This window comes from Mycobacterium sp. ENV421, assembly GCF_002887815.1.
Lineage (GTDB): Bacteria > Actinomycetota > Actinomycetes > Mycobacteriales > Mycobacteriaceae > Mycobacterium.
Window position 1 is genome coordinate 57,672 of the sequence record NZ_PDHO01000016.1, and the last position, 56,097, is coordinate 113,768.

Genomic DNA, 56,097 nt, shown 5'->3' on the forward strand with positions numbered 1-56,097 from the left:
CAATCCGCCGGGGCGGCCGTCGGGGCCGAACACCTCCGGGTCCGCGGCGGTGACCGCACCCAGCCGGTGCAGAATCGCCACCCGGCCGTCAAGCCCGACGAGCGGATTCGTGTCGTCGACCTGGAACGCGTCGGCCAGCTGCTGCTCGGTGAGCTCCGCCAGCCCGGCGGCGTCGACCCGTAGCGGGTCGTCCGGCTCGGAGGAGAACAGCCCGGCGGTGAAGGCGTGAAAGCTCGCCACCCCCAGGCCTTCTGAGCGGCTCAGCTGCAGCCCCGTCGCCGGCTCGGCATAGGACCACGACGGGCCGGCGCCGGCGTCGAGCAGCACGCTGACCACAGTGAGGTCGACCAGCGCCGTGGCGTCGGCGCCGCCGAGTAGCTCGGCCCTGCGATCGACACCTCCGGCCTCGAAATGGCGCCACCGGCTGTGGAACGGGACCTGCAGATCCGGATAGTTGCGTCGGGTGACGTCGGCGACCAGCTCTGCGGCCGAGTCCAGTGCATCGTCGTGCACGGTGAACCAGCGCGAGCCGCCGGCGCGGGCCCGTTCGGTCAACAGTCCGGACCGCTCACGCACGGCGCGGGTATTGCGCAGCGCCGCGGCCGCCCCCGCCGGGCTGTCGAGGTCGACCTCGATGGCGGCGGCCATCAGTGCTCCAGCCCGCGACCCTTGGCCTTCTTCAATTCGGCGGCATCGGGGACCGGGCCTGGCGTGAAATAGCCTGCGGCCATCTTGGCGTCGATCTCCACCCGGGCGTCGGCCGGGATCAGGTCGTCGGGGATGTTGACCCGCTCGCCGACCTCGATCCCGGAGCCCACGATCGCGTCGTACTTCATGTTGCTCATCGACACCAGGCGGTGGATCTTCTGGATGCCCAGCCAGTGCAGTACGTCCGGCATCAGCTCCTGGAACCGCATATCCTGCACTCCCGCAACGCATTCCGTGCGTGCAAAGTATGCCTCGGCGGTGTCGCCGCCCTGCTGTCGTTTGCGGGCGTTGTAGACCAGGAACTTGGTCACCTCGCCGAGCGCGCGACCTTCCTTGCGGGAGTAGGCGACCAACCCCACGCCGCCGCGCTGGGCACCGAGGATGCATTCCTCGATCGCGTGGGTCAGATACGGCCGGCAGGTGCAGATGTCGGATCCGAACACATCGGAGCCGTTGCACTCGTCGTGAACCCGGGCCGTCAATTCCACCGAGGGGTCGGCGAGATCGTGTGGGTCGCCGAAAATGTAGAGGGTCTGCCCGCCGATGGGGGGAAGGAAGACCTCGAGATCGCTGCGTGTGACCAGCTCGGGATACATGCCGCCGGTCTCTTCGAACAGGACCCGGCGAAGATGCGCCTCGCTGCATCCGAAACGCTCGGCGACGCCCGGCAGATACCAGACCGGCTCGATCGCGGCCTTGGTCACCAGCGCCGCTCCGCCGGGCAGCAGGAATCGGCCGTCCGGAACCAGCCGCCCCTTGTCGATGGCGTCGGCGATCTCCGGGAGGATCACGTGAGCTTTGGTGACCGCGATGGTCGGTCGGATGTCGTGGCCGGCGGCCAGTTCGGCGGCGAACGCATCGGCCACCATCGCCCCCCACGGGTCCAGGCTGACGATCGCCTCGGGCCGGCTCCACTGCGGATATGGGCCGATGCTGTCGGTGGGCGCGGTGTTGGTCAGGTCCGCCCGATGCTCCCGGGACAGCGCACCGGCCGCCACCGCCAGCGCGCGATACACGCTGTAGGAACCGCTATGGGTACCAACGACGTTGCGGTGACTGCGGGTACTGGTGGTGCCGATCAGCGGGCCGCGCTCGCCGGGGGTGGCCGCGCCCCACGTGATCGGCAGGGCGCCGTCGGCACCACGATGGGATGTCAGCCGGATGTGACCGGGCTGGCCCTTGGGCGCGGCCGGTGACGGCGCTTCGGCGGACATGTGCGCTCCTTCCGCAAGCCGCCAGCCTAGTCACGATCCCCACTTTCTGCCGAGCGTCACGTTCGCGCGCAGCGGTCGGCGCCGCTCACATCCCGAAACGGGTGCGCCGCACTGCCGCCACGGCCTCCGGCGGCCCGAGGACATCGACGCGTGCCGCGTCCTGACGGCCGAACAGGTAGAGCAGGAGCTCACCGGGCGCGCCGCTGAGTTCGACGTCGGGGGTGCCGGTACGGGCGCGACAGCGGTGCGCACCCCACACCAGGTCCACCCCGGTGCCGCGTACCCGACGGCTCAGATAACGGCTGCCGCGCTCGACATTTCGCCAGAGCGCTGCTTGCAGGTCGGCGGTCAGGTTCTCCCGGGGGCCCAGCCCATTGGCGCGCCGGACGTCCTCGTGGTGGACGAAGAACTCGTTGAGGCTGGGGAAGTCGCGCACCCAGCCCAGCCGGAAGAAGCCGAAGGGCGGACCCGACCGCAGCCGGTCGACCAGCCAGCCGAACTCCCGGTGCTCGACGATTGCCGCGGTGCGCCGCTCGGCGAATCGCGCGGGGGCCCCGCGGAGAACGAGGCAGGGCGCGGCAATCGGGTCGCGCTCGCGCAGCAGCAGGTGGGCGGCGAGGACTTTGGTGGTGAACCCGTCGAGCAAGGTGGGCGCGTCCGGGCCGAGGCGGTCGAAGAGATCGCACAGCGCCGCCCGCTCCCGGGCGTCGAACGGCGGATCAGCGCTCGGCATACACAGCCCGTTCGATCTCGGACACCGCGTCGGTGCGTCCAGCCGGCCGCAGGTAGCGGGCCGTGTACTCAGCCGGCCCGGCCTGATCGATCTCACGCCAGCCGTAGTCGGCCAGCAGCGGCGCGACGTCGGCGGGGTCGAGCCCGAACCGCCACAGCGCGTCCTTGACCACGAACTGTGTGCGGGCCCGCTCCGCGCCGTACAACTGCCGCCCGGTCAAAAAGTCCGCACGGATGAACGTGAACGCCAGTCCGCTGCCGGGCCCTGCGTGCGAGAGGTGGTCCAACGTCCTGCGCACTGCCGGTTCGGTCAGGTATTGGGTGACCGCCTCCCATACGTAGAATGTGCGCCGCTGGTTGCCGAAGCCGTTGCCCTGCAGGACGTCTGCCAGATCATCGGTCTCAAAGTCCACCGGTAGCAGCGTCACGTTGTCCGGGACGCGGCCGAATGTACGACGCACCGCGGCGGCCTTGCGCGCGGTATTGGCCGGCAGGTCGACCTCGCACACAGGAACCCCGGAGAGGGCCGGCAGCCGATACGCCCGGGTGTCATAACCGGCGCCGAGAATTACCACAGCATCAACACCTTTGGCGACCGCCGCATCGAGGCGATCGTCGATGTATCGCTTGCGGCACAGGAAGTTTGCCCAGCCGCCGTCGATCCGCTTGTCGGTGGCGGCGTGCAGGACACGGCGCACCGGCGACCAGCGAGTGGCTGCTGCGATGAAGCGGGTCGGAGCGGGCAGCAGACCTGCGGCCCACGGGTCGTGCACCAGAGGTGCCGGCTCATGCTGGTCTGCGGCCACGATTACCATCGGGCCGAGAGCAGTCTGAGCGGCGGCGTCGCTCACGGTTGTACGAGCACCCTGATCGGATTTCCTTCGGCCTGGTCGAGAATGCGGATGCCGTCGGCGATGTCCTCGAGCGGGATGATCTGGCTGATCGAGCGCGACAGATCCAATCGGCCGGTGGACACCAGCTGAGCGAGCGTCTCGATGTCCTTGTTGTGGTAGCCGAGATGCCCGAGTACCTGGCGTCGGGTCAGACCGAACATCGACGTCGGTCCCACGGTGGGGGATTCGGCGCTCATGCCGACCCCCACCAGCCGGCCGCCGCCGGTCAGCGAGTTCAGCGCCTGCTCGAAAGTCACCTTCAGCCCGACGGCGTCGAACGCGACATCGAGTCCGCGCCCGCCGGTCACCTGCGCCAGCTTGTCGGCGAAATCCGGGTCACGCGAATCGAATGCGTAATCGGCGCCGAGTTCCAGCGCACGGTCGCGGACCGCAGGGTTGAGGTCGACCGCGACGATCGGAACCGCTCCGACCAGCCGCGCCAGTTGGACGATGTGCGTGCCGACACCGCCGACGCCCCACACGCCGACCGATTCACCGATCACCACCTTGCCGGTGTTCACCACCGCGCCGAACGGGGTGGACACCGCGTCGGCGAGGATCGCGGCCTGCTCCAGCGGCACGTTGTCCGGAACGCGAGTCAGCCCGGCGGCCTGCGCGACGGTGTACTCCGCCCAGGCGCCGTCATAGGCGAACGCCATGAGTTGCATCCGCAGACAGGTGGCCATGTCCCCGCGACGGCAGTTGGCGCACTGTCCGCAGGGCCGGCCCGCGGCGACGACCACCCGGTCACCCTCGGACCACCCGGTCACGCCGGGCCCGATCTTGGCGATCGTCCCGGATGCCTCGTGTCCCTGGATCACGACCGGACGCTGGGCAGGGAAGGTGCCGTTGATCAGGCTGAGGTCGGAATGGCAGATGCCGCAGAACGCCACTTTGACCAGAACTTCACCCTCACCTGGTTCGGGGATCGGGACATCTTCCAGCGCAACGGTTTTCGTGTCGGCGTAGAAGCGTTCCGCCCGCATGGTGCCCATGGTGTCCTCCTGAGGTCGAAAAACAAACGTACGCCCGGTGTCGCCCGGATCAGGCCTAGAGTGGGGAATATGTCGCCCAAGATCGCCACCGCCGACTCCGTGGACCTCGACACGCTGCTCGAGTTCGTCCGGCCCCGCCATCGCATGGTGCTGACCACCTTCCGCGCCGACGGCTCGCTGCAGAGTTCCCCGGTGACCGGCGGCGTGGACGAGCAGGGCCGCCTGGTGATCGCCAGCTATCCACGTCGCGCCAAGTCGGTGAACATCCGCCGCACCGGGCGCGCGAGTGTGGTGGTGCTCTCCGACGAGTTCAATGACGCCTACGTGCAGATCGACGGGCCCGCCGAGGTGATCGACCTGCCCGACGCTGTGGAACCGCTGGTCGACTACTTCCGCGCGGTCGCTGGTGAGCACTCGGATTGGGACGAGTATCGGGCGGCGATGGTCAAACAGGGCAAGTGCCTGATCCGGGTCACTCCGCAGCGCTGGGGTCCGGTGGCGACGGGCGGCTTCCCGCCGTCGTGAGCGAGGCCAGTGTGTAGACCCGAACCCGGCCGGGCACGGTGGCGTGGCATTGCGACAGCAGCGGCTCCGAGAGCTCCTCGTTGAGCACCACCTCGACCGGGGCGGGGTCGGCGTCGAGCACCACCCGGATGGTGCCGTCACCCGGCTCGGCACTCAGCGGCAGGAAGGCGGCGATGCGGTCGTCGCCGAACTCCTCGCGGGCGAAATGTTGTGCGGCCTGCACAGCGTGGGGAAGCGACGTCCGACCCCGCAGGAACCGGTTGTCCAGCCGACCATCGAGGTAGCGGCTCACCAGCCCGGCCGCGTCGGCCTGGTCCACCCGCCCATAACACAATCCGGCGGGCAGCACGAGCATGGTCGCCGCGAACCGATCACCGCCCAGATGGGAGCATTCCCAGGCGAATTCGGGATACGCGGCCGAGATCGCCGCGGCAGCTGACCGGCCGCGCACGGCGCAGCACATGTCGTGGCGGCCGTGGGCACAGACCGCGACGAGCGGGTCGGTCGAGGCGGTGCCGTCGGATCCATCCAGGGCGATGTCGAGGTACTCGCGCGGGTCGGTGACCTCGCCGCCGTGCAGCGCTTCGCCTCCGACGGCGCACTGCGCGACGAACCAGCGCCACCGGGGTGTGGCCGCCCGGCGGCCGTGCTTGCGGATCGCCGCGATCCGCATGCCCGCGGCTTCCGCGCGCCGCACGACGGCCAACCCCAGCTTCGGGTCGATGCAGGCCGGTGAGTCCAGGAAGGCCGATCGTCCCCAGCCGCCTGACAATTCGAGCAACAGCCACGAGGAACCGGCCGACGCCGTCCCGTACATCGGATCGTTGCGAGCCAGCGACTGGTCGCTGCAGCCCTGTCCGGCTCTACTCATCGCGCAGCAGCGGGGACGACGACCGCTTCCTTGAGCAGGCGCCGAATCAGAACCGCACCGTCCGCGGGGTCCAGCCCCGGCAGGGCGGCGGCCCGCGCCACCTCACCGCGGTGCAGCGCGTACAGCGCCTCGGCGCAGGATGCGGGGAACGTGATGGTCCGGTCGGGAAGCCGGAGCACAACCCGCCCGTCCGATCTGTCCAGGCCGGCCACCAGCCCACGGCGCCAGCACACGTCGACCTCGGCGTCGGCGGCGGCGCTCAACGTGGCCAGCGGCCGAACCGCAACGGGACGGGTCAGCCCGGCGTGCCGGTCGGACAGCCGTACGGCCGCGCCGGTACCCAGTGTTGCCGCGTTGTCCCGCAGCGCCGTCACCACCTCGGCCATCACCTTGGTGACCGTGGCGAGAGCCTCGTCCTGATCAGCGGCAGCAAAACCCATTGGCAGGGATCGGCGAAAGGCCTCGACAGTGGACAGCTCGTCGAGCACAGTGCGCGCTACGTCGAGAGCTGTGGTGGCCGAGATACCGATGGTTAGGTGAATCGACGTGGTGTCGAGCGCCTGCGCCGCGTGCAGCCAGCCTCTGGGCAGGTACAGCGCGTCGCCGGCGTTCAAGACAGTGTCGATCACCGGCTCGGTCTGGACCCGTTCGTCGATTGCCGCTCGGTGCTGGGTCCACGGCTGGGACGGCAGCGGATGGGTGTGCACCGGTTCGTGCACCACCCAGCGTTTCTGTCCGGATACCTGCAGCACGAAGACGTCGTGCACGTCGTAGTGCGGGTCGAAACCACGGCTGCCCGGCGGTGTGATGTAGGCATTCGCCTGTGCGGGATGTCCGAAATCGTCGACGGCGTCGCGGACGAAGTCGATCAGCGGCGGCCACAACCGGTGCAGACCTTGCAGAACAACCGTTGCGCCAGCGGCCAATTCGGCAAGGACCTTGGCCGAGTCGACCTGATCGCCGATCTCCGCGCCGAACCCGGCCGGGCCGAGGTAGCAGTCTTTGGCCAGGATCTCGCCGTCGCGAGCCAACCTGATGAACGGCGCGCGGATGCCGCGCTCGGCAATCAACTCGTCGACCGCCCCGGGAGACAGCAGATCGCTGAAATCCCGGGGCAGGTCGACGGCTGAGCTCAGGAGCGGCCTGCGGCCCCAGTACTGGTCGGCGAACGTCTGCGCGTCGACCACACTGCAGCGGCTCAGCATGAAACGGGGGTCAGGCTGAGCCGTCGGCGCCGCCGTCGTGGCCTTCGGGGTTCGAGCCGCCGTCGGCGGGACCCTCACCGCCACCGCCGGCTGTGCCGTCAGCGCCGCCGTCGTGGCCTTCGGGATTGGAGCCGCCGTCGGCGGTGCCCTCGCCGCCCGGGGTGGAGGTCGTGATGTCGTCGTCGTCGAGCGCCATGAAAGATCCTTTCTCGAACCGCAAAAGCGCGGCACAGTGTGCAGGGATAGGTGCGAACGGAGTTGCCGCGCCGAAACCGAATGAAACCGTCGGAAGCGAGTGGATGTGTCCGGGTGGCCCCGCCAGCGTGACGGCGTCAGCTGCGGGCCGAGCGTGGCCGTGATGGCGGGTGCACTGCTCGACGCCGAGTACGGCGCCCCGTTGCACACCGGACAGCCGCAGCGGTGGTTCGACGCCGAGCAGGCGCGGGTGCACCGTGCGATCAACGCGGTGTGGCCGCACGCCCTGGGCGCCACCCCGGCCGGTGTGGCGCGGGCCATGACCGAGCACAGCATCTCCCGCGGCGTGCGCTACCGCTGGCGACCGGCCCGGTGCGACGACCGGCTGGCCGATGTCTGCGATGCGGTGGCCGCGGGCTGGCCGGTGGCGATGCTGATCGGTGCGGTGCTGCCGCGGCATTGGGTGCTCCTGGTCGAGATCGAGGGCGCCACCCTGCGTTGTTACGAGCCGTCCTCCGGCGCACTGCTGGACATCGCCGTCGACGACATCCGTCGCAGTCGGTTGGCGCGGCTGGGTTTTGCACGGCCGTTCGCGTTCGTCACTCCGCGCTGTGTTTGAGGACGTACCGAACGGGCATGCGGGCACCTGAACCCAAGTGGAGGAGGATCCCATGCGAGCAGTGACCTGGCACGGCCGCCGCAACGTCTCGGTCGACACCGTCCCCGATCCGCAGATCAAGGAGCCCACCGACGCGATCATCCGCGTCACCAGCACCAACATCTGCGGCTCCGACCTGCACCTCTACGAGGTGCTCGGGGCCTTCATGTCGCCGGGGGACATCCTCGGCCACGAGGCCATGGGTGTGGTCGAAGAGGTTGGCGATCAAGTCTCCGAACTCAAAGTCGGTGACCGCGTGGTGATTCCGTTCAACATCTCCTGCGGCCACTGCTTCATGTGCGGGCAGGGCCTGCAAAGCCAATGTGAGACAACGCAAAACCGGGACCAGGGCACCGGTGCGGCGTTGTTCGGCTACTCCAAGCTGTACGGGGAAGTGGCCGGCGGCCAGGCCGAGTATCTGCGGGTGCCCCAGGCCAATTACACCCACATCAAGGTCCCGGTCGGCGGCTCCGACGACCGCTACGTGTATCTGTCCGACGTATTGCCCACCGCCTGGCAAGGTTTGGAGTACGCGGACGTGCCGGACGGCGGCACCCTGGTCGTACTCGGACTGGGACCGATCGGATCGATGGCGTGCCGGATGGCCGCCCACCGCAACCGACACCGGGTTATCGGCATCGACCTGGTGCCCGATCGGCTGGAGCGGGCCCGTCCCTACTGCGAGGAGGTCATCGACCTTCGCGAGGGCGATGTGGTGGAACGCGTGCTGGATCTGACCGACGGCCGCGGCGCCGACTCCGTCATCGACGCCGTCGGGATGGAGGCACACGGGTCGCCTGTCGCCGAATTCGCCCAGACCGCAGCGGGATACCTGCCGTCACCGGTGGGGCGGGCGGTCATGCGTAACGCCGGAGTGGACCGGTTGGCGGCGCTGCACACCGCGATCGCGGTGGTTCGCCGAGGCGGGACGGTGTCGCTGTCGGGCGTCTACGGCGGCGCCGCGGATCCGATCAACCTGATGGTGATGTTCGACAAGCAGATACAGCTCCGAATGGGGCAGGCCAACGTGAAGCGCTGGATCCCCGACATCATGCCGCTGCTCACCGATGATGATCCGCTGGGTGTGGACACCTTCGCCACCCATCGGCTTCCGCTATCGGACGCGCCGAAAGCCTACGAGACCTTCCAGAAGAAGGCCGACGGCATGTTCAAAGTGGTTCTCAAACCTTAGGTTTGGGCCGGTTTGGGCCCTAGCAGCGCCAGCGAGACGGACAGCGCGGGCTCGATGATGTCGCTGGCCGGATCGCCGTCCTCCATGGTTTGCGCGGTGAGTTCGCGCAGGCCGCCCACCAGGATGACGGCCACCGCATGGGAGATCGGCGGCAGGCCGGCGGCCCGGAATCCGTCGTTGCCGGATAGGTCGACGATCATCGTCGCGAGCCGGGCGAACCCGCGGCGCAGGGTCGGCCGGGCGTACTCACCCAGGGCGGGAAGCTCCCGGATCCAACTCAGCGTGATGGCCCGCCGCTCGTCGATGTGCTCGACGTAGGTGACGACGGCTTGGCGGATCTGCTCGTGCCAGGGGGCGTTCGGGTCGACGGCAGCGCTGATGGTTTCGACGAGTTCGTCGTTGTTGGCTGTGAGCAGCTCGGCGAAACAGTCTTCCTTGGTGGCGAACTCGCTGTAGAAGGTGCGCTTGGAGGTGCGGGCGTACCGGACGATGTCGGCGACGGTGGAGTCGCGGTAGCCGCGTTCTTCGATAGACGCGGCGAGGCCGTCGAGCAGTCGCCGCCGGAAGTCGTCGTTGCGGCCGACGGCAGGAGCGTCGGGAACGGCTGCCGTGGTCACCCGACCTCCTTTCGCGCTCTGGTCTTGTCAGGGCTGGTACCGAAGGGTACCGTACCTCACAAGCCAGTGGTACAACGCAGTACCACGCTATGTCTGGGAGGGCCTCACCGATGAGCCAAGCGTCAACCGTGGCCGCGCCGGTCCGCGCCGAACCGAAGTTGCCGCCATCGCCGGGAGTGCCGAACGCGCTGGTCAGCCTCGCGTTCATGGTGGCCCGCCGGCCCACCACCGAGTGGCTGACCCGACGCTACGGCCGTTGTGTCACGGTGCGGATCCCGGTCTTCGGGAACACCGTCGCCGTCTCGGATCCCGCGCTCACCAAGCAGATCTTCACCACCAGTCCGGACATCCTCTACAACATCCAGCCAAACCTGAGCAGGCTGCTGGGCCCTGGCTCGGTATTCGCTCTGGACGGGGCCGAGCATCGCGCGCGGCGCAAGTTGCTCACCCCGCCGTTTCACGGCAAGAGCATCCGGGCCTACGAGCAGATCGTGGTGGAGGAGACCCTGCGCGAGATCGAATCATGGCCGCAGGGAACCGAATTCGCGACGCTCGAGCCGATGATGCACATCACACTCAACATCATCTTGCGCGCGATCTTCGGCGCCGACGGTGTCGAACTACAGCGCCTGCGTGAGCTCATCCCGAAGTGGGTGACCCTGGGATCACGCCTGGCCGTGCTGCCTTCGCCGAAACGCGAAAGGCCGTGGACGCCATGGGGAAAGCTGGTCCGATACCGCCGGGAGTACGAGGGCCTGGTGGACACCCTGATCAGCCGGGCGCAGAGTGACCCCAATCTCGAGGACCGCACCGACGTGCTGTCGCTGTTCCTGCGGAGCAGCTATGACGACGGCTCGCCGATGACGCGCGGCGAAATCGGCGACGAACTGCTGACACTGCTGGCCGCGGGGCACGAGACCACCGCGTCCACGCTGGCATGGGCATTCGAGCGGATCTCGCGCCACCCCGAGGTGCTGAGCCGCCTGGTTGCCGAGGCTGACACCGAGGAGAGTTCCTACCGGCAGGCCACGATCCTGGAGGTTCAGCGCAATCGGACGGTGATCGACTTCTCCGGTCGTCATGTCCAGGTGCCGAGCTACGAACTCGGGGAATGGGTTGTGCCGCAAGGATATTCAGTGATGGTCAGCCTGTGTCAGCTGCATGAGAACCCGGAGATGTTCCCCGATCCGGAGCGCTTCGACCCGCTGCGGTTTCTCGACACCAGGCCCAACACCTTCGCCTGGGTGCCGTTCGGCGGCGGAACCCGGCGTTGCATCGGCGCGGCCTTCGCCAACATGGAGATGGACGTCGTCCTGCGTACGGTGTTGCGGCACTTCACCATTGCCACCACCAGCGCGCCGGGGGAGAAGTGGCACTCCCGGGGCGTGGCATTCACCCCGAAAAAGGGTGGACGCGTCGTCGTGCACCGACGGGCCCAACAGCGCGCCGAGCGTGCGTCCTGATACGCGGACAACGGTGTGTCACGTACGAATCCGCACACTCGGCGCGAGGGCTCGAAAGCGAAGGCTAGACCTGAGCCCGCTTCGGTAGCTTCCACCCCGCCCGCGGGAAGTGGCAGGTGTAGCCGTTCGGGTAGTGCAGCAGGTAGTCCTGATGCTCGGGCTCGGCATCCCAGAAGTCACTGGCCGGCGTCACCTCGGTGACCACCTTGCCCGGCCACAGCCCGGATGCGTCGACGTCGGCGATGGTGTCCAGCGCGACCTGCTTCTGCTCGTCGTCGAGGTAGAAGATCGCCGACCGGTAGCTGGTCCCGACGTCATTGCCCTGCCGGTTCTTCGTGCTCGGATCGTGGATCTGGAAGAAGAACTCCAGCAGCGCGCGGAAGTCGGTCTGCGCCGGGTCGTACTCGATCTCGATCGCCTCGGCATGGCCGGGATGGTTGCGGTAGGTGGGGTGGTCGTTCTGGCCGCCGGTGTAGCCCACCCGGGTGGACACCACGCCGGGCTGCTTGCGGATCAGATCCTGCATGCCCCAGAAGCAACCGCCTGCCAGGATCGCCCTCTTGGTGTTGCTCACGCGTCCTCCTTGGAAGTCTCGAACAGATGCCTGTACTCGCCGTAGCCCTGCGCCTCGAGGTCGTCGAGCCCGATGAATCTCAGCGAAGCGGAGTTGATGCAGTAGCGCAACCCTCCCTGCGCGCGAGGGCCGTCTTTGAATACGTGCCCCAGATGGCTGTCGCCGGCCGCCGAGCGAACCTCGGTACGGACCATCAGGTGGCTGAAGTCCCGTTTCGTGACGACGTTGACTTTTCCGGGGGACGTCTCGATCGGCTTGGTGAAACTGGGCCAGCCGGATCCACTCTCGAACTTGTCGGTCGAGGCGAACAACGGTTCGCCCGAGACGACGTCGACGTAGATGCCCGGCTCGTGATTGTCCCAATACTCGCCGGTGAAGGGCCGCTCGGTCCCGTTCTCCTGGGTTACCCGATATTGCTCCGGGGACAGCGCGGAAACGGCGGCGGGATTGCGGTGATAGTCATGCGCCATGTCGGTTTAACCTCAATGGTTGTTCAGATAGTTCCCATGTCAGAGATCCGTCAGGACTGGCGCGCGCTGCGGCGCGTGCGTCGCGGTGTCACAATTGTCGGTCGGCACTGGCGCCGGTTCTGAGCAGGAAAGTTTGACTCGATGCGGCTTCGCCTGATTTGCACCCCCATGCACAGGGGTGGGACCTCGTGTATCGGGTGAAGATGCTCGCGCTCTCCGGCAGCGACTTCCACGGTGCCCAGCAGATCCGGTTGCTGCGCATCTATTTGAGCCTCACGACGTTCCTCTACGTCTACGGCGTGGTGTTCACGATCTGGCCGCTGCATCCGGAATTGATCTACGCGAATCCGCTCGGAGGCGTGCTGGCCATCGTGCTCGGCGTCGCGGCGCTGGCCTGGCTGGCCGTCAAGCCTGACAAGCCGGCGCCGGCCACCCTGGCCGCCATCATCGCCACCCCGGTGGTGATGGCGTTCCACATCGCGATCGCAGCGGAGATCATCTGCCTGGTCGCGCCGATGTTTCTGGCGATGTATCTGCGGGCGTTCTATCCACCCCGGCGGGCGGCGGTGCTCATCGGCTTGCTCACGGTGGCAGCAGTGCTGGCGCTGGCCATCTCGCCGGCGCCCAAGCTGGGGATCGACTACCTGATCTGGGTCATCGCGATCGTCGGCGCGGGGGAGTCGTTCGGGCTGGTGATGCGCGCGTTGGTCACGAGTGCGTGCACGGATCCGCTGACCGGTCTGCTGAACCGCGCCGGCTGGGAGATCGCCACCCGAGAGCTCCTGGCGCGCGGGCGCTCAGCGAAGCCCATCATCACTGTCGTCGTCATGGACCTCGACGGTTTCAAGCAGCTCAACGACACTCGCGGGCATCTGGCGGGTGATGAGCACCTGGCCGAACACGCGCGCCGGTGGCGCGACCTGTTGCCGCGCGATGCCGTGCTGGCGCGGCTGGGCGGTGACGAGTTCGCCGCATGCATAGCCGACCGTGATGCGTCGTCGGCGCAACGGTTCGTCGCCGACGTCGGGCTGCACACTCCCGACACCAGCGTCGGGGTGGCGTCGCAGCCCGGCGACACCGCCGACATCGCGGCGCTCTACGCCGCCGCAGACGCCGAGTTGTACGCCGCCAAGGGCCGCAACCGCCGCAAGACCGACCGCTGACCCGCGACCGCGTGGGCGGTGGCGGCGGCGAAGTGCCGTCGAGGGGCGTGAAACCGGCGAGAGCGGGTAGGGCACAAACATGATTACTCGGTGGATCGTTCTGTTTGTCGGCGTGACTGCATTGATCGTAGGCATCGCCGGACTCGCCACTCCCGTCCATGCGGGGCCCGGGAATCGAGGTCCCGCCGTAGCGGAACCTCTGAACGTCGACTGTGGCAGCGCGATCGCTCCAGACCTGTCTGCCGCGCGGGCGGCGACGGCGCAGGGCGGAAAGAACATGCCCAGCCCGGCTGGTGTCCCGGAGACGCCGGGCATGGCCGAACCGCATGACGACGTCATCGTCAACACCGACTACGTGGAGTTGTGCCACAAGGAGCTGACCGATCGGCGGATCTGGACGATCGTCCTGTCTGCGGTGGGGGCCGCTGCGATCCTCGGCATCGGCCTGGCAGCCGTTTTGTCCCGGAGATCACGCAGTCGCGCCGCCGGGTCGTGATACGGCAAGCCCTCGACAAAGGTCGATAGAACGTGTTCTAGTTTGAAGCTGTGGCGCGATTTTCCCGTGAAGAACTGACCGACGCTTTCGCGACTTTCGAGAACACCGTCGCCGAGGCCGCCAGAACCCAGGACTGGGACGCCTGGGTGAGTCACTACACCCCCGACGTCGACTACATCGAGCACGCGATGGGCACGATGAAGGGCCGCGACGAAGTACGCGCCTGGATCACCAAGACCATGGGCAGCTTCCCCGGCAGCTACATGACCGAGTTCCCGTCGCTGTGGGCCGTGTTCGACGAGGAGACCGGGCGGGTCATCTGCGAGCTGGACAACCCTATGCGCGACCCCGGTGACGGCACGATCATCAGCGCCACCAACATCTCGATCGTCACCTACGCCGGCGACGGCCTCTGGTCGCGCCAGGAGGACATCTACAACCCGCTGAAATTCCTGCAGGCCAGCATGAGGTGGTGCAAGAAGGCCGAGAAGCTCGGCACCCTCGACGAGGAGGCGGCCGCCTGGATGAAAGCCAACGGGGGCATGAAGTGACCCAGCCGAAACTCGTCATCGGAGCCAACGGGTTCCTCGGCTCGCACGTCACCCGGCAGCTGGTCGCCGACGGGCATCAGGTGCGAGTCATGGTGCGGCCGAACGCTTCCACGATCTCGATCGACGACCTCGACGTGCAGCGCTTCGTCGGCGACATCTGGGACAACGACGTGCTGCGTGAGGCGATGGCCGGCGTCGACGACGTCTACTACTGCGTGGTCGACGCTCGCGGCTGGCTCAGCGATCCGGCACCGCTGTTCCACACCAACGTCGAGGGCACCCGCAATGTCCTGGATGTGGCCAGAACCGCCGGCCTGCACCGCTTCATCTTCACCAGCAGCTACGTCACCGTCGGGCGCCGTCGCGGCCAGACGGTCACCGAAACCGACATCATCACCGACCGCGGACTCACCCCGTACGTCCGGTCCCGGGTGCAGGCCGAAGAACTGGTGCTGCGCTACGCCCGCGACCACGGCCTGCCCGCGATCGCCATGTGCGTGTCCACGACCTACGGCGGCGGCGACTGGGGGCGAACCCCGCACGGCGCCATCATCGCCGGGGCCGCTTTCGGCAAGCTGCCGTTCGTGATGGGCGGTATCGAACTCGAAGCCGTCGGCGTCGACGACGCAGCCCGCGCGATGATCCTGGCCGCCGAGCGCGGCCGGGTCGGGGAGCGCTACCTGATCTCGGAGAAGATGATCAGCAACGCCGAAGTGGCCCGCATCGCGGCCCTGGAGGCGAACATGCCGCCGCCGACGAAGACGATCCCGCTGCCGCTCGCCTACGCGCTGGCCGCGCTGGGCACCGCCAAAGCCCGGCTGAAGAAGACCGACGAGAAGTTGTCGCTGGGCTCGCTGCGGCTGATGCGCGCCGAGGGACCGCTGGACTGCAGCAAGGCCGTCCAGGAACTGGGCTGGCAGCCGCGCCCCGTCGAGGAATCCATCCGCGAGGCCGCACGCTTCTGGGTCGGGTTGCGGGAGGCGAAACGGCAGGCGAAGGCAAGCCGGTCGGAGTGATCGGGCTCGGAACGATCGGGCTCGGAATGATCGGGCACTGAACCCGCCCGCAGGCGAATACGTGTCCCGCGTATGACGCCACGCATCTTTGCCCTGTCCGTCGCCATCGCCATCGCCGCGGTACTTCTGGTGGCGGCGTGCTCGGCGGGAACCACAGCCTCACCGTCCTCCGCCCCGCCCGCGGCCGGCCCGACGATCAGCATCGCCGACATGACGTTCGGCTCGCCCGGCCCGGTTCCGCCCGGAGCCACCGTCAGCGTCACCAATTCCGACGGCGTCGAGCACACCGTCACCGCCGACTCCGGCTCCGCGTTCAACGTCGAGGTCGGCGAGAAGGGTACGGCCACCTTCACCGCGCCGAGCAAGCCGGGAACCTACCCGTACCACTGCACCTATCACCCGGCGATGCACGGACAACTCGTCGTCCAGTGAGGGCGATCAACGTTCATGGCGTGCCGCTAGATTCTTGCCATGGCCACAATCAACGGCGCCGTGTCGCACTGGTTCACCGAGCTTCCCCAACCGCGTCCCGCGCTGCCCGGTGACCGCGACGCCGACGTCTGCATCGTCGGCGCGGGCTACACCGGACTGTGGACCGCCTACTACCTGAAGAAGGCTGACCCGTCGTTGCGGATCGTCATTGTGGAGGCCCGGTTCGCCGGGTTCGGCGCATCTGGCCGCAACGGCGGCTGGCTGTCCGGCCTGGCACCCGGCCACCGCGGGCTGCTGGCCAAGAAGTACGGCCGCGCCAACGTCGTCGCCTGGCAGCAGACCCTCAACGCCGCCGTCGACGAGGTGATCGACGTGGCCGCGCAGGAAGGCATCGACGCCGACATCGTCAAGGGCGGCAACCTCGAGGTGGCCCGCAACCCCTCGCAGGCCCGCCGGCTGCGCGCCGAGGCCGACGAGGACCGCGAGTGGGGCACCGACGGCATCGAACTGCTGACCGCCGCCGAAGCGGCCGAGCGGATCCGGGTGGACAGCCTGGTGCTCGGGATGTTCAACCCGCACTGCGCCCGTATCCAGCCGGCCAAGCTGGCCCGCGGCCTCGCCGACGTCGTGGAGCGCCTCGGCGTCACGATCTACGAACAGACCCCGGTGACCACGATCAGCCCTGGCCGTGCGGAGACCCCGCGGGGCGTGGTGCGCGCGCCGATCGTGCTGCGAGCCACCGAGGGCTTCACCGCCCGGATGCGCGGACTGCGGCGGCGCTGGCTGCCGATGAACAGCGCGATGATCGCGACCGAGCCGATGTCCGACGACGTCTGGGCGACCATCGGGTGGGCGGGCCGGGAAACGCTGGGCGATCTGGCGCACGGGTTCTTCTACGCCCAGCGCACCGCCGACAACCGGATCGCGATCGGCGGCCGGGCGGTGCCCTACCGCTACGCCTCCCGCATCGACAACGACGGCGCGGTCGGCGCGGACACCATCGCCTACCTCACCGGGGTGCTCAACACCGCGCTGCCGCAGACCCGCGGGGTGCCGATCGCCCACGGCTGGTGCGGCGTGCTGGGCGTCCCCCGGGACTGGTCGGCCGGTGTCAGCCTCGATCCGACCACCGGACTCGGGGAGGCGGGCGGCTACGTCGGCCACGGTGTGACGGCGACCAACCTGGCCGGCCGGACCCTGACCGACCTGGTGCTCAAACGGTCCACCCCGCTCACCGCGCTGCCCTGGGTCGGTCACCACTCGGCCACCTGGGAGCCCGAGCCGCTGCGCTGGCTCGGGGTACGTGGCATGTACACCGCATACAAGCTGGCCGACCGGCACGAAGACGGCGGGCGGGCGTCGACCTCGCCGATCGCCGTGATCGCGGACGCGATCGCCCGGCGCCCCTGACGCCGCGCGATCTACCGTGGGAATCGTGAGGGCAGGGCGGTGTTGCACCACCTACGCCGACTCCGGAGGAGACACCGATGAGCACACGTGAAATCAAGCAGCCGACCGCCGATCACCCGATCACGATCACCCCGACCACCGGCCGGGTGCAGGTCCGGGTCAACGGGCAACTCGTCGCCGACACCCGCGCCGCGCTCGGCCTGGCCGAATCCACCTATCCCGTGGTGCAGTACATCCCACTCGGCGACGTCGACCCGGCGGTGCTGGCCTGCACCGACACCCGCACGTACTGCCCGTACAAGGGTGAGGCCAGCTACTACAGCGTCACCGCGGGGGACGCGACGGTCGAGGACGCGATCTGGACCTACGAGGAGCCCTACCCGGCGGTCGCCGCGATCGCCGGACACGTCGCGTTCTATCCGAACAAGGCCGATATCAGCGTCGCACCGGACTGACCAGGTGCCTGTCGAGCGTGTCCTGACTTTTCCCGGGCCCGCCAGCCCGGGGCTGACGTTGGCGCCGCAACGCCGCGGACCCGGCGACCCGTGCTACCAACTCGACGACGAGCGCGCGATCTGGCGCACGAGCCTGCAAGCCAGCGGGCCGGTGACAGCCCGGATCTACCGCACCGCTCCCGACGCCGTCGGGTGCCAGGCGTGGGGTGACGGCGCCGACGAGTTCATCGAGGCGCTGCCCGCGCTGCTGGGCGTCGACGACGACCCCGGCGGCTACCGCCCGCAGCACCCGGTCATCCAAGCCGCATCCAAGCGGGTGCCCCATCTGCGCCTCGGCCGCACCGCACGGGTGCTCGAGGCGTTGATCCCCGCGGTGATCGAGCAACGCGTGCCGGGCGCCGACGCGTTTCGCGCCTGGCGGCTGCTGGTCACCAGGTTCGGCAGCCCGGCGCCCGGCCCCGCGCCCGCACGGATGCGGGTGCCACCGGCCGCTGACGTCTGGCGGCGCATCCCGTCGTGGGAGTTCCACCGCGCCAACGTCGATCCCGGCCGCGCCCGCACGATCATCGGATGCGCACAGCGCGCGGACGCGCTGGAACGGTTGTCCGGCCGGTCCACGACCGCGGCGCGCGACGCCCTCACCACGCTGCCGGGCGTGGGGGTCTGGACGGCGGCCGAGACCGCGCAGCGGGCCTTCGGTGACACCGATGCGCTGTCGATCGGGGACTACCACATTTCGAAGATGGTCGGCTGGACGCTGATCGGCACTCCCGTCGACGACGCAGGCATGGTGGAGTTGCTGGAGCCGGAACGTCCGCATCGGTACCGAGCGATCCGATTGCTCGAAGCCAGCCGGCTTGCGTACAAGCCGCGTTTCGGCGCGCGGCTGCCGGTGCAGCACATCAGCAATTTGTGACGCAGCTCTTACATCCGGTTACCAGCACGGCAACCCGGGTATGTGGCGGACGAGAAGCCAGCGCGCGAAAGGAGCTATTGATGCGTGCCAAGTTCACCGTCCCCGGAATGACCGAAGCTAAGGCTCGTAAGGTGACCGATCTCCTGCAGAAGCAGTTGAGCACCTACAACGACCTGCACCTCACGTTGAAGCATGTGCACTGGAATGTGGTCGGCCCCAACTTCATCGGCGTCCACGAGATGATCGATCCGCAGGTCGACCTGGTCCGCGGCTACGCCGACGAAGTCGCCGAACGGATCGCGACTCTGGGCGCGTCGCCGCAGGGCACCCCGGGTGCGATCCTCAAGGACCGCACGTGGGACGACTACAGCGTCGGGCGCGACACCGTGCAGGCCCACCTCGCCGCAGTCGATTTGGTGTACGACGGTGTCATCGAGGACCTGCGCAACAACATCGAAGCGACCGAGGAACTCGACCCGGTGACCCAGGACATCCTCATCGGTCACGCCGCCGAGCTGGAAAAGTTCCAGTGGTTCGTGCGTGCCCACCTCGAAAACGCCGGTGGGACTTTGTCACACGAGGGCAAGTCGACGGAGAAGGGCGCAGCCAAGGCTGCGAAGGCGAAGAGCTAGTCCTTCGACTCCAGCGCGTCGTCGCGGACCGGACGGTCCGCGAGCTCCTCGGCGCGGCCGAACAGCAGCGGGTAGAGAGCACCCGCCACGGCCGCGCCGGCGAGCGGGGCAAGCCAGAACACCCAGAGTTGGGCGGGTGCACCGTCGCCGTTGAAGAACGCGACACCCATCGAGCGGGCCGGGTTCACCGACGTGTTCGAGATCGGGATCGAGATCAGGTGTATGAGCGTCAGCGTCAAGCCGATTGCCAAGCCCGCGAAGCCTTTTGGCGCGCGGTCGTCGGTGGCGCCCAAGATCACCAGCAAGAACAGGAAGGTCAGGAGCGCCTCGGCGATCACCACCGCGGCCAGCGAGTAGTGGAACGGTGAGTGCTCACCGAATCCGTTGGCGGCCATGTGACCCGTCGGCGTGAAACCGGCTCTGCCGTTGGCGATCCAATAGATCACCGCCCCGGCGGCCAGGCCGCCGATGACCTGCACCACCCAATACGCCGGAAGCGCCTTCCATTCGACGCGCCGTGCCAGGGCCGCACCGAAAGTGACCGCCGGGTTCAAGTGGCCACCTGAGATCGTTCCGAACGCGTAGACGCCGGCCAGCACGGTGAGACCGAAAGCCAGCGCAACGCCGAGGAATCCGATACCGACGGAATTGTCCTCAGCTGGGTTGGCGGCGAATACCGCTGCGCCGCAACCACCCAAAACCAACAGGAATGTGCCGATGAATTCTGCGGCCAGCCGATGCGCCATCGTTGGAGCTCTCACTGGTTAAACCCTTCTCGTCGGTCGGGTCCATCTCCCTGATGATCGCAGGACGGTCCCCTCAAAGAACCGAACTTTGCTGAATCGTGTTGAGACGGTGACCTGTTAGCCGGCGAAGTCGTCGCGCGGCCGGGGCACCTCGTGCGCCGAGTCGGCCACCCGTTGGGCGCCGGCGCTGTCTCGATTGAGTCGCTGTGCCTTGTAGATCGATACCGGCGTGCGTGAGATCAGCAGGTAGGCGATCCCGACTGCGACCAGGGCGCACGGTATGACCGAGAAGGAACCGGTCATTTCCGCAACCATGATCATCACGGCAAGTGGTGCGTGAGCGACGCTGCCGAAGCACGCCATCATGCCGACCACCACGAAGAGACCGGGGCCGGCGGGTAGACCCGGCAGCCCGATGTCGTGCCCGAGCCGCCAGATCGCTGCGCCGACGAATGCGCCGATGACGACACCGGGGCCGAAGATACCTCCGGAACCGCCCGTGCCGATCGACAACGACGTCGCGATGATTTTGGCGAGCGGAAGCAACAGCACGATCCACAGCGGGATGGACAGCAGAGTGCCTGTGTCGGAGGCTTTTTGCGCCCATCCGTAGCCGCTGGCGAGTACCTGCGGGATGGCGAGTGCGAGGAGGCCGACGAGGAGACCGCCCAGTGCCGGCTTGATGACCTTGTTGCCCGGTAGCTTGGCGGTCACGGAGACGGTGCCGTAGAAGATTCGCGCGTACAGATATCCGAACGCCGCGGCGACGATGCCCAATACGACGAACCAGATGAGGATCGCCGGTTGATGGAATCGGAAGTCGGAGGCCACGTAGCCGAACAGCGGCTCGAATCCCAGGATCGATCCGAACACGGAGAACGCGGTGGCCGAGGTGATGAATCCCGGAACCAGCACCTTGTAGTCGAAGTCCTCGCGATAGACGATCGAGGCCGCGAGCACCGCCCCTCCGAGTGGCGCCCCGAAGATCGCGCCGATTCCCGATCCGATCCCGAGCGATACTGCGATCCGTCCGTCTTCATCGCTGAGGTTGAGCCAACGCGTCATCAACGAGCCGAAGCCGGCCGAGATCTGTGCGGCGGGTCCTTCCCGACCGCCCGAACCTCCAGAACCGATCGTCAGCGCACTGGCGATCGTCTTCACCACGATCGTGCGGCCCCTGATCGTCCGAGGGTCGGTGTGGACCGCCTCGATTGCAGAATCTGTTCCGTGGCCCTCGGCTTCGGGGGCGAATTTGGCCACGATCCACGCCGAAACCAGCGCGCCGCCGAAAGTCACCAGCGGTATGGCCCACGGCCGGACGAACCCTGGTGACCCCGGCTGTCCGCCGTCGCCGACCGGCTTGGGGATCTGATAGCCGCCGACGTAACCGAGCAAAAATTGGCCGGTGTAGTCGAGCGCGAGATAGAAGGTGACGGCCCCCAGCCCGGCGATGATGCCGATGGAGATGCCGAGGATCAACCATTTCCGCAGATAGCCGGACCTGCGAATGAAAGCGCCCACCGGACCGCCTGGTTCGACGACGTCATGATTCTGTCGCGGCCGCGGCATGGTGTGAGGCTAGCAGCATTGCTGGGCCACTGACGCGAATCCAGCCGCGAGCTCACGAATCATATTGCAGACCAACGGATATCGAGCATGCAACGTCGTTGGTGGGGGTATCACTGCGCCGGGCCGACCCCGTTCTGGGCCGGCCGGCCATCGAGGCGCCGGCGACGGCTCGATTAGGAAGCAGTGTGCAACTATTCCATACTGCAGGAGTGCCAGATGGACTCGGAATGCCGCGAAGAATCCCGATGGCCAGTCGCAACGTGGTCGTCGGCTGGTTGCGCGACAGTCCGTCGGCGCTGGTGGCCCTCGCGGTCGCCGTCGGCGCGGTAACAGGTCTGGGCGCGGTTGGCTTCAGATACCTGATCACCTTTTTCACCAGGCTATTCACCGGTTACGACGACTATTCCGGGCTGGGGCGGATACCGAGCGCGCATTGGCCGGCTCTGGGGATCTGGTTCCTGCTGCTGGCCCCGGTGATCGCGGGGGCGATATACGGCCCCATCGTGCACAAGTTCGCACCGGAGGCGCGTGGGCACGGGGTGCCTGAAGTGATGTATGCCGTCAGCCACAAGGGCGGCCGCATTGCACCGCAGGTCACCCTGGTCAAGGCGCTGGCCTCGGCGTTGTGCATCGGCGGCGGTGGGTCGGTCGGACGGGAAGGGCCGATCGTGCAGATCGGCTCGGCGGCCGGCTCCACGATCGCCCAGATCCTTCGGCTCGACACCCCGCGGGTTCGGCTTCTGGTCGCTTGCGGCGCCGCGGCCGGAATCTCGGCGACCTTCAATGCGCCGCTGGCCGGTCCGTTCTTCGCCATGGAACTCATCCTTCGGGACTTCGCCGCCCAGTCGTTCGGCGCGGTCGTGCTGTCGAGCGTCACCGCTGACGTGGTGGGCCGGGCCATGCTGGGCAACCAGCCGTTTCTCTCGCTGCCGTCGTTCGCCGTGCGCAGTGTGTCCGAATACTTCCTCTACGCCGCGCTCGGCGTAGCGGTGGGCGTGGTCGGAGTGGCGTTCTCGAAGATCCTCTACCGCGTGGAGGACCTGTGCGACTGGTTGTGGCGCGGGCCGGAATGGGCCCGACCCGCGGTCGGTGGACTGCTCCTCGGCGGCGTCCTGCTGGCCCTGCCCCAGATGTATGGCGTCGGTTATCCAGTCCTGGAGAACGCGGTCGAAGGCCGGTACGTCATCGGCATGTTGCTGCTTCTCATGGTGGGCAAGATGTTCGCGACCAGCCTCACCATCGGGATCGGCGGCTCCGGCGGAGTCTTCGCGCCTACGCTCTTCGTCGGCGCCATGGCGGGCACAGCGTTCGGGACAGTGGCCCATAGCCTGTTTCCGACGCTCACCGAGAGCGCCGGGGCATATGGGTTGATCGGGATGGGCGCAGCCCTGGCCGGCGCGACACGAGCGCCGATCACCGCGGTCGTGATCCTGTTCGAACTCACCGGCGAGTACTCGATCATCCTGCCGCTGATGGCAGCGGTGGTAATGGCTGCCGGCACTGCGCACCTGCTGTCCAAGGACACCATCTACACGGCCAAGCTGTGGCGTCGGGGCGTCGACCTCGACAAGCCGCCGGCCGAACTGCCCGACCTGCGTGCGGCGGATCTCGCTGTTCCTGCGCCCGAGCCGCTGGTGGTGGACAGTTCGATGACCGCCGCCGCCAAGGCGCTGTCACAGACGACGTTCGGCATGTTGCCGGTGGTGACCAACGACGGGCAGTACGCCGGATGCGTCACCGCCCAGGACGTGGCCGAGGCGCTTGATGAAGCGGATGCCCCCTCGACGGTGTCGGACTTGGTCAAGCCGGTGGCCGCCATCGCGTCTGACGCCGACGTCCGCCGTATCCTCGATGCGCTCAAGGGTCGGGGAGGCAGTGGTCTGCCCGTGTTGAATCCGGACCGGACCTGCCTTGTCGGATGGGTCACCTATGAGGCGGTGCTCGCCAGGCTGCACCCGTAAACCGGCGGCCGATCTGCGTCCACGCATCTCACGAGTCCGATCGTGCCCGCGGTGTGACGTAGCGCTCTTGCATATACCAGTAGGGGTATATACCGTGGATATCGGGATACCCCCCCTGGTATAACTCGGAAGGCCGGTGAGTGCGATGTTGGCGTTGACGGTGGCACTGGCGGTTGTGGTCGGCATCTCGTTGGGGCTGCTCGGAGGTGGCGGTTCGATCCTCACGGTGCCGCTACTGGCCTATGTGGCCGGCATGGACGCCAAGCACGCCATCGCGACGTCACTGCTGGTGGTCGGCGTGACCAGTGCCGTGGGGGCGGTTTCACATGCCCGCGCCGGGCGGGTCCAGTGGCGGACCGCCCTGCTGTTCGGCTCGACGTCCATGGTGGGCGCATACAGCGGCGGACAGCTGACCCGATTCATCTCCGGCGACGCGCTGCTCGTGGCATTCGCGGTGATCATGGTGGTGACTGCGATCGCGATGTTGCGCGGTCGCAGAACGCCGACCGCCACTGCGCAAACCGGCGCAGTGCTGCTCGCCAAGACCGCCGTGCTGGGCCTCGGACTGGGCCTGGTCACAGGAACCGTCGGTGCCGGGGGCGGATTCCTGGTGGTTCCGGCGCTCGTGCTGCTCGGCGGGCTGGCGATGCCCGCCGCCGTGGGAACGTCGCTCGCGGTCATCGCGATGAACTCATTCGCCGGCCTGGCCGGCTACCTGTCGGTCGTGCAGATCGACTGGGCCACGGCACTCATGGTGACCGCTGCTGCCGTCGTCGGCGCACTGATCGGTTCGAGGTTCGCTACCAAGGTCAACCCCGAGGTACTGCGCAAGTCATTCGGCTGGTTCGTCCTGATCATGGCCTCGGTCATCCTCGGCCAACAACTCGATCCGATCGTCGGCTACGTCGGCATCGCACTCACCGGTCTTGTGCCCGCATTCATGTTCGCGTGCAACCACATTGCCGCGTGCCCCCTGCACGGCCTGCTGGCCAGAACCACGGCTGCGGCCGGCACAAGCTGATCGTCCCGGAGAAAGGAACCGAAATGAAATTCATTCAGTACTACCTGGACTGCCTGTCACACGCGTCTTACCTGATCGGCGACGAATCCACGGGCCGTGCCGTCGTCGTCGATCCACAGCGCGATGTGTCCGAGTATCTCTCCGACGCCGAAGAACTCGGCATGCGAATCGAACTCGTCATCGAGACGCACTTCCATGCCGACTTCCTGTCCGGCCACCTGGAATTGGCCAAGGCCACCGGTGCCAAGATCGTCTACTCCTCGGTCGCGGAAGCGGAATTCGACTTCATGGGCGTCGCCGACGGCGAGCGCTACTCCCTGGGCGAGGTTCAGTTGGAGTTCCGGCACACCCCGGGCCACACCCCCGAGTCGTTGAGCATCGTGCTCTACGAGCATTCCGGTGACACCGAACCGTACGGCGTGCTGACCGGCGACACCCTGTTCATCGGCGATGTCGGTCGTCCCGACCTGCTGGCGTCCATCGGATTCACCCGCGAGGAGCTGGCCGACAAGCTGTACGACTCACTGCACGACAAGTTGATGACGCTGCCCGATGCCACCCGGGTCTATCCGGCTCACGGGGCGGGATCGGCCTGCGGCAAGAATCTTTCGACCGATCTCTGGTCGACCATGGGTGAGCAGCGGATGACGAACTACGCGCTGCGGGCGCCCGACAAGGCGACCTTCATGGACCTCGTCACCGCGAACCAACCACCCGCTCCGGGCTACTTCGTCTACGACGCCATCCTCAACCGCAAGCATCGCGACCTGCTGGACGAGACGAAGCCGCCCCGTTCGATGACGTACGCCGAGGTGCGTGCGGCGGTGGCGGGCGGAGCGGCTCTGGTCGACGGACGCGCGCCCGAGGAGTTCGCGCTGGGTCACCTGCGCGGCGCCATCAACATCGGATTGGGCGGCCGTTACGCCGAATTCGCCGGCTCGGTGGTCAAACCCGACAACGACATCGTGTTGATGACGGAGCCCGGTCAGGAGCTGGAAGGGAAAAACCGCTTGGCCCGAATCGGTTTCGACCGGGTCATCGGCTACCTCGCCGAGCCGTACGAGGTGATGTTCACCCATCGCGACGACGTCGAGGTGGCCTCCCGGCTGACCGCCAGTGGCCTCGGCGATCGCATCGCCGAGGTGCCGGAGCTGCAACTGGTCGACGTCCGCAATCCGGGCGAAGCGGCCGCCGGCATGGTGAGTGGCGCTGTCAACATCCCGGTGGGCCAGCTGCCCGACCGGGTGGCCGAGCTCGACCCGCACAGGCCCACCGTTGTGTACTGCGCCGGCGGCTATCGGTCCTCGGTCGCGGCGAGCCTGCTCCGCAACCGCGGATTCGATGACGTCAGCGATCTGCTCGGCGGCTACGCCGCGTGGGACGACGTAGTTCAGAATGCCTGACGTTCAGCAGGCCTGACGTCATCAAAGGCCGTGCCTGACAGCAGCCGGATCAGGCGTCGAGATCTTGCTGCACCAGCTCGGCGATCGCCTTGCAGGCGGCCTCGTCCTCGGAGGCGACGGTCACCTGCGCGCCGTTTCCCGCGCCCAGGGTCATGATCATCAGTGCCGAACCGGCGTCCACCGGCTCGCCGCCGTCCACCGCCAACGTCACCGGAACCCCGGCGTTGACAGCGGCTTCCGAGATGATCGCGGCGGGGCGGGCGTGCAATCCGATCGCCGAGCCGACGATGACGGTCTTGGTGTGCATGAGACTCCTTTGTTTCGTTTCTCGAACTTCGGTGACTAGGCGATCGCCGGAGCGGCGGCCGTCGTACGGATGAACTGCTTGGCGGCGATGACGGCGAACCCGCCGACAGCGGTGCCCGCGGCCAACGCCACCAGGAACCACACCAGGTTGCCGATCGCGAAGAACACGAAGATACCGCCGTGAGGTGCCTTCAGGGTCACGTCGAAGGCCATGATCAGCGCGCCGGTGACGGCGCCGCCGGCCATCATCGACGGGATGACCCGAAGTGGATCGGCTGCGGCGAATGGGATGGCGCCCTCGGAGATGAACGAGGCGCCCAACAGCCAAGCGGCACGGCCATTCTCGCGCTCGGGCTCACTGAACAGGCCCGGCCGGATGGTGGTGGCCAGCGCCATCGCCAGCGGCGGCACCATACCGGCGGCCATCACCGCGGCCATGATGCGCAGCGACGCAGGATCGGCGACGTTGAGCCCGGCGGTGGCGAAGGCATATGCCGCCTTGTTGACCGGGCCGCCGAGATCGAAGCACATCATCAGCCCGAGGATCACCCCCAGCAGAATCACCGAGGCCCCGGTGAGGCCGTTGAGCCAGTTGGTCAGCCCCGAGGTGATCGCGGCCAGCGGGCGGCCCAGCAGCAGGAACATCAGCAGGCCGACCACCAACGACGCGCCCAGCGGGATGATCACCACCGGCATCAGTCCGCGTGCCCACTGCGGCACGTTCACCTTGCTGATCCACAGTGCCGCGAAGCCGGCGATCAGGCCGCCGACGATGCCGCCGATGAAGCCGCCGCCGACGAACACCGCGACCGCACCCGCGGTGAATCCCGGTGCGATACCGGGCCGGTCGGCGATGGCGAACGAGATATACCCGGCCAGGGCGGGGACCAGGAAGCTGAACGCCAGCCCGCCGAGGGTGAACAACACCGCGCCGAGGTACTGGGTGAAGCCACCGCTGGGCAGGTTGGTCAGCGAGTTGGTGGTGGCGATCAGGTTGCCCAGCGACTTGGTGGCGCCGTCCGGAGTGTTGGCGATGTCGTAGCCGGCGAACAGGAAGCCCAGCGCGATCAGCAGACCGCCGGCGGCGACGAACGGGATCATGTAGCTGACGCCGGTCAGCAGGATCTGCCGGATCCGGGTGCCCCAGCCGACCCCGCCGGCGGGTGCATCGCCGGCCGCGGCGGCGGCGCTGCCCTCGACTCGGGCGGCCTGCGGGTTATCCGCGGCGGCAACGGCTTCCGCGATCATGGTGTCGGGTTCGTTGATGGCCCGCTTGACGCCGGAGGCGATCACCGGCTTGCCGGCGAACCGCTGCCGGTCCTTGACGCCGACGTCGGTGGCGAAGATGACGGCGTCGGCGGCACTGATGGTCTGCGCACTCACCGGGGTGCTGCCCGAGGAGCCCTGGGTCTCCACGGTGAGATTCACCCCCGCGCGTTCGGCAGCCAGCTTCAGCGCATCGGCGGCCATGTAGGTGTGGGCGATTCCGGTCGGGCATGCGGTGATCGCGATGACCGACTTCGCTTGCGCAGCAGGGGCTGTGGCGGCGGGTGCGGCGGCCGGTTTGGCGCCGTCGGGGTTGACCACACCGTCGACCAGGCCCACCACGTCGTCGGCTGACTTCGCGTCCCGCAGCGACTGCACGAAGTCGGGGCGAACCAGCGCACGTGCCAGGCTGGACAGCAGCTTCATGTGCTCGGCGCCGGCGCCGTCCGGCGCGGCGATCAGGAACACCAGGTCCGCGGGGCCGTCGGGCGCACCGAAGTCGACTTTCGGTGCCAGCCTGGCGAACCCGATAGACGGTGAGGTCACCGCGGCGGACCGGCAGTGCGGGATCGCGATACCGCCGGGAAGGCCGGTGGCCGACTGCGCCTCGCGCGCCATGGCCGCGGCCTGCAGTGCCGCGCCGTCGTTGACGCGGCCGGTTTCGGCAAGCCGGGTCGCGAGCCGGCCGATCACCGACTCCTTGTCCGGGCCGGCGTCGACGTCGAGCAGCACCAACTCGGTGCTGATGATCGTGGAGTTCGTCATGGTGGCCTTTCGGTGTCTAGGGGCGCGCGGGGTAGGGCGATATCGAGGTGACCGACACCTTGTCGAGGTCGATCTGGGCCGGCGACGGCAGTGCTGAACCGGGGAGTGCCGCAGCGGCGCTGCCGTAGGCGACGGCCATCTGCAGCCGGCCCGGCGCCTCGGCGCCACCGACATCGGCGCGGACGTAACCGGCGAGGGAAGAGTCACCGGCGCCGACGGTGCTCCGGGGTGTGATCGGCGGTGGGGTGGCCAGCCAGCTTCCGGTGTCGTTCACCAGCAGTGCACCCGCGGCGCCCAGCGTGGCGAGCACGGTCTTGGCGCCGCGGTCGATCAACTGCGTTGCGGCGGCCACCACGGGGTCCGGGTCACCTTGGGCCAGAGCATCTTCCAGAGTCCGGGCGTCGGCACCGGTCAGGCTGGCCAGCTCTTCGGAGTTCGGTTTGATCACGTCGGGGGCGGCGGTACCGAGGGCGGCGGCCAGCGCGGCCAGCGGCGCGTCGGAGGTGTCCACCGCCACCTTGCAGTCGTAGGGCTGCAATTGAGCCACCACGTCGGCGTACCAGTCGTCGGGAACCCCGGGCGGCAGTGATCCCGACAGCACCACCCACCGTGCTCGGGCGGCGTGATCGAGAATCGCCTGAGTCAGCGCCGCGAGCGTGATCTCGTCGATCACCGCACCGGGCTCGTTGATTTTGGTTGTGGTGCCGTCTGATTCGGTGATCGCGAGGTTGGTGCGGACCGCACCGTCGATGGGCACCGCGTAGAACGGCACAGCGCACGACAGCAGCGCTGTGATGATGGGGTCGTGCCGTGCGGCGGGCAGCACGGCGAGGGTGTCGAGCCCGGCCAGTGTCAGTGCCCGCGCGACATTGACGCCCTTACCGCCGGGTTCCATGGTCACCGATTGCACGCGGTGCACGGCCCCACGGACGAGGGTCGTCGGCAGCGTCACCGTCCGGTCGATGCTCGGGTTGGGCGTGACGGTGACAATCATGATTCCCCTCCTGCCAGGACGACTTCGACGCCCTGCTCGGTCAGTGCGGCCCGGTCGGCGGCGCTGATCTCCGGATCGGTGATCAGCGCGTCGACGTGGTCGATCGAGGCAAAGCTGACGAACTCCTCCCGGCCGATCTTCGACGAATCGGCCAGTACCACGACGTAATTGGCGCAGCGCACCATCGCACGTTTGACCGCGGCTTCCTCGCTGTCGGGGGTGGACAGGCCGTGCCGCACGGTGACCCCGTTCGCTCCGATGAACGCGATGTCCACCCGGAGCGTGTCGAGTGCGCGCAGAACCGGTTCGCCGACGGCGGCCTGGGTCAGGCCCCGGACCCGCCCGCCGAGCAGCTGCAGGTTCACCGACGGCATGCCGGCCAGCCGCGCGGCGATCGGTACGGAATTGGTCACCACCACCAGCTCCCGGTCGGACGGCAGCATCGCGGCGACCCGGGCGGTGGTGGTGCCCGCGTCGAACAGCACGGTGGCGCCCGACAGCGGCAGGAAATCGGCGGCTGCCCTGGCGATGGCTTCCTTGTGGTCGGCGCGGGTGGTCTCCCGCTCGTCGACCCCGGGCTCCACCACGTGCAGTGCCCGCACCGGGACCGCGCCGCCATGCACGCGTCGCAGCACACCGGCCCGGTCGAGCGCGGCCAGATCCCGGCGGACGGTCTCGGTGGTGACGTCGTAGGCCTGGGCGAGCTCTGCCACCGACACCCGTCCCTGGGACAGCACTCGGTCCGCGATCGCCTGCTGACGTTCCTCCGGGTACACGATTCTCCGTTTGTGTGGGCTATGCGCCATATTGGATGTTGATATGTGTTGTTTTACTCCCGATCGTGTTGACTTGTCAATGGATTGTTGTAACCTAGTTCACATGACCGTCTCCTCCACGCCTACCTCACTCGGTGCCGGACAGGTGCTGCGCGGCGTTCCGGTTGTCCCCGGTGTTCGCTATGCACCGGTCATCCGGCCCGGCCGGCCGCCTGCCATCGAGGAACTCGACTCCGGCGAACAGATCGGTGAAGAACAGCGAGATTCCGAGGCCGCTCGGTTCGCTGCCGCGGCGTCCGCCGTCGCCGACCGATTGCGCGAACGCGCCGCCCTGGCGACGGGGGCTGCCTCGGAGGTGCTGGCGGCCACCGCGATGCTCGCCCAAGACCGGGCCTGGCTGGGCGCGGCGGAAAAACGCATCAAAGAGGGCACGCCCGCGGTGCGCGCCACCGCCGAGGCCGTGGCCCAATTCGTCGACCTGTTCACCAAGATGGGCGGGCTGATGGCCGAGCGCGTCACCGACCTCCGCGACATCCGCGACCGGGTGATCGCTGAATTGAGTGGCCTGCCCGAACCCGGGGTGCCGGTGCCGGACCACCCCGCCATCCTCTGCGCGGAAGATCTCGCCCCCGCCGACACCGCGGGACTCGATCCCGCGCTCGTCGTCGGTCTGGCCACCACGCTGGGCGGGCCGACCAGCCACACCGCGATCATCGCCCGCCAGCTCGGCATCCCGTGCGTGGTCGCCGTGCACGGCCTCGACGAGCTGGCTGCGGGAACCGACGTCCTCATCGATGGGACCAGCGGCACCATCGCCGTCTCACCCGACCCCTCCGAGGCGGCCGCAGCCGTCGAGGCAGCCGACGCCGCGAACGCCGCGATGGCCGGCTGGACCGGTCCCGGTGCCACCGCCGACGGCCATCCGGTGGCGATCCTGGCCAACGTGCAGGACGGTTCGGCCGCGCGCGCCGCCCGCGAAACCCCGGCAGAGGGCATCGGCCTGTTCCGCACCGAACTGTGCTTCCTCAACCGCGACACCGAGCCGACCGTCGATGAGCAGGCCGCCATCTACGGCGAGGTGCTCGACGCGTTCGCCGGCCACAAGGTCGTCATCCGCACTCTGGACGCCGGTTCGGACAAGCCGCTGAAATTCGTCGGCCATCCCGACGAGGCCAACCCGGCGCTGGGCGTTCGGGGTATCCGGATCGAGGCCATCCAGCCCGACATCCTCGAGCGCCAGCTCGACGCGATCGCGCTGGCCGCCGAGCAGACCGGTAACGCCCCGTGGGTGATGGCGCCGATGATCGCGACCCCGGAGGAGGCCCAGCGGTTCGCCGACCGGGCCCGCCGGCGGGGCCTGGTGCCCGGCGTGATGATCGAGGTGCCGGCCGCCGCGCTGCTGGCCGAGCACATCCTCGACCACGTCGAGTTCCTGTCGATCGGCACCAATGACCTGGCCCAGTACACGATGGCGGCCGATCGGATGTCAGCCGAACTGGCCACCCTGACCGATCCGTGGCAGCCGGGGGTGCTGGCGCTGGTCGCCCAGACCGCCCGCGCCGGGGCCAACCGCGGCAAGCCGGTCGGGGTCTGCGGTGAAGCCGCCGCCGATCCGCTGCTGGCGTGCGTGCTCGCCGGGCTCGGCATCACCTCGCTGTCCGCGGCGGCCGCGGCGGTGACCGGTGTCGGCGCCAAGCTCGCCGCAGTCACGCTGCAGCAATGCCGTGACGCCGCCGCCGCGGTATTGACCACGGCAAGTGCGGCCGACGCGCGCGCGGCGGCGCTGCGCGTCCTATGAGGAATTAATCGGACTACGGTCCGGTTATGTCGATCATGCCAGCAGTCACCGCAGACACGTTGCCGCTACCGCGCCTGAGCGCGGCCACTCCGTCCGACACCGAACGACCCGTCCGGTCCATCACCACCGGGCCGCGCGGGTACGAAGGCGAGGGCTTTCCCGTCGTGCGAGCGTTCGCCGGCGTCAGCGCCGCCGACCTCGACCCGTTCATTCACATGGACCAGATGGGTGAGGTCGAATACTCACCCGGCGAGCCCAAAGGCACCGACTGGCACCCGCACCGCGGCTTCGAGACGGTCACCTACATGATCGACGGCCGGTTCGCCCACCAGGACTCGCACGGTGGCGGTGGCCTGATCGCCGACGGCGCCACCCAATGGATGACCGCGGGTGCCGGCATCCTGCACATCGAGACACCCCCGGCCGAGCTCGTCGAGAGCGGCGGGCTGTTCCACGGTCTCCAGCTGTGGGTCAATCTCCCGCGCGCCGACAAGTTCGCCGAGCCGCGTTACCAGTCGATCGAGGGACAGGCCGTCCGCTTGCTGTCGTCCGACGACGGCGGGGCACTGGTGCGCGTCATCGCCGGTGAGGTCGACGGCTGGGCCGGCCCGGGGATGACGCACACCCCGATCACGTTGGCCCACACCACTATCGAAGCGGGCGCGCGGCTGAATCTGCCCTGGCCGCGCACCTACAACGCACTCGTCTACGTGCTCTCCGGCCGCGGCACCGTCGGTCCGATCGGCCACCCCGTCGAGCAGGGCCAGCTCGCGGTGCTCGGCCCGGGCGACCGCATCACGGTCGCTGCCGCAGCGACCCAGGACTCCAACCGGCCGGCGATGGAGGTTCTCCTGTTGGGCGGCAAGCCGATTCGCGAGCCGGTGTTCCACTACGGGCCGTTCGTGATGAACTCCAAGTCGGAGGTCATCCAGGCGCTCGAGGACTTCAACGCGGGCCGGTTCGGCACGGTGCCGCCCGGCGCGCTGATGCCGCACCGAGCCGGCTAGGGCATACGAGATCGACCTGATGGTCGTGAATCGCCGAAAGATGCAGCCCTCAGGTCGATCTCGACGCCACCTTCGCCAGCTCCGGCGGATAGGTCAGCTCCAGCTCGCCGAGATTGGCGGCGACGGTCACCAGCGGCAGAGCCGCCGAGACGGCCAACCCGTCGCTGCCGGCCTCGGCGCGCAACGCGGGCACCAGATCGTCGCTGATCGGTGCGGTCAAACCCGTGCCGCCGCTGCCGTCGAAGCGGGAGCAGATCGCCGCGGCATGCGCCTCGAGCACCGCCCGTGCCCGCGGGTAGACCGCCAGCGGTGGCGGCACGATGTCGGCGATCAGGTCGGCGGCCGCACGTAACCGAACCGCGCGGCTGGACGCCCGGACGACCGGGGCCCGGGAATCCGTTGGACCGCCGTTCTCCGAAAGGTATTGACGCACAGCATCATCCAGCGTCCGAGACACCGTCAGCGCCTCGTGGCTGAGCGCGTTGACCTGGTTCTCGGCCTGCTCGAAGGCGCCGCGGGTGACCCGCAGGACCGCTGCCCGCAGATAGCGGGAACCCACCTCGCGGGCCACGTCGATGGCGTGCTGCACGGCGGTCTTGATGCCGCGCGGCCACAGCAGCAGCGACACCACGACCCCCACCGACGCGCCGACGACGACGTCCTCGATCCGGATCAGGCCCACGGCCCAGCCGCTCGGCACGATCAGATTGAACACGATCAGCACCATCATCGTGAACGCGGCCTGGGTGGCGGTGAACGAGCCGATCTCGGGCACATACGCCGACCCGAAGGCGACCATCGGCAACAGCACCCACAGCACGATCGGATCCACGCCGAGCAGTTCGATGACGACGGCGCCGATGAGGAACCCGATCACCGTCCCGATCACCGCGCGCACGACGGTGGTGCCGGTGGTCAGCGCGCTGCTGCGCAACACCGACAACGCACCGAGCACCACCCAGAAACCGTGCTGGACCGGGAATACGAACGTGACGAGCACAGCCAGCGCCAAGCCGAGCCCGGTGCGCAGGCTGTTGCGGGCGGTCACCGACCGGGTGGCCAGGTGCCCACCGGTCAGGGCGGTGACCGCCTCGGTTTCGGAGTACACCCGGTCGGCGATTCCGGTCTCAGGCAGCCGACGGCCCAAGACGCGCGCCCACACCGGCCGCGCATCGGCGGCCGCGGCGCTGGCGATGAGCCGCCCGGTCACGCCGGTGGCCGCGCCGACGGTTCGCCGGTTGAGCAGGGTGCGACCAAGCGCGATGGCAGCCTCGTCGTCGGGTTCGGCGAGGATGTCGACGATGTCCTGGCGGTACGTCCCGACCGCGATGGTCCGCAGGTCGATCAACGCGGCGGCCAGCAGCGCGCGTTCGTCGGCCCGCGCCGCCGCCCGGGTGATCAGCAGAACCTGCGCGCAGTCGCGCAGCACCCGCACCACCGGCTCGCCGATCGGGCCGAGCAGCTCACCGGTGTCGCCGGTGACGCGGTCGCACAACCACTGCAGGTCGTCGACAACCCGGACCAACGCTCGGCTGCCCGCGGTCAGGGCCACCGGCCGGTAGGCGGCGCCGAGGAAGTTGGAGCGCAACGCGTCCATCGCGGCGGTGACGTCGGCGGCCGACGCGGTCCCCTCGATGCGGTCGGCCAGCACCGCGCAGACAGCAGCGGCGTGGCGGCGCAGCTCGCCGTGATGGCGCGGCGGAAAGAGGAACAGTGCCGCCGGGACGCAGATCGCCAGCGCGATCAGCCAGCCGAGCAGCCGCTCACCGAGCGGACCGACCGGCGTGCACACCGGTAGCACGAAAGTCAGCAGGGTGGCCCGCTGGCCGGCCGCGACGATCTCGCTGAGCACCCCGGAGAACGTGACGGCCACCCCGATGAGGAACGTCAGCATGATCGCCAGCCACGGGATCGGCGCCGCCAGCGTGCCCAGGCTGATCAGCACCGCGCCGTTGAAGCCCAACCCGCCGTAGGCCAGCGCCCGGGAGTTCATGTTGCCCGGGAAGTCGACCACGATCAGCAGCGCGATCGACCCGAAGATGGTGAACAGCGGCGTCTGAGACCCGCCGCCGACCGCGAAGCTGACCGCGGCGGCGATCGGGATGACGATGGCGGCCCGTGCCGCGCGTCGCGCGCCGTCGTTCTCGGGGTCGCGCGTCCGGATCCGATCGGCCGCCCGACGCCACAGCACGCCCGGCGTCAACACCCTGTCACTGGGGCACGCTGGGTCACTGGGGCACGCTGGCGAAACTGCCCGAATCCAGCGCGTCGAGCATGTATCGGGCGATCCAGCCGAACGTCCCCGGCTCGCGAGGCAGGATCGCCTGTTCGTAGCCGATGAAGACGTAGACCGCCCAGGCGGCGTACACCTCGGCCTGCCGTGCATCGCCGACGATTTCGATCGCCGAGTCGTAGAGGATCTTGTAGCGCGCCCGGTCGACCTCGCTCTGGACGGCCAGCACGTGGGGGTCGACGGAACTCCATGACCGGATCGCGGCCTCGGCGTGGTGCGGCAGGGACAACCCGACCTGGATGATCGCCTCGATGCGGCTGCGCGGGTCGGAAACCTCGCGGATGGCCTCGATCAGCCGGACCGTCCGGTCCTGCACCCAGTAGGAGACCAGGTCGCGGGTGAAGGCCGGCCAGCTGGCGAAATAGTGATAGAACGAGCCGGTCGTGACGCCGAGCCGGTTGCACACTTCGGCCAGTTTGAGTCCGCCGTAACCGACGTCGGCGAGTACTTCGAGACCGGTCTCGAAGTACGCCTCTCGGTTGGCGACGGTTGCCATGGGTCAAACGATAATGCGCGGGACCCGACAAGACAGAGCTGACGGGCGGGATCGTGACCAAGTTGCGCGGGCGGCTTGTGACCGCGGGTCGTTATTGGGGCAAGCTGGAATCACGCGATCGAATCGAGGAGTTGGCATGACCGTTCAGATCACCAGTGACCACGCGACCGAAGGCGGCGCCGCCGGCGTGCTGGCCGATGTGCGCCGGGTATTCAACAGCGGCCGCACCCGCTCCTTGTCGTGGCGGTCCGAACAGCTGCTCGCGGTGGAGCGGATGTGCGACGAACGGGAGCCGGAGATCGCCGAGGCGCTGGCCCGCGACCTGGGGCGATCCTCGTTCGAAGCCTGGCTCGCCGATATCGGCTCGACCAAGGCGGAGGCCGCGTTCGCCCGCAAGCAGCTGAAGAAGTGGGTCAAGCCGCAGAAGTCCAGGCTTCCCCTGGCCCAGCAGCCCGGCCGGGCCTGGGTGCAGTACGACCCGCTCGGCGTGATCCTGGTGATCGGCCCGTGGAACTACCCCTTCTATCTGTGCATGGCGCCGCTGGTCGCCGCGATCGCCGCCGGCAACGGCGTGGTGATCAAGCCGTCGGAGCTGGCGCCGGCCACCTCGGCGCTCATCGCGCGGCTGGTCCCGGAATACCTCGACTCCGACGCCATCCGCGTGGTGGAGGGCGACGCGGCGGTCACCCAGGATCTGCTGGCGCAGGGCTTCGACCACGCACTGTTCACCGGTGGCACCGAGATCGGTCGCAAGATCATGGCAGCCGCCGCACCGACCCTGACGCCGGTGACCCTCGAACTGGGCGGCAAGAGCCCGGTGGTGGTGCTCCCCGACGCCGACCTGGACGTGGCCGCCCGCCGAATCGCCTGGATCAAGCTGATGAATTCGGGCCAGACCTGCATCGCGCCGGACTATGTGCTGGCTGACCGCACGATCGTCGGGAAACTGACCGACAAGATCGTGGCGACGATCGCGGAGTTCCGCGCCGAGGAGCGGTACCCGTCGCTGCGCATCGTCAACGAGCGGCAGTTCGACCGCCTGGCGTCCCTCATCAGCGCGACCAGCGGCACCGTCGTCACAGGTGGCAGGTCGGACCGCGCGGCCCTGCGGATCGAGCCGACAGTGATCGTCGACCCGCCTGCCGACGACCCGGTGATGTCGGATGAGATCTTCGGCCCGATCCTGCCGATCCTCTCGGTCGATTCGGCGGATGCCGCCGTCGCTTTCGTCAATGCCCGGCCCAAGCCGCTGGCGCTGTACGTCTTCACCGAGTCGCAGTCAGCGGCGCGGGACCTCGTCGACCGGATGCCGTCCGGCGGTGCGGTGATCAACCACGTGGCGGTGCACTGCCTGGTTCCGCAACTGCCGTTCGGCGGGGTCGGTGCCAGCGGTATGGGTGCGTACCACGGCAAGTGGGGCTTCGAGACACTCAGTCATCGACGCGCCGTGCTAGCCAAACCGACGAAATTCGACCTGAAGCTGATGTATCCGCCCTATACTGATCGTGCGATCAGGCTAATGCGCAGGGTCCTCTGATGCCCTGAAAACAGCCGCAGCAAAGTCCATGCAAAAGCTCAGCAATCATTCGACGGCGAACTTCGGCACGCTCGTGCGGATTTAGCGAATATTCGTGCGAATTGGTTCATGGGAAATTATGACGCATATGTCATTGTCTGATAACCGAGCCCGAAACCGCATGTCAGGCGCGGATCCCAAGTCAAACGGCTACTGTGGCAACGGATTCCGAAGGTGAACCAAAACATGAACATATTTCTAATGTTGTTGACCTGAGCAAACGTCGTTCGCCGTCAAAAATATGCGCAAAGTTGTGGCACAATTTTGACTGTGCCGCATACAGCCAGTCGGGGCCCGGGTCGCCCCCCAGCAGCTAAGGCAGCGGAAACGCGCGAGCGCATCATGCGCGCTGCCCGTGAGGTGTTCAGCGAATTGGGGTATGACGCTGCCACCTTCCAGGCAATCGCCATCCGGGCCGACTTGACCCGACCCGCGATTAACCATTATTTCGCCAGCAAACGGCTGCTCTATCAAGAGGTCGTCGATCAGACGAACGCCTCGGTGATCGAGTCCGCCGTGCACCAGTCGCAACGGGAGAGCACCCTGGCGGGGCGGATCCGCGTCTTCATCGAGGCGGCCGTTCACGCTCAGGGTCAGGACCGCTCAGTGGCGGCCTTCCTGGTTACGTCGGTGCTGGAGTCCGAGCGACATCCGGAACTGGCCGAGTCCAACCACGATTCGCGGGAGTTCACCCGCGGGTACGTGAAGGCGGCCATCAAGGATGCCGTCGAATCGGGCGAGGTTCGCGCGGACATCGACATCGAGGCGGCTGCCGAGATGCTGATGGCCGTGATGTGGGGACTGGGCTTCTATGCCGGGTTCGTCGGCGATCAGGATCGTCTGACCGCGATCACCGACCAGTTCCTGCAGCTCCTCGGTGGTCAGGCCTGGCGCACCGTCTCCTGAGCCGGTGACGTCCGCCACAGTCGCATAGTCTGGCTAAGTTTCTCGGTACCCTTGACGTATCAATCTGGCTGACCTGGGTTGATATCCGGCCCTCAACGGGCCTTCACCCAGCGACCAGCCGTCAAGCGACACCGAATGGGATACCGCTGCCGATGAGCACTACGCGCACTGATGACGACACCTGGGACATCGCGACAAGCGTGGGATCGACCGCTGTACTGGTGGCCGCCGCGCGGGCCCGCGAGACCGAGCAGCCCGACCCCCTGATCCAAGATCCGTACGCGCGGATCCTGGTCGAGGGCGCCGGGACCGGGATGTGGGAGCACTTCCTCGACGACTCGTTGGCCGACAAGCTGGCTGGCGCCGAACCCGAGGCGGCCGCGATGTTCGGTCACATGCTGAACTATCAGGCGGTCCGAACCCATTTCTTCGATGCTTTCTTCGCCGAGGCGGTGGCCGACGGCGTTCGTCAGATCGTGATCCTGGCTTCGGGCCTGGATTCCCGGGCCTACCGCCTGGACTGGCCGGCAGGCACCCGGGTCTACGAGATCGACCAGCCGCTGGTTCTCGAATACAAAGCCGACAAGCTGGCCGCTCACCACGTGCAGCCCGTCGCCGATCGCCGCGAGGTTCCCGTCGACCTGCGCCAGGATTGGCCGGCCGCGCTGAAGGCGCAGGGCTTCGATCCGTCGCAGCCGACCGCGTGGCTTGCCGAGGGACTGCTGATGTATCTGCCCGCCGACGCTCAGGACCGGTTGTTCGAACTGGCCACGGAGTTGAGCGCGCCCGGCAGCCGGGTGTCCGCCGAAGCGGTCGGACACCACTCCGAGGAGCGTCGCGAAGAGATGCGGGAACGCTTCGAGAAGTTCGCCGACCAGCTGGGCATCGAGCGCACCATCGACATGCAGAACCTGACCTACAACGACCCGGACCGTGCCGACCTCACCGAATGGTTGAACGCACACGGCTGGCTGGCCACCGGACAGCACGCCGTCGACGAGATGCGCAGGCTCGGCCGCTGGATCGACATCCCGATGGCCGACGATCCGGATGCATTCGCGACGTTCGTCGTCGCCCGGAAGGTCTGACGCCAACCCGGGTGCCCTCAGCTCCGGCGGCCCACGTATACAAGAGTTACGTTCCGTCAGTCGCAGGAGAGGAAGGCCCATGCCCGGAGTTGTTGATCGAGTCATCGTCGTCACCGGAGCCGGTGGCGGTCTGGGTCGCGAGTACGCGCTGACACTGGCCCGAGAGGGCGCCAGCGTCGTGGTGAACGACCTCGGCGGCGCGCGTGACGGAACCGGCGCCGGCCACAACATGGCCGACCAGGTGGTCCAGGAGATCAAGGACGCCGGCGGTCGCGCGGTCGCCAACTACGACTCCGTCGCCGAGCCAGAGGGCGGCGAGAACATCGTCAAGACCGCGATCGAGGAGTTCGGCAAGATCGACGGCATCGTCAGCAACGCTGGCATCCTGCGCGACGGCACCTTCCACAAGATGCCGTTCGAGAACTGGGATTCGGTGCTCAAGGTCCACCTGTACGGCGGCTACAACGTGATCCGCGCCGCCTGGCCGCACTTCCGCGAGCAGAGCTACGGCCGGATCGTCGTCGCCACCTCCACCAGCGGCCTGTTCGGCAACTTCGGCCAGGCCAACTACAGCGCCGCCAAGCTCGGCCTGGTCGGCCTGATCAACACGCTGGCCCAGGAAGGCGCCAAGTACAACATCAAGGCCAACGCGCTGGCGCCCATCGCCGCGACCCGCATGACCGAGGACATCCTGCCGCCCGAGGTGTTCAAGAAGCTCACCCCGGAGTACGTCGCACCGGTGGTCGGCTACCTGTGCACCGAAGAGGTTCCGGACTCCGCCTCGGTGTTCATCGTCGGCGGTGGAAAGGTGCAGCGCGCGGCGCTGTTCCAGAACGAGGGCGTCACCTTCGACCATGTCCCGACCGTCGACGACGTGGCCGCACAGTGGTCGACGATCGACGACCTCTCAGCCGCCGAGCACGCCTCCTTCAAGCTCGGCTGAACGTGATCGCGTAGTCGGCCGGCACGCAGGTGCATCCATGATCCGCGTGCTGGCCTTCGACGTGTTCGGCACGGTCGTGGACTGGCGTTCCAGCATCATCGGCGAACTTCGGGAATTCGGGGATCAACAAGGCGTAGAACGGGATTGGGCCAAGTTCGCCGACCGCTGGCGGGCCGGCTACGTTCCCGCGATGGATCTGGTTCGCCGCGGCGAGCTGCCATGGACCCGGCTGGACGATCTGCACCGCAGGATCCTCGACGAGTTGCTTCGCGACGACGACATCCAGGCCGACGAGGAAGACATCGACCACCTCAACCGCGCGTGGCATCGGTTGGCGCCGTGGCCGGACGCCGTGGAAGGCCTGCACCGGCTCAAGGAACGATTCACCATCACCACGCTGTCGAACGGCAACGTCTCGCTGCTGACCGCGATGGCCAAACGTGCGGGCCTGCCGTGGGATTGCGTGCTGTCGGCCGAAATCTTCGGTCATTACAAGCCCGATCGCGAGGCCTACCTGGGCTGCGCGCAGATTCTGGACGTGGCACCCGAAGAGGCCATGCTGGTGGCCGCCCATCCCAGTGACCTGCGCGCCGCCCGCGATGCCGGACTGCAGACCGCCTACGTCGACCGGCCGCTGGAATGGGGACAACCCGGGCGCTATCGGGTTCCGTTCGAGCCCGACGAATTCGATGTCACCGCAACGGACCTCGTAGACCTGGCCGGCAAGCTCTAGGTTCGGCGCCCGGAATTACAGCGCGGCATTGATGTCGTCGACCCTGTCGCGCGCATCGCCGAACAGCATCTGGGTGTTCTCGCGGAAGAACAGCGGATTCTGCACACCGGCGTACCCGGAGGCCATGGACCGCTTGAACACGATGACGTGCTCGGCATTCCAGACCGTCAGCACCGGCATACCGGCGATCGGGCTGCTCGGATCTTCCGACGCCGCCGGGTTCACGGTGTCGTTGGCACCGATCACCAACACCACCGAGGTGCCCTCGAAATCGTCGTTGATCTCGTCCATTTCGAGCACGATGTCGTAGGGCACCTTGGCCTCTGCCAGCAGCACGTTCATGTGTCCGGGCAGGCGGCCCGCGACGGGGTGGATACCGAATCGCACAGTGACACCGCGCTCGCGTAGCTTGCGAGTGAGTTCGGCTACGCCGTACTGGGCCTGGGCCACCGCCATCCCGTAGCCCGGGGTGATGATCACCGAACTGGCCGACGACAAGAGTTCGGCGGCTCCCTCGGCGGTGATCTCGCGGTGTTCGCCGTAGTCCTTGTCCTCGGCCGGCCCTGCTTCGATACCGAATCCTCCAGCGATGACCGAGATGAACGAGCGGTTCATGGCTTTGCACATGATGTAGGACAGGTAGGCACCCGAAGATCCGACCAGCGCGCCGGTGACGATCAACAGGTCGTTGGACAGCAGGAAGCCCGAAGCTGCTGCAGCCCAACCGGAATAGCTGTTTAGCATCGACACCACGACGGGCATGTCGCCGCCGCCGATCGACGCGACCAGGTGCCAGCCCAGCAGCAGCGCCAACACCGTGACGACGACGAGCAGCCATAGCTGCGGCTCGATGACGAACCAGACGGTGAACGCAAAGAACAGCACCAGGGCCCCGACATTGAGAAAGTTCTTGCCGGGCAACATCAGTGGCGCTGATTTGATTCGCGCCGACAGTTTCAGGTTGGCGACGATCGATCCGGTGAAGGTCACGGCGCCGATGAACACGCCGATGAACACCTCGGCGGAGTGAATGCCGAGCATGCCCTCGCTGCTCAGCACTGCGGCCTCGGCGCCGGCCAGATCGTGTTCGACGTGCAGGTAGCCGTTCCAGCCGACCAACACCGCCGCCAGGCCGACGAAGCTGTGCAGCAGGGCGATCAGCTCGGGCATACCGGTCATCTCGACGACGCGGGCACGCCATAACCCGATCGCGGCACCGATGGCCATGGCTGCGATCAGCAGGCCCAGTCCCAACGGCTCGATATGGCGGGCCAGCGCCAGCGCGATGGTGGCGACCAGTGCGACAACCATGCCGGCCATGCCGAATGTGTTTCCGGCCCGCGATGTTTCGTGCTTGGACAGCCCGGCCAGCGCCAGGATGAACAGCAGGGCAGCGACGATGTAGGCCGCCGTGGCGGCCGTTTCCAATGTGAACAACTCTAGCTCCTCGAGAACATCGCGAGCATGCGACGCGTCACCGCGAAGCCACCGAAGATGTTGATACTGGCAAGCAGGATGGCGACGGCGGCCAATGTGGTGACGATGATGTCACCGTGGCCGATCTGGAGCAGCGCGCCGACGACGATGATGCCCGAGATGGCGTTTGTCACGGACATCAACGGGGTGTGTAGGGCGTGGTGCACGTGACCGATGACGTAGTAGCCGATCACGATCGCCAGTGCGAAGACCGTCAGGTGGACCTGCAGTGCGGCCGGGGACAACGCGATCAGTAGGAACAGCACGACGGCGGCGCCGAAGGTGATGCCGAGCCGGCGGCCCATCGTCATCGGTTGTTTGGTCTGCTGCACGGCCGGGGCGGCTGTCGCGGCAGGTGCCGGGGCAGCAGATACCTGTACCGGTGGCGGTGGCCACGTCGTTTCGCCGTCGCGGACCACGGTGACCGACCGTTGCACGACGTCGTCGAAATCGAGTACGAGCGTGCCGTCTTTGTCCGGGGTCAGCAGTTTGAGGAGGTTGACCAGGTTGGTGCCGTAGAGCTGCGATGCCTGGGTGGGCAACCGGCCGGCCAGGTCGGTGTAGCCGATGATGGTCACGCCGTTGTCGGTCAGGACGGCCTGGTCCTTGACGGTGCCCTCGACGTTGCCGCCGTTGGCTGCGGCCATATCGACGATCACACTGCCCGATTTCATCGAGGCGACCATGTCGGCGGTGATGATGCGCGGTGCGGGCCGCCCGGGAATCAGCGCCGTCGTGATGATGATGTCGACATCCTCGGACTGCTCGGCGTAGAGCTGCGCCTCGCGGGCCTTGTAATCGTCACCCATCTCCTTGGCGTACCCGGTGGCCGATACCTCGGCCTCGGGGGATTCGATTGAAAGGTATTCTCCACCAAGAGATTTGACCTGATCGGCGACCTCGGGGCGCGGGTCGGTGGCGCGCACAATGGCGCCGAGGCTGCCCGCGGCGCCGATCGCTGCCAGGCCGGCCACACCCGCGCCGACGACCAACACCTTGGCCGGCGGGACCTTGCCCGCCGCGGTCACCTGGCCGGTGAAGAATCGGCCAAACGAATGTGCTGCCTCGACGACGGCGCGGTAGCCCGCGATATTGGCCATCGACGACAGGACGTCCAGAGATTGGGCTCGCGAGATCCGCGGCACGGCGTCCATCGCCAGCACTGTGATGGGACGGCGGGACAGTTCCTCGACGAGCTCGGGTTTCAGCGCGGGGGAGATCAGGCTGATCAGCGTCGCGCCGTCGCGCAGTGCGGCGATCTCTGCACTGGTGGGCGCATTGACCTTGAGGACGATCTCGGTGGCCAGCGCTTGCGCGGCCGCCCCGATACTCGCACCGGCCTCGACGAATGCCTCGTCGGAGAAGCTCGCCGCGACACCCGCACCGGACTCCACCAGTACCTCGTAACCGAGCTTGATGAGTTGTCCGACCGTCTGCGGTGTGGCGGCGACACGTGTTTCCCCAGGCAGAGACTCACGTGGAATCCCGATGATCATCAGTGCGATCCGATCTGTTGGTCATGCGGAGGCGGGGTGGAAGATGCCAGTGTATGGAATGGCAGGGTTCACCCGCGAACTCCGTACCCCGAGCACGGTTGGAGGTGGCCGGAGATCCCGAATCGAAATTTCGAGGGGGTTCGCTCATCAGGTAATGGACACCTGTCTATTTTACTTCGGCGAATGCAGATTTCTGCCGGTAGGACCGATGAACTGCAACGTTGGGGTATGCCTGAGCGGCAATGGTTCGGCGTGACTCTCCCGCCGCGAGGATCAGGCCAGTGATTGGGCAGACCTTAATGGACAGGTGTCCAGTTGAATCCCGAGATGGTGTCCTAGGCTCGGGCGGGTGAGCACCGGCGGCGTCGTTCTGGTGGCGTTGGCCATCGCCGTCGGGCTGGTCGGCGTCATCGTGCCGCTGCTGCCGGGCACCCTGCTGGTCTACGCGGCTATCGCGGTGTGGGCCACCGTCGAGCACAGTCTGGTGTCCTGGGTGGTGCTCGGGGTGGTCACCGTGGTGCTCGGCGCGAGCCTGTTGATCAAGTACCTGTGGCCCGCCCGGCGGATGCGTGCCGGCGAGGTCGGCAGATGGACGCTGGCCGCCGGTGCGGTACTGGGCGTCATCGGCTTCTTCGTGGTGCCGGTGATCGGCCTGCTGTTCGGGTTCGTGCTCGGTGTGTACCTCGCCGAACTGGCAGCCAGGCGCGATCAGCGGCGTGCCTGGGCGGCAACGGTCCTTGCGCTGAAGGCCGCTGCGCTCTCGGTCGGTGTCGAGCTGACCGGCGGGCTGATCGCCACCGCGGTGTGGGTGGCCGGTCTGCTGCTAACCCAGTAGTTCTTTGCGCGTGCGCGCGACGTCCTCTTCGGACACCCCGGCAGTGCGCAGGAAGCCATCCAGGCCGCCATAGTTCTCGGCGATCACCTGATGCGCGGTGGCCAGGTAGACCTCCCGCACACCGAGCACCCCGTTGGTCAGCCGCGCCTCGGCGAACGTGGTGATCTCCGGTGTCTCGCCGGCCCGGTCGACGATCGACTCCATGATCCGCTCACGCAGCGACTCGACGGCGTCGTTGCTGCGCAGGAAGTCGGCGAGCACCGCGTCGCGCGGCACGCCGATGGACTCCAACACGACCGCGACGGTGAAGCCGGTGCGGTCCTTGCCCGCGAAGCAGTGCGTGATGACCGGGCGTCCCGCACTCAACAACGAAAACACTTGGCGCACTGCGCGTTGCGCACCGGCAAGGACTGGGAACTTCTCATATTCGCCGGTCATGAAGCGTTCGGCGGCGTCCTCGACGTTCTCGTCGTCGACCTTCTCGGTCATCATCTTCTGCCAGCTGGTCTCGTGCGGCGCCTCGGCTGTCGTGTTGGACAGGTCCGGGAACGGCAGCAGATGGATGGCGACGCCGTCGGGCACCGCACCGGAGCCGCGGCGCTCCAACTCCTGCGGTGAGCGGAGGTCGGCGACATCGGTGATACCCAGGCGGCGGAAGGCCTCCCGGCCGTCGTCGTCGAGCCGGCTGAGCTCACTGGACCGGAAGAACTTGCCCGGCCGGATCCCTGTGGTGTCGGCGATATCGCGAAAGTTCCACGCACCCGACAGTGCAGTATGGCTCACGCGCCGGTCACCGCCGCCGCGAAAGCGCTTGGCTCAGCGCCGATCTCGGCGCGGGCGATGCTGCGCATGTGAACCTCGTCGGGTCCGTCGAAGATCCGCATGGCCCGCTGCCAGCCGTACATCCGGGCCAGCGGGAAGTCATCGCTGACCCCGCCGCCACCGTGCACCTGGATGGCGCGGTCGATGACCTTGCAGGCCATCTGCGGCGCGACGGCCTTGATTTGGGCGACCAGATTGCGGGCCTCTTTGTTGCCGTGCTGGTCGATGGTCCAGGCGGCTTTCTGGCAGAGCAGCCGGGCCTGGTCGATCTCGTTGCGGGACAAGGCGATCTGCTGCTGCACCACACCCTGATCGGCCAGCGGCTTGCCGAACGCGATGCGGGTGCGGGCGCGATGGGTCATCAGCGCGAGCGCACGCTCGGCGACGCCGATCGCACGCATGCAGTGATGGATCCGGCCCGGGCCCAACCGCGCCTGCGCAATCGCGAAGCCCATGCCCTCCTCGGCCAGCAGATTCGATGCCGGTACCCGCACGTTGTCGTAGATCACCTCGGCGTGGCCGTGCTGGTCCTGCCAGCCGAACACCGACGTCGAGCGCAGGATCTGCACACCGGGGGTCTCGGTGGGCACCAGGATCATCGACTGCTGCTGATGCGAGGCGGCGTCCGGGTTGGTGCGGCCCATCACGATCAACACCTTGCAGCGCGGGTCATTGGCGCCTGAGGTCCACCACTTGCGGCCGTTGATGATGTAGTCGTCCCCGTCGCGGACCATCTGGGTCTGGATGTTTCGGGCATCGCTGGATGCCACCGCGGGTTCGGTCATCGAGAAGGCGCTGCGGATCTCGCCGGCCAGCAGCGGCTCCAGCCACGTCTTGCGCTGCTCCTCGGTGGCGAACAGGTGCAGGGTCTCCATGTTGCCGGTGTCGGGCGCCGCGCAGTTGATCGCCTCGGGCGCGATCTCGGTGCTCCAGCCGGTCAACTCGGCCAGCGGCGCGTACTCCAGGTTGGTCAGCCCCGACTCGGGCGGTAGGAACAGGTTCCACAACCCCTGCTTGCGGGCCAGTACCTTCAGGTCCTCGACCACCGGCGGCACGGTGAAGTCACCCGGGCCCGCGGCCTCGCGGTACTCGTCGTAGATCTTCTCGGCCGGGAAGACATGTTCGACCATGAACTCGGTGAGGCGTTTGTGGTAGTCAGCACCCTTGGCAGACATGGCGAAATCCATGACCGTCACGATATGACACCCGTCTAAACAACAACGAGGCCCTCCCTTATGACCATAGGGAGGGCCTCGTTGTCATGTGGAGTAAGAGGGTTAGCGACCAATAAACCTCCGGTATCTCGCGGACGGGTGACGGGAAGTGCCCAACTGACCTCCTCGCTTTCGCGCAGTTTCGCGGCTGCTGAGTGGAGTTAGAGGTGGATGTCGACCATTCCGGCCGAGGAGGCCGAGGCGAGGCTCAGGCCCATGGTGTCGGTCGCTGCGGGGGTGTCGACGATCAAGGTGCCGGCCAGAACGCCCACCGCGAGCGTGGGACCCGCCAGGGCGGTGGTGAAGCGACGAGTGAATGTGCGGTCCATGTCCGTCTCCTTGCTTCTGCGGCCGATGGTTTTCGGCGATGAATCGACTATCCCGCGCAGGTCGGGAGCTGTCTGTCCGCTGATAGGCCCCTGCGAGGGATGAAGTGTTTGTCCCCCGATCGGTGGACCCCTGTGGGAAGCTCCTGGCATGCCCGATAACCGAAAGGTGCGCGTCGTCGTCGGCGATGACCACCCGCTGTTCCGTGACGGACTGGTTCGGGCGTTGTCGGGCAGCGGTGAGGTCGAGGTGGTCGCCGAGGCCGAGGACGGCTCGTCGGCGCTGGCGGCGATCAAGGAACACAAGCCCGACGTGGCGCTGCTCGACTACCGGATGCCCGGAATGGACGGCGCCGAGGTGGCGGCCGCCGTGCGCCGCGACGAACTGCCGACCCGGGTGCTGCTGGTCTCCGCGCACGACGACGCCGAAATCGTCTATCACGCGCTGCAACAGGGGGCGGCCGGCTACCTGCCGAAGGACTCCAGCCGATCCGAGATCGTCAACGCGGTGCTGGACTGCGCGAAGGGTCGCGACGTTCTGGCGCCCCGGCTGGCATCTGGTCTGGCCGTCGAGATCCGGCGCCGCGCAGAGCCGTCCGGGCCGTCGCTGAGCTCGCGGGAACGCGAGGTGCTCGGCATGATCGCCGGCGGACGCAGTATCCCGGCGATCGCCGAGGAGTTGTTCCTGGCGCCGTCGACGGTCAAGACCCATGTGCAGCGGCTGTACGAGAAGTTGGGTGTGGGGGACCGGGCGGCCGCGGTCGCCGAGGCGATGCGGCGGGGGCTGCTTGAGTAATCTGCCGGCCCCGCTGAGCCGCGCGGCCGATTTCCTGGGTACCGAACCGGTCCGGGTCGCGGCTGTCCTGCGACTGCCGCTGATCGTGCTGATCGGGCTGCTGGTGTGGATCGAAGGCGTCGACCACTGGCTGCCCGCCGTGTACTGGTCGGTGCTGATCGTCTACACCGGCACCGCGGCGGTATGGCTGACCGTCGTGCTCCGCAGGCCACTGCGGTGGTGGTTCGGCTGGGCGTCGACGGCTATCGACGTGGTCGCGGTGCTGGCCATGTGCGTCGCCTCCGGGGGCGCGACAAGCTGGCTGCTGCCGATCTTCTTCCTGATCCCGATCACCGTCGCGTTCCTGGACCGCCCGGAGATCACCGCGCTGATCGGTGCCGGCACGGCGGTCGGGTACCTGGTGGCCTGGATCATCTACTCCAAGCGCGACGACACCATGGGTCTGCCCAACGTCGTCTACGTCCAGGTCGGTTGCCTGGCCTGGCTGGCGCTGGCCACCACCGCGCTGTGCCTGGTGCTGGCCCGCCGCCGGGCCCGGGTGCGTTCGCTTCTCGAGGTGCGGCGCCGGCTGGTCTCGGAGTCGATGCAGGCCGACGAGCGCAACAACCGGCAACTGTCCGAACAACTCCACGACGGGCCGCTGCAGAACCTGCTCGCCGCTCGGCTGGATCTGGAGGACCTGCGCGAGCAACCCTCTGCCATCGGGTTCGAGCGGGTCGATACCGCGCTGCAGGACGCCATCAACATGCTGCGCAGCGCGGTCTCGACGCTGCATCCCCAGGTGCTGGCCCAGGTCGGACTGGGCGCGGCGCTGCGCGAACTGGTCGGCCAGTACGAGCGGCGCTGGAACGTCACCATCGACTGCGCGGTGGAAGAAGTGGGCAAGCCGGCGGCCCAAGCCCTGCTCTACCGTGCCGCGCGCGAGCTATTAGCCAACGCGCACAAGCACTCTCGGGCGACTCGGCTGCGGGTGGAGCTGGATCACGAGGCCGGTTCGCTGGTGCTGCGCGTGGTCGACAACGGCGTCGGCTTCGACCCGGCTGTTCTGAACGAGAAGGTCGCCGAGGGGCACATCGGACTGTCGTCGCTGGTGGTCGGTGTCGAAGCGATGGGCGGATCGGTGCAGCTGATCGAGACTCCCGGAGGGGGCACGACGGTCATCGTGACGGTGCCCGACGGCGATGTTCCTGCTGCGCGAGACTGACAGTCGTTAAACGCTCAGCTGACGAGGCCTACGCCTGCGGCGATTTCAGCCGCACGGTTTCCAGCGCCGCCAGCGCGTCGTCGGGAATCGGGACCGGACCGTCGTCGCCGAGCAGCACCAGCATGGTGTCACACACCCCGACACAACGACCGTCGACGAACAATCCGGTCGACGCCACGAACGAGGTGCGCCCGACCCGCCCGACCCCGGCGCCGGTCTCGATGGTGCCCGGCCAGTGCGCCTCGGCGAGGAAGTGCACCGCGTTCTGTGAGGTGACCAGGCGCAGCCGCCGGGTGGTCACGTCGTAGATATCGGGAAACAGGCTGCGGTTCATGGTCGCCCGGGCGTTCTCGTGCATCGCTTCCAGCGCCAGGTTGTTGAGGTGGGCGTTGGAATCCATGTCGCCGTAGCGCGCCTCGACGGTGCCGGTTACGGGGTAGGAGTCCAGCCGCAGCCGCATCTCGTGCGGACGGGCCGCGGTCGTTGTCCAGTCGCTCACAAGTGCGCCAGCTTATCGGCCGCGTGCCGCCAGCTGACCAGCGCCGCCGCCGCGACCATGATCAGGGCCGCAGCGATCGTGGGCTCGGGCAGCAGCGCCGCGGCCAGCATCGCTGCGGTCAGCAGCACCACGCCGACGGACTGGACCACGTCGCGGCGTCCTGCGTCGAGCACCAGCCACGTCGTCAGCAGGAACACCGCCAGCGGGACGGTCAACGTCAGCCCGGCGACCGTGTGTGGCAAGTGGCCCTCGCCGAGATGTTCGGCGACGATGACCTCCACCCCGGCCGAGAACGCCGCTGCCGAGGCGAAGATGAAGTAGTGCAGGTAGCCCCAGTAGAACGAGCGGCGTCTGGTCAGGGTCTGGTGGTGCTGCGGACGGTCGAAATATATCCACCACATCGAGGCCACGATCGCCAGTGAGCAGACCGCGACCCCGATCAGTCCGACGCGGGCGTCGTCGTTCGACAGTCCGCCGATAATCGAATTGGCCGCCGCCAGAATCGATTCGCCGAGAACGATCAGCGTGAACAGGCCGTACCGCTCGGCGATGTGGTGGTGGTGGTAGGCCGTCGCCCGGTACCGCTCGGCGATCAGCGCCACCGACAGGTCGGCCACCGCCAGCAGCGGGAACAACCAGACCGGCCCGTGCAGGAACCACCAGGACACCCACAGCACTTGCGCGACGACGATGCCGATCGCATACCGCACGCAGGTGCCGCGGTAGTGCGGATCGCTGATCGCCGCCCGGATCCATTGCGCTGCGCTGGCTACCCGCATGATCACGTACCCGGCGACGATGGCCCCGAAGTCGTTGGACAGCATCGCGCTCTGCGCGCCCGCGGCGATCACCAGGGCGCCGGCCATCTGTACGAAGACGGTCAGCCGGTAGAGCCAGTCGTCGGTGTCGTAGGCACTGGCGAACCAGGTGAAGTTCATCCAGGCGTTGAAGATCGCGAAAAACACCATCGCATAGGCCGCTACACCTGAGGCGAAGTGCTGTTCCTCCCAAAGATGGTGCAGCGCACCGGAAGACTGGGATACGGCGACCACGAAAACGAGGTCGAAGAGAAGCTCCAGGGAGCTGGCCGCGCGGTGCGGTTCATCGGGGTCGCGGGCGAGCATCGCCCGCAGGCCGGCCGGCAAAGGTACGGTTCAGCGGCGATTAAACCGGCGGATAGGCGGGCGGCGGGTAGACGCCGCGCAGCGCCCAGGGCAGCCAGCTGAAGAAGTACTCGACCTCGTCGCTCGCGTCATAGTCCGGATTCGGATCCATCCCTCGCACCTCCTGAGCGTCACCGCAATAGAACCGGAGTCTAGTCCGCGGGCCCCAACCGCGACACCGGTCATTAAACTATCCAACCAGTTGATAGAGAGCCGGCGTTGTCGGCGGACAAAATGACACCGTGCCGGCCGGCACAGGACAAGCGAGGACATCATGGCATCCGAGAACGGGATGACCCGGCGCGAAGAGCTGCTGGCCGTCGCCACCAAGCTCTTCGCAGCCCGCGGCTATCACGGAACCAGGATGGATGACGTCGCCGATGTCGTCGGCCTGAACAAGGCGACGGTCTACCACTATTACGCCAGTAAGTCGCTGATCCTGTTCGACATCTACCGCCGTGCTGCCGAGAACACCCTGCAAGCCGTGCACGACGATCCGTCCTGGACCGCCCGTGAAGCGCTCTACCAATACACGGTGCGGCTGTTGACGAACATCGCCGAGAACCCCGAGGGCGCGGCGGTGTATTTCCAGGAGGCGCCCTACATCGCCGAGTGGTTCACCGAGGAGCAGGTCGCCGAGGTGCGGGAGAAGGAAACCCAGGTCTACGAACACGTGCACGGCCTGATCGACCGCGGGATCGCCAGCGGTGAGTTCTTCGAGTGCGATACGCACGTGGTGGCGCTCGGCTACATCGGCATGACGCTGGGCGCCTACCGGTGGCTGCGACCGGACGGCCGGCGAACCGCCAAGGAGATCGCCGCCGAATTCAGTACCGCGTTGCTGCGCGGGCTGATTCGGGACGAGACGGTGCGGGTGGAATCCCCGCTGGGCATGCCCGATGTGGCGGGCGCGGCCAAGAAGGCGCCCGCCTGAGGCCGATATGATCGGCCGATGCCGCTCGTCAGCAAGACCGTTGAAGTCAACGCCGATGCCGACACGATCCTCCGGATAGTCGCCGACTTCGAGACCTATCCGGAATGGAACCCCGAGGCCAAGGCCGTGTATGTCCTGGCCCGCTATGACGATGGCCGGCCCAGCCAGCTGCGGCTCGACATGGAGATCCAGGGCCAGTCGGGCACCTTCATCCAGGCGGTGTACTACCCCGGCGAAGGCCAGATCCAGACCGTGCTGCAGCAGGGTGAGGTGTTCACCAAGCAGGATCAGCTGTTCTCGGTGGTCGCGATGGGGCCGTCGAGCCTGCTGACCGTCGACCTCGAGGTCGAGGTGTCCCTGCCGGTACCTGCCGTGATGGTCAAGAAGCTGATCAACGACGTGCTCGAGCACCTGGCCGACAATCTCAAGACCCGCGCCGAGCAGCTGTCGACGAGCTCGTAGCCAGCTTGCCGCGCAGGTCGGAGCGGCCGCGAGCAGACAGAAACTCGCATCGATCCGGGGCAAATCGTGCGATTTTGTGTCTGCTCGCGAGTGATGCGGCAGCAGGCAGGGGCGCGTCGATCGGCTAACGCCACATCCCGTTGCGCTCGAGTTGTTCCAGCAGCCGGTGTACGCCGTCGTTGAACTCCGTCGCGGACAGCTCTTCGAGGGTGGCCTTGTCGTGCCGTCGTAGCGCGTCGATCAGCCGGCGGTGGGTGTCCACCGCGGCCGCTCCCCAGGTCGGGTCGGTGACGTAGATCTGTGGCGGCATGTACCGCGCGGCGTGCAGCAGGAACCAGGCCAGTTTGATCCGGCCCGCCCCGCGGTTGAGCAGTCGGTGGAAGGCGAACTCGGCAGCACCCACGGTGGCCGGGTCGCCCTCGGCCACCGCTGCCTCCAACGCCTCGTTGGCGCGTTCGAGTTCGTCGATCTGCTCATCGGTCAGCCGGTCGGCGGCGCTGCTCACCAGTTCCTTGGCGATGGTGGCCTGCAACCAGTAGATGTCGGCGATGTCCTGGCGGCTCAGCGGCTGCACCACGTAGCCGCGCCGTGGCTCGAGTGCGACCATGCCCTCGCCGCGCAGCGTCAGCAGCGCCTCCCGCACCGGGGTGATGCTGACCTCGAGCCGAGCGGCGGTCTCGTCGAGCCGGATGAACGTCCCGGGCCGCAGGACGCCGGTCATGATCGCCTCGCGAAGGTGCGCGGCAACCTCGTCGGACAGTTGTGATCGACGGCTTCCGCGGCGGTTGCCGGCCCGTGTGGAAGCCGGTGCGTTCACGTGACCTCCGGGGACTTGTGTGGCGAGCGGCCAAGCAATAGTGTGACCCAAGCAACAACAGATTTGATCAAATATAACGATTTTTGCGTTCTCCAGCCACCGGGTTCACGCATCCTTTACGACATAGGGAACTGTCGCCATTCGGAACTGTTGAGAGGGCAACGAAGACCAGTGACCAGCCAGCTGACCACGACGACCGAGCAGCCGTATCTGGCGCGCCGGCAGAACTGGACCAACCAGCTGGCGCGTCATGCGCTCATGCAACCCGACGCCACCGCGTTGCGGTTCATGGGTCGCACGACGACCTGGGCCGAGTTCGACCACCGGGTCACCAAGCTGGCCGACGCGTTGAGCCGCCGCGGTGTCGGCTTCGGCGATCGGGTGATGATCCTGATGCTGAACCGCCCGGAGTTCGTCGAGGCGACGCTCGCCGCCAATCAGCTCGGGGCGATCGCTGTGCCGGTCAACTTCCGGCTGACACCGCCGGAGCTGGCGTTCCTGGTCCAGGACTGCGAAGCGGCCGTGCTGGTCACCGAAACGGTGCTCGCCGACGTCGCCAAGGCCGTGCGCGACCTTGCACCGGGGCTGTCCGCCGTGATCGTCGCCGGCGGCGCGACCGAGGACGGGGTGCTCGGTTACGAGGATCTGATCGTCGAAGAGGGCGAGCAGCACCAGCCGGTGGACATCCCCAACGACAGTCCGGCGCTGATCATGTACACCTCGGGCACCACCGGGCGGCCCAAGGGCGCGGTGCTGACCCACACCAATCTGGCCGGTCAGGCGATGACCGGGATGTACACCACCGGCCCCGACATCAACAGCGACGTCGGGTTCATCGGGGTTCCGCTGTTCCACATCGCCGGTATCGGCAACACCCTCGGCGGCCTGATGCTCGGCACGCCGACGGTCATCCACCCGCTGGGCGGATTCGACCCGGGCCAGCTGCTCGACGTGCTCGAGGCCGAGCGGGTCACCGGCATCTTCCTGGTGCCCGCCCAATGGCAGGCGGTCTGCGCGGCGCAGAAGGCCAAGCCGCGCGACATCCGGTTGCGGGCGCTGTCCTGGGGTGCGGCCCCGGCGTCGGACACCCTGCTGCGCGAGATGTCCGAGACGTTCCCGGACAGCAAGATTCTCGCCGCGTTCGGCCAGACCGAGATGTCTCCGGTGACGTGCATGCTCCTCGGCGACGACGCGATCCGGAAGCGCGGGTCGGTGGGCAAGGTCATCCCGACCGTCGCTGCGCGCATCGTCGACGAAGACATGAACGACGTCCCGGTGGGGGAGGTCGGCGAAATCGTCTATCGCGCACCAACTCTCATGGCCGGTTACTGGAACAACCCGCAGGCCACCGCCGAGGCGTTCGCGGGTGGCTGGTTCCATTCCGGCGACCTGGTCCGCGCCGATGCTGATGGCTACATCTGGGTGGTCGACCGCAAGAAGGACATGATCATCTCCGGCGGCGAGAACATCTACTGCGCCGAGGTCGAGAACGTACTGGCCGCCCACCCGGCGATCGTCGAGGTGGCGGTCATCGGCCGGGCCCACCCCAAATGGGGTGAGGTGCCGGTGGCGGTCGCCGCGATCAACGCCGCCGCGCTGCGGCTGGAAGAACTTGACGAATTTCTGACCGAACGCCTGGCACGCTACAAACACCCCAAGGGGCTTGAGATCGTCGACGCGTTGCCCCGCAACCCCGCGGGCAAGGTGCTGAAGACGGAATTGCGGATTCGGTTCAGCGCCAGTGCCGCAACGGATCCCGTCGATGAAACCGGTTCGGAGGCAGCCAATCCCGGCTGATGACCGAATGGCTAACGGATGCGACAAAAATCGAGTAGTGGGGATGGAGGGTCAATAGTGCAGATGCGGTGCACGGCCCGTGAGGCATCGGGTACATTCCTGTGGTCCGCCTTACTACTGAGTAGTAGGGAGACGACACTCACTCACCACGGGTCGGGGCAAGGAGGGTACGTGCCAGTCGGACTGCCGCCACGCGACGACCGACATGGTCCCGTCATGTGGGTGAACCGGTGACCGCCGCGACCACTGGCGTCGGCGGCTACCTCCAGGACAAGGCCCGTCCGGCCCTCACCGCCATCGGCGGCTTCTTCCGCATGTGCGTCCTCACCGCCAAGGCGACCACCAAGTGGCCGTTCGAGTGGCGCGAATTCATTCTTCAGGGCTGGTTCCAGTTCCGGGTGACCTTCCTGCCGACCATCGCTGTCGCGGTCCCCAACACCATCCTCATCATCTTCACGATCAACATCCTGCTGGTGGAGTTCGGCGCCGCCGACGTCTCCGGAGCCGGTGCGGCCCTGGCCGCGGTGACCCAGCTCGGCCCGATCGTGACCGTGCTGGTCGTCGCCGGCGCCGGGTCCACGGCCATCTGCGCCGACCTGGGCGCGCGAACCATTCGCGAAGAGATCGACGCCCTCGAGGTTCTCGGCATCGACCCGATCCACCGCCTCGTGCTGCCCCGGGTGGTTGCCGCGACGTTCGTCGCCGTGCTCCTCAACGGCGCGGTCATCACCGTCGGCCTGGTCGGCGGCTTCATCTTCGGCGTCTACATGCAGAACATCTCCGCAGGCGCCTACGTCTCCACGCTCACCCTGATCACCGGATTGCCGGAGGTCATCATCTCGATCGTCAAGGCGCTCACCTTCGGGCTCATCGCCGGCCTGGTCGGCTGCTACCGCGGCCTGACCGTCTCCGGCGGCGCCAAGGGCCTCGGCACCGCGGTGAACGAAACGCTCGTGCTCTCCGTGGTCGCTTTGTTCGCGGTGAACGTCGTCCTGACAACTATCGGTGTCAAGTTCGGAACGGGGCACTGAGATGAGTACTGCAGCAGTCCTTCGGTCCCGCTACCCCCGCGCGTACACCAGCGCCACCAAATGGGCGTCGGCCCCCGGCCGCTTCATCGACCGGGTTGGCGACGTCGCCTGGTTCACCGTCACCGCCGTCGGCCAGATCCCGCACGCGCTGCGCTACTACCGCCGCGCCACCTTGCGGCTGATCGCTGAGATCGG

At 67.5% G+C, this 56,097-nt stretch carries 58 protein-coding genes and 1 pseudogene (2 of these 59 running past the window's edge); 31 read left to right on the forward strand and 28 right to left on the reverse strand.

The features are described from left to right. The 5 genes from CRM90_RS18855 to CRM90_RS18875 form a co-directional block, all read right to left on the reverse strand. Positions 1-648 carry the 5' portion of a URC4/urg3 family protein gene (locus tag CRM90_RS18855; RefSeq protein WP_102808467.1) on the reverse strand. Its footprint begins 570 nt before the window's first position, so 648 of the gene's 1,218 nt are visible here — the first part of the coding sequence; its start codon is at positions 646-648; its stop codon lies beyond the left edge, outside the window. Next, a complete protein-coding gene (locus CRM90_RS18860; protein ID WP_102808468.1) occupies positions 648-1,922 on the reverse strand; it encodes a GTP cyclohydrolase II in 1,275 nt (424 codons plus the stop codon). Before CRM90_RS18860 ends, CRM90_RS18855 begins: the two co-directional genes overlap by 1 nt. Positions 1,923-2,007: 85 nt before the next feature. Further along, on the reverse strand, positions 2,008-2,655 hold the full coding sequence (locus tag CRM90_RS18865; protein WP_102808469.1) for a TIGR03085 family metal-binding protein: 648 nt from the start codon (positions 2,653-2,655) through the stop codon (positions 2,008-2,010). Beyond that, the gene (locus tag CRM90_RS18870; protein WP_102808470.1) at positions 2,642-3,505 is read right to left on the reverse strand and encodes an SAM-dependent methyltransferase; all 864 of its coding nucleotides are present in this window, start codon (positions 3,503-3,505) and stop codon (positions 2,642-2,644) included. The genes CRM90_RS18865 and CRM90_RS18870 overlap by 14 nt, the downstream gene beginning before the upstream one ends. Further along, positions 3,502-4,542: a zinc-binding dehydrogenase gene (locus CRM90_RS18875; RefSeq protein ID WP_102808471.1), complete on the reverse strand. Its 1,041-nt coding sequence runs from the start codon at positions 4,540-4,542 to the stop codon at positions 3,502-3,504. The genes CRM90_RS18870 and CRM90_RS18875 overlap by 4 nt, the downstream gene beginning before the upstream one ends. A 69-nt stretch (positions 4,543-4,611) precedes the next feature. Between CRM90_RS18875 and CRM90_RS18880 the strand changes: the two genes are divergently transcribed. Then, positions 4,612-5,067, forward strand: a complete 456-nt coding sequence (locus tag CRM90_RS18880; RefSeq protein ID WP_102808472.1) for a PPOX class F420-dependent oxidoreductase — start codon at positions 4,612-4,614, stop codon at positions 5,065-5,067. Here CRM90_RS18880 and CRM90_RS18885 read toward each other — a convergent pair. The 3 genes and pseudogenes from CRM90_RS18885 to CRM90_RS18895 all read right to left on the reverse strand — a co-directional run. Next, the gene (locus tag CRM90_RS18885; protein WP_102808473.1) at positions 5,015-5,938 is read right to left on the reverse strand and encodes a ferredoxin family protein; all 924 of its coding nucleotides are present in this window, start codon (positions 5,936-5,938) and stop codon (positions 5,015-5,017) included. The genes CRM90_RS18880 and CRM90_RS18885 overlap by 53 nt on opposite strands. Beyond that, positions 5,935-7,143 carry a cupin domain-containing protein gene (locus CRM90_RS18890; protein ID WP_102808474.1) on the reverse strand — a complete coding sequence of 403 codons (1,209 nt, stop codon included), beginning with the start codon at positions 7,141-7,143 and terminating at the stop codon, positions 5,935-5,937. The genes CRM90_RS18885 and CRM90_RS18890 overlap by 4 nt, the downstream gene beginning before the upstream one ends. Positions 7,144-7,156: 13 nt before the next feature. Continuing rightward, positions 7,157-7,339: pseudogene (locus CRM90_RS18895) on the reverse strand (BatC protein); the annotation flags it as partial. 162 nt (positions 7,340-7,501) lie between these two features. Here CRM90_RS18895 and CRM90_RS18900 point away from each other — a divergent pair. Continuing rightward, a complete protein-coding gene (locus CRM90_RS18900) occupies positions 7,502-7,957 on the forward strand; it encodes a hypothetical protein (RefSeq protein WP_102808522.1) in 456 nt (151 codons plus the stop codon). Positions 7,958-8,009: 52 nt separating this feature from the next. Further along, a complete protein-coding gene (locus tag CRM90_RS18905) occupies positions 8,010-9,188 on the forward strand; it encodes a zinc-dependent alcohol dehydrogenase (protein ID WP_102808523.1) in 1,179 nt (392 codons plus the stop codon). Here CRM90_RS18905 and CRM90_RS18910 read toward each other — a convergent pair. Continuing rightward, positions 9,185-9,805 carry a TetR/AcrR family transcriptional regulator gene (locus CRM90_RS18910; protein WP_102808475.1) on the reverse strand — a complete coding sequence of 207 codons (621 nt, stop codon included), beginning with the start codon at positions 9,803-9,805 and terminating at the stop codon, positions 9,185-9,187. The two genes, CRM90_RS18905 and CRM90_RS18910, sit on opposite strands and share 4 nt — an antisense overlap. A gap of 110 nt (positions 9,806-9,915) precedes the next feature. Here CRM90_RS18910 and CRM90_RS18915 point away from each other — a divergent pair, with 110 nt between their 5' ends. Next, positions 9,916-11,268: a cytochrome P450 gene (locus CRM90_RS18915; RefSeq protein ID WP_102808476.1), complete on the forward strand. Its 1,353-nt coding sequence runs from the start codon at positions 9,916-9,918 to the stop codon at positions 11,266-11,268. 64 nt (positions 11,269-11,332) lie between these two features. On the opposite strand, the gene msrA is transcribed toward CRM90_RS18915, so the two are convergent. Together msrA and msrB are read right to left on the reverse strand one after the other, a co-directional pair. Beyond that, the gene (gene msrA / locus CRM90_RS18920; RefSeq protein WP_102808477.1) at positions 11,333-11,842 is read right to left on the reverse strand and encodes a peptide-methionine (S)-S-oxide reductase MsrA; all 510 of its coding nucleotides are present in this window, start codon (positions 11,840-11,842) and stop codon (positions 11,333-11,335) included. Then, the gene (msrB, locus tag CRM90_RS18925; RefSeq protein WP_102808478.1) at positions 11,839-12,312 is read right to left on the reverse strand and encodes a peptide-methionine (R)-S-oxide reductase MsrB; all 474 of its coding nucleotides are present in this window, start codon (positions 12,310-12,312) and stop codon (positions 11,839-11,841) included. Before msrB ends, msrA begins: the two co-directional genes overlap by 4 nt. A 197-nt stretch (positions 12,313-12,509) precedes the next feature. Between msrB and CRM90_RS18930 the strand changes: the two genes are divergently transcribed. The 9 genes from CRM90_RS18930 (at position 12,510) to CRM90_RS18970 (ending at position 19,383) form a co-directional block, all read left to right on the forward strand. Continuing rightward, positions 12,510-13,475 carry a GGDEF domain-containing protein gene (locus CRM90_RS18930; protein WP_102808524.1) on the forward strand — a complete coding sequence of 322 codons (966 nt, stop codon included), beginning with the start codon at positions 12,510-12,512 and terminating at the stop codon, positions 13,473-13,475. Positions 13,476-13,752: 277 nt separating this feature from the next. Beyond that, the gene (locus tag CRM90_RS31005; RefSeq protein WP_233209393.1) at positions 13,753-13,971 is read left to right on the forward strand and encodes a hypothetical protein; all 219 of its coding nucleotides are present in this window, start codon (positions 13,753-13,755) and stop codon (positions 13,969-13,971) included. A gap of 50 nt (positions 13,972-14,021) precedes the next feature. Next, entirely contained in the window at positions 14,022-14,522 is a 501-nt protein-coding gene (locus tag CRM90_RS18940; RefSeq protein ID WP_102808480.1) for a nuclear transport factor 2 family protein, read from the forward strand. Further along, the gene (locus CRM90_RS18945; RefSeq protein WP_102808481.1) at positions 14,519-15,538 is read left to right on the forward strand and encodes an NAD-dependent epimerase/dehydratase family protein; all 1,020 of its coding nucleotides are present in this window, start codon (positions 14,519-14,521) and stop codon (positions 15,536-15,538) included. The genes CRM90_RS18940 and CRM90_RS18945 overlap by 4 nt, the downstream gene beginning before the upstream one ends. A gap of 72 nt (positions 15,539-15,610) precedes the next feature. Further along, entirely contained in the window at positions 15,611-15,970 is a 360-nt protein-coding gene (locus CRM90_RS18950; RefSeq protein ID WP_102808482.1) for a cupredoxin domain-containing protein, read from the forward strand. Positions 15,971-16,009: 39 nt separating this feature from the next. After that, positions 16,010-17,380, forward strand: coding sequence for an NAD(P)/FAD-dependent oxidoreductase (locus CRM90_RS18955; RefSeq protein ID WP_102808483.1), 1,371 nt, complete (start codon positions 16,010-16,012; stop codon positions 17,378-17,380). Between the two features lie 77 nt (positions 17,381-17,457). Next, a complete protein-coding gene (locus CRM90_RS18960) occupies positions 17,458-17,835 on the forward strand; it encodes a DUF427 domain-containing protein (RefSeq protein WP_102808484.1) in 378 nt (125 codons plus the stop codon). A gap of 4 nt (positions 17,836-17,839) precedes the next feature. Then, positions 17,840-18,751 carry a DNA-3-methyladenine glycosylase family protein gene (locus CRM90_RS18965; protein WP_102808485.1) on the forward strand — a complete coding sequence of 304 codons (912 nt, stop codon included), beginning with the start codon at positions 17,840-17,842 and terminating at the stop codon, positions 18,749-18,751. Positions 18,752-18,831: 80 nt separating this feature from the next. Then, on the forward strand, positions 18,832-19,383 hold the full coding sequence (locus tag CRM90_RS18970) for a Dps family protein (protein ID WP_036342526.1): 552 nt from the start codon (positions 18,832-18,834) through the stop codon (positions 19,381-19,383). On the opposite strand, the gene aqpZ is transcribed toward CRM90_RS18970, so the two are convergent. Together aqpZ and CRM90_RS18980 are read right to left on the reverse strand one after the other, a co-directional pair. Next, positions 19,380-20,144, reverse strand: a complete 765-nt coding sequence (aqpZ, locus tag CRM90_RS18975) for an aquaporin Z (RefSeq protein WP_102808486.1) — start codon at positions 20,142-20,144, stop codon at positions 19,380-19,382. The two genes, CRM90_RS18970 and aqpZ, sit on opposite strands and share 4 nt — an antisense overlap. A 102-nt stretch (positions 20,145-20,246) precedes the next feature. Continuing rightward, positions 20,247-21,698, reverse strand: a complete 1,452-nt coding sequence (locus CRM90_RS18980; protein WP_102808487.1) for a chloride channel protein — start codon at positions 21,696-21,698, stop codon at positions 20,247-20,249. Between the two features lie 245 nt (positions 21,699-21,943). Between CRM90_RS18980 and CRM90_RS18985 the strand changes: the two genes are divergently transcribed. The 3 genes from CRM90_RS18985 (at position 21,944) to CRM90_RS18995 (ending at position 26,083) form a co-directional block, all read left to right on the forward strand. Further along, positions 21,944-23,659 (forward strand): chloride channel protein, encoded by a 1,716-nt coding sequence (locus CRM90_RS18985; protein ID WP_233209394.1) that lies wholly within the window; start codon positions 21,944-21,946, stop codon positions 23,657-23,659. Positions 23,660-23,804: 145 nt separating this feature from the next. Beyond that, positions 23,805-24,680: a sulfite exporter TauE/SafE family protein gene (locus tag CRM90_RS18990; protein ID WP_102808489.1), complete on the forward strand. Its 876-nt coding sequence runs from the start codon at positions 23,805-23,807 to the stop codon at positions 24,678-24,680. Between the two features lie 23 nt (positions 24,681-24,703). Next, the gene (locus CRM90_RS18995; RefSeq protein ID WP_102808490.1) at positions 24,704-26,083 is read left to right on the forward strand and encodes an MBL fold metallo-hydrolase; all 1,380 of its coding nucleotides are present in this window, start codon (positions 24,704-24,706) and stop codon (positions 26,081-26,083) included. A 49-nt stretch (positions 26,084-26,132) separates the two neighbouring features. Here the strand turns inward: CRM90_RS18995 and CRM90_RS19000 are convergent, their stop codons facing one another. From CRM90_RS19000 to CRM90_RS19015, 4 genes are read right to left on the reverse strand one after another with little or no spacing between them, the layout of a single operon-like run. Next, the gene (locus CRM90_RS19000) at positions 26,133-26,390 is read right to left on the reverse strand and encodes an HPr family phosphocarrier protein (RefSeq protein WP_036342539.1); all 258 of its coding nucleotides are present in this window, start codon (positions 26,388-26,390) and stop codon (positions 26,133-26,135) included. A 35-nt stretch (positions 26,391-26,425) separates the two neighbouring features. Further along, complete coding sequence (locus CRM90_RS19005) at positions 26,426-28,420, reverse strand: PTS fructose transporter subunit IIABC (RefSeq protein WP_102808491.1); 1,995 nt, start codon at positions 28,418-28,420, stop codon at positions 26,426-26,428. 16 nt (positions 28,421-28,436) lie between these two features. Continuing rightward, positions 28,437-29,414, reverse strand: coding sequence for a 1-phosphofructokinase (pfkB, locus tag CRM90_RS19010; RefSeq protein ID WP_102808492.1), 978 nt, complete (start codon positions 29,412-29,414; stop codon positions 28,437-28,439). Beyond that, entirely contained in the window at positions 29,411-30,190 is a 780-nt protein-coding gene (locus tag CRM90_RS19015; protein ID WP_102808493.1) for a DeoR/GlpR family DNA-binding transcription regulator, read from the reverse strand. Before CRM90_RS19015 ends, pfkB begins: the two co-directional genes overlap by 4 nt. A 103-nt stretch (positions 30,191-30,293) precedes the next feature. Between CRM90_RS19015 and ptsP the strand changes: the two genes are divergently transcribed. Further along, positions 30,294-31,988, forward strand: coding sequence for a phosphoenolpyruvate--protein phosphotransferase (gene ptsP / locus CRM90_RS19020; protein WP_102808494.1), 1,695 nt, complete (start codon positions 30,294-30,296; stop codon positions 31,986-31,988). Between the two features lie 35 nt (positions 31,989-32,023). Continuing rightward, the gene (locus tag CRM90_RS19025; RefSeq protein ID WP_102808525.1) at positions 32,024-32,995 is read left to right on the forward strand and encodes a pirin family protein; all 972 of its coding nucleotides are present in this window, start codon (positions 32,024-32,026) and stop codon (positions 32,993-32,995) included. Between the two features lie 49 nt (positions 32,996-33,044). Here the strand turns inward: CRM90_RS19025 and CRM90_RS19030 are convergent, their stop codons facing one another. Both CRM90_RS19030 and CRM90_RS19035 read right to left on the reverse strand, forming a co-directional pair. Next, entirely contained in the window at positions 33,045-35,201 is a 2,157-nt protein-coding gene (locus CRM90_RS19030; protein ID WP_102808495.1) for an FUSC family protein, read from the reverse strand. Positions 35,202-35,223: 22 nt separating this feature from the next. Next, positions 35,224-35,784: a TetR/AcrR family transcriptional regulator gene (locus CRM90_RS19035; protein WP_102808496.1), complete on the reverse strand. Its 561-nt coding sequence runs from the start codon at positions 35,782-35,784 to the stop codon at positions 35,224-35,226. Between the two features lie 136 nt (positions 35,785-35,920). On the opposite strand from CRM90_RS19035, the gene CRM90_RS19040 reads away from it, so the two are divergent. The 5 genes from CRM90_RS19040 (at position 35,921) to CRM90_RS19060 (ending at position 41,030) form a co-directional block, all read left to right on the forward strand. Next, positions 35,921-37,321, forward strand: coding sequence for an aldehyde dehydrogenase family protein (locus CRM90_RS19040; protein WP_102808497.1), 1,401 nt, complete (start codon positions 35,921-35,923; stop codon positions 37,319-37,321). A gap of 309 nt (positions 37,322-37,630) precedes the next feature. Next, positions 37,631-38,266 carry a TetR/AcrR family transcriptional regulator gene (locus tag CRM90_RS19045; RefSeq protein ID WP_102808498.1) on the forward strand — a complete coding sequence of 212 codons (636 nt, stop codon included), beginning with the start codon at positions 37,631-37,633 and terminating at the stop codon, positions 38,264-38,266. Between the two features lie 152 nt (positions 38,267-38,418). Further along, positions 38,419-39,354, forward strand: a complete 936-nt coding sequence (locus CRM90_RS19050) for a class I SAM-dependent methyltransferase (RefSeq protein ID WP_102808499.1) — start codon at positions 38,419-38,421, stop codon at positions 39,352-39,354. Between the two features lie 79 nt (positions 39,355-39,433). Next, positions 39,434-40,297 (forward strand): SDR family oxidoreductase, encoded by an 864-nt coding sequence (locus tag CRM90_RS19055; protein ID WP_036342556.1) that lies wholly within the window; start codon positions 39,434-39,436, stop codon positions 40,295-40,297. 37 nt (positions 40,298-40,334) lie between these two features. Continuing rightward, positions 40,335-41,030 carry a haloacid dehalogenase type II gene (locus CRM90_RS19060; protein WP_102808500.1) on the forward strand — a complete coding sequence of 232 codons (696 nt, stop codon included), beginning with the start codon at positions 40,335-40,337 and terminating at the stop codon, positions 41,028-41,030. A gap of 15 nt (positions 41,031-41,045) precedes the next feature. Here CRM90_RS19060 and pntB read toward each other — a convergent pair whose 3' ends face one another. Beyond that, complete coding sequence (gene pntB / locus CRM90_RS19065) at positions 41,046-42,467, reverse strand: Re/Si-specific NAD(P)(+) transhydrogenase subunit beta (RefSeq protein ID WP_102808501.1); 1,422 nt, start codon at positions 42,465-42,467, stop codon at positions 41,046-41,048. A gap of 2 nt (positions 42,468-42,469) precedes the next feature. After that, the gene (locus tag CRM90_RS19070; protein WP_102808502.1) at positions 42,470-44,002 is read right to left on the reverse strand and encodes a Re/Si-specific NAD(P)(+) transhydrogenase subunit alpha; all 1,533 of its coding nucleotides are present in this window, start codon (positions 44,000-44,002) and stop codon (positions 42,470-42,472) included. 349 nt (positions 44,003-44,351) lie between these two features. On the opposite strand from CRM90_RS19070, the gene CRM90_RS19075 reads away from it, so the two are divergent. Then, the gene (locus CRM90_RS19075) at positions 44,352-44,837 is read left to right on the forward strand and encodes a DUF456 domain-containing protein (protein ID WP_102808503.1); all 486 of its coding nucleotides are present in this window, start codon (positions 44,352-44,354) and stop codon (positions 44,835-44,837) included. Here CRM90_RS19075 and CRM90_RS19080 read toward each other — a convergent pair. From CRM90_RS19080 to CRM90_RS30510, 3 genes are all read right to left on the reverse strand, one after another. After that, complete coding sequence (locus CRM90_RS19080) at positions 44,826-45,620, reverse strand: tyrosine-protein phosphatase (protein WP_102808504.1); 795 nt, start codon at positions 45,618-45,620, stop codon at positions 44,826-44,828. The two genes, CRM90_RS19075 and CRM90_RS19080, sit on opposite strands and share 12 nt — an antisense overlap. After that, positions 45,617-46,834 (reverse strand): acyl-CoA dehydrogenase family protein, encoded by a 1,218-nt coding sequence (locus tag CRM90_RS19085; protein ID WP_199189956.1) that lies wholly within the window; start codon positions 46,832-46,834, stop codon positions 45,617-45,619. The genes CRM90_RS19080 and CRM90_RS19085 overlap by 4 nt, the downstream gene beginning before the upstream one ends. A 200-nt stretch (positions 46,835-47,034) precedes the next feature. Continuing rightward, on the reverse strand, positions 47,035-47,202 hold the full coding sequence (locus CRM90_RS30510) for a hypothetical protein (protein ID WP_158249033.1): 168 nt from the start codon (positions 47,200-47,202) through the stop codon (positions 47,035-47,037). Positions 47,203-47,350: 148 nt separating this feature from the next. On the opposite strand from CRM90_RS30510, the gene CRM90_RS19090 reads away from it, so the two are divergent. Together CRM90_RS19090 and CRM90_RS19095 are read left to right on the forward strand one after the other, a co-directional pair. After that, positions 47,351-47,995, forward strand: a complete 645-nt coding sequence (locus CRM90_RS19090) for a response regulator (protein ID WP_102808505.1) — start codon at positions 47,351-47,353, stop codon at positions 47,993-47,995. Continuing rightward, positions 47,988-49,199: a sensor histidine kinase gene (locus tag CRM90_RS19095; RefSeq protein ID WP_102808506.1), complete on the forward strand. Its 1,212-nt coding sequence runs from the start codon at positions 47,988-47,990 to the stop codon at positions 49,197-49,199. The genes CRM90_RS19090 and CRM90_RS19095 overlap by 8 nt, the downstream gene beginning before the upstream one ends. A gap of 28 nt (positions 49,200-49,227) precedes the next feature. Here the strand turns inward: CRM90_RS19095 and CRM90_RS19100 are convergent, their stop codons facing one another. From CRM90_RS19100 to CRM90_RS19110, 3 genes are read right to left on the reverse strand one after another with little or no spacing between them, the layout of a single operon-like run. Continuing rightward, positions 49,228-49,698: an acyl-CoA thioesterase gene (locus tag CRM90_RS19100; RefSeq protein ID WP_233209395.1), complete on the reverse strand. Its 471-nt coding sequence runs from the start codon at positions 49,696-49,698 to the stop codon at positions 49,228-49,230. Further along, positions 49,695-50,843 carry a low temperature requirement protein A gene (locus CRM90_RS19105; protein WP_199189953.1) on the reverse strand — a complete coding sequence of 383 codons (1,149 nt, stop codon included), beginning with the start codon at positions 50,841-50,843 and terminating at the stop codon, positions 49,695-49,697. The genes CRM90_RS19100 and CRM90_RS19105 overlap by 4 nt, the downstream gene beginning before the upstream one ends. A gap of 19 nt (positions 50,844-50,862) precedes the next feature. Then, complete coding sequence (locus CRM90_RS19110) at positions 50,863-50,973, reverse strand: hypothetical protein (protein WP_005142555.1); 111 nt, start codon at positions 50,971-50,973, stop codon at positions 50,863-50,865. A gap of 162 nt (positions 50,974-51,135) precedes the next feature. Between CRM90_RS19110 and CRM90_RS19115 the strand changes: the two genes are divergently transcribed. Continuing rightward, on the forward strand, positions 51,136-51,795 hold the full coding sequence (locus tag CRM90_RS19115; protein ID WP_102808507.1) for a TetR/AcrR family transcriptional regulator: 660 nt from the start codon (positions 51,136-51,138) through the stop codon (positions 51,793-51,795). 18 nt (positions 51,796-51,813) lie between these two features. Continuing rightward, complete coding sequence (locus CRM90_RS19120; RefSeq protein ID WP_102808508.1) at positions 51,814-52,257, forward strand: SRPBCC family protein; 444 nt, start codon at positions 51,814-51,816, stop codon at positions 52,255-52,257. 124 nt (positions 52,258-52,381) lie between these two features. Here the strand turns inward: CRM90_RS19120 and CRM90_RS19125 are convergent, their stop codons facing one another. Next, a complete protein-coding gene (locus CRM90_RS19125; RefSeq protein WP_102808509.1) occupies positions 52,382-53,074 on the reverse strand; it encodes a GntR family transcriptional regulator in 693 nt (230 codons plus the stop codon). A gap of 171 nt (positions 53,075-53,245) precedes the next feature. On the opposite strand from CRM90_RS19125, the gene fadD5 reads away from it, so the two are divergent. The 3 genes from fadD5 to CRM90_RS19140 all read left to right on the forward strand — a co-directional run. Further along, on the forward strand, positions 53,246-54,871 hold the full coding sequence (fadD5, locus tag CRM90_RS19130; RefSeq protein WP_102808510.1) for a fatty-acid--CoA ligase FadD5: 1,626 nt from the start codon (positions 53,246-53,248) through the stop codon (positions 54,869-54,871). A gap of 230 nt (positions 54,872-55,101) precedes the next feature. Further along, positions 55,102-55,902: an MlaE family ABC transporter permease gene (locus CRM90_RS19135; RefSeq protein ID WP_102808529.1), complete on the forward strand. Its 801-nt coding sequence runs from the start codon at positions 55,102-55,104 to the stop codon at positions 55,900-55,902. Position 55,903: 1 nt separating this feature from the next. Then, positions 55,904-56,097: the beginning of an MlaE family ABC transporter permease gene (locus CRM90_RS19140; RefSeq protein WP_102808511.1), read on the forward strand. It continues 676 nt past the right edge of the window; only the first 194 of its 870 coding nucleotides appear in the window; its start codon is at positions 55,904-55,906; the stop codon falls past the right edge of the window.

Excerpts from the sequence above, each read along its gene's own strand:
- CRM90_RS18860 (WP_102808468.1), bottom strand. The coding sequence starts at position 1,922 with ATGTCCGCCGAAGCGCCGTCACCGGCCGCGCCCAAGGGCCAGCCCGGT.
- CRM90_RS18865 (WP_102808469.1), bottom strand. The coding sequence starts at position 2,655 with ATGCCGAGCGCTGATCCGCCGTTCGACGCCCGGGAGCGGGCGGCGCTG.
- CRM90_RS18875 (WP_102808471.1), bottom strand. The coding sequence starts at position 4,542 with ATGGGCACCATGCGGGCGGAACGCTTCTACGCCGACACGAAAACCGTT.
- CRM90_RS18880 (WP_102808472.1), top strand. The coding sequence starts at position 4,612 with ATGTCGCCCAAGATCGCCACCGCCGACTCCGTGGACCTCGACACGCTG.
- CRM90_RS18885 (WP_102808473.1), bottom strand. The coding sequence starts at position 5,938 with ATGAGTAGAGCCGGACAGGGCTGCAGCGACCAGTCGCTGGCTCGCAAC.
- CRM90_RS18890 (WP_102808474.1), bottom strand. The coding sequence starts at position 7,143 with ATGCTGAGCCGCTGCAGTGTGGTCGACGCGCAGACGTTCGCCGACCAG.
- CRM90_RS18900 (WP_102808522.1), top strand. The coding sequence starts at position 7,502 with ATGGCGGGTGCACTGCTCGACGCCGAGTACGGCGCCCCGTTGCACACC.
- CRM90_RS18905 (WP_102808523.1), top strand. The coding sequence starts at position 8,010 with ATGCGAGCAGTGACCTGGCACGGCCGCCGCAACGTCTCGGTCGACACC.
- CRM90_RS18915 (WP_102808476.1), top strand. The coding sequence starts at position 9,916 with ATGAGCCAAGCGTCAACCGTGGCCGCGCCGGTCCGCGCCGAACCGAAG.
- msrB (WP_102808478.1), bottom strand. The coding sequence starts at position 12,312 with ATGGCGCATGACTATCACCGCAATCCCGCCGCCGTTTCCGCGCTGTCC.
- CRM90_RS31005 (WP_233209393.1), top strand. The coding sequence starts at position 13,753 with ATGCCCAGCCCGGCTGGTGTCCCGGAGACGCCGGGCATGGCCGAACCG.
- CRM90_RS18950 (WP_102808482.1), top strand. The coding sequence starts at position 15,611 with ATGACGCCACGCATCTTTGCCCTGTCCGTCGCCATCGCCATCGCCGCG.
- CRM90_RS18955 (WP_102808483.1), top strand. The coding sequence starts at position 16,010 with ATGGCCACAATCAACGGCGCCGTGTCGCACTGGTTCACCGAGCTTCCC.
- CRM90_RS18960 (WP_102808484.1), top strand. The coding sequence starts at position 17,458 with ATGAGCACACGTGAAATCAAGCAGCCGACCGCCGATCACCCGATCACG.
- CRM90_RS18970 (WP_036342526.1), top strand. The coding sequence starts at position 18,832 with ATGCGTGCCAAGTTCACCGTCCCCGGAATGACCGAAGCTAAGGCTCGT.
- CRM90_RS18980 (WP_102808487.1), bottom strand. The coding sequence starts at position 21,698 with ATGCCGCGGCCGCGACAGAATCATGACGTCGTCGAACCAGGCGGTCCG.
- CRM90_RS18985 (WP_233209394.1), top strand. The coding sequence starts at position 21,944 with ATGGCCAGTCGCAACGTGGTCGTCGGCTGGTTGCGCGACAGTCCGTCG.
- CRM90_RS18990 (WP_102808489.1), top strand. The coding sequence starts at position 23,805 with ATGTTGGCGTTGACGGTGGCACTGGCGGTTGTGGTCGGCATCTCGTTG.
- CRM90_RS18995 (WP_102808490.1), top strand. The coding sequence starts at position 24,704 with ATGAAATTCATTCAGTACTACCTGGACTGCCTGTCACACGCGTCTTAC.
- CRM90_RS19000 (WP_036342539.1), bottom strand. The coding sequence starts at position 26,390 with ATGCACACCAAGACCGTCATCGTCGGCTCGGCGATCGGATTGCACGCC.
- CRM90_RS19005 (WP_102808491.1), bottom strand. The coding sequence starts at position 28,420 with ATGACGAACTCCACGATCATCAGCACCGAGTTGGTGCTGCTCGACGTC.
- pfkB (WP_102808492.1), bottom strand. The coding sequence starts at position 29,414 with ATGATTGTCACCGTCACGCCCAACCCGAGCATCGACCGGACGGTGACG.
- ptsP (WP_102808494.1), top strand. The coding sequence starts at position 30,294 with ATGACCGTCTCCTCCACGCCTACCTCACTCGGTGCCGGACAGGTGCTG.
- CRM90_RS19025 (WP_102808525.1), top strand. The coding sequence starts at position 32,024 with ATGCCAGCAGTCACCGCAGACACGTTGCCGCTACCGCGCCTGAGCGCG.
- CRM90_RS19035 (WP_102808496.1), bottom strand. The coding sequence starts at position 35,784 with ATGGCAACCGTCGCCAACCGAGAGGCGTACTTCGAGACCGGTCTCGAA.
- CRM90_RS19040 (WP_102808497.1), top strand. The coding sequence starts at position 35,921 with ATGACCGTTCAGATCACCAGTGACCACGCGACCGAAGGCGGCGCCGCC.
- CRM90_RS19050 (WP_102808499.1), top strand. The coding sequence starts at position 38,419 with ATGAGCACTACGCGCACTGATGACGACACCTGGGACATCGCGACAAGC.
- CRM90_RS19055 (WP_036342556.1), top strand. The coding sequence starts at position 39,434 with ATGCCCGGAGTTGTTGATCGAGTCATCGTCGTCACCGGAGCCGGTGGC.
- CRM90_RS19060 (WP_102808500.1), top strand. The coding sequence starts at position 40,335 with ATGATCCGCGTGCTGGCCTTCGACGTGTTCGGCACGGTCGTGGACTGG.
- CRM90_RS19070 (WP_102808502.1), bottom strand. The coding sequence starts at position 44,002 with ATGATCATCGGGATTCCACGTGAGTCTCTGCCTGGGGAAACACGTGTC.
- CRM90_RS19085 (WP_199189956.1), bottom strand. The coding sequence starts at position 46,834 with ATGTCTGCCAAGGGTGCTGACTACCACAAACGCCTCACCGAGTTCATG.
- CRM90_RS30510 (WP_158249033.1), bottom strand. The coding sequence starts at position 47,202 with ATGGACCGCACATTCACTCGTCGCTTCACCACCGCCCTGGCGGGTCCC.
- CRM90_RS19090 (WP_102808505.1), top strand. The coding sequence starts at position 47,351 with ATGCCCGATAACCGAAAGGTGCGCGTCGTCGTCGGCGATGACCACCCG.
- CRM90_RS19110 (WP_005142555.1), bottom strand. The coding sequence starts at position 50,973 with ATGGATCCGAATCCGGACTATGACGCGAGCGACGAGGTCGAGTACTTC.
- CRM90_RS19115 (WP_102808507.1), top strand. The coding sequence starts at position 51,136 with ATGGCATCCGAGAACGGGATGACCCGGCGCGAAGAGCTGCTGGCCGTC.
- CRM90_RS19120 (WP_102808508.1), top strand. The coding sequence starts at position 51,814 with ATGCCGCTCGTCAGCAAGACCGTTGAAGTCAACGCCGATGCCGACACG.